Raw genomic sequence first — 56,251 nt, 5'->3', positions numbered from 1 at the left:
CCTACATACATTATGCACGAAAACTTTCGGTTAGGCACTTATCACTTTTAAATGATAAATAGTTTCCTTAGCGTTTAAGTCACTTATTAAGATCGTTTTGCCGATGTGCTAAAAGTACATCGGCTTTTTGCGTTATGCTATCTATGATAATAATTAAGTGGTTTTAGAAAGCGTGCATGAATACGCCTTGGTAAGGCGTGGTTAGTCTAAGAGTTTCTTTGTCGCTGGCGTTTGGCGCTTTTTCTCGCGGCGACGCTGCTTGGCTAATGCGTTGCCGTTAGCCAGTTCCTCTAAGTAGGCGATTTCTTCGTCGCTGAGCGGTTTGCGCGGTTGGTTTGTCATTGATGTCACCACATTGTCAGGCCTTTCTGGCACGCTAACGATGAACAATGACATCAATATGAAAGGAGCCATTAAGATGCGTTTTAGCCGCTATGGGATTGCGCTAGGGGGAGTCACTTACCAAGAGGAAGGGCTTGCGGGCCGTTTCTATTGAGTGAAACGGCCCGGTGTACTCACATCGTCATGATGCTTTCAAAGCCGCCATAAATAAGACGCTTGCCATCAAAGGGCATGGGATTAACGTCCATTTGTAAGCGTGGATCTTCCATGACTTTTGGCATAGCGACATCGCGTACCGCTTTGGAAGGCCACTCTATCCATGAAAAAACAACGCTTTCGTCATCTTTTCGCTTAACCGCCATGGAGAACGAGGTGACCTCGCCTTCGGGAACATCATCTTCCCAACACTCTACCACTCGCAGTGCGCCGAACTCTTTGAACACTTCTGCGGCGGCGCGGGCGTGCTCAATAAACTCAGATTTATTAGCGGTCGGCACGGCAGCGATGAAGCCATCGACATAGGGTGTGGCGGTAGTGTTCATGCTGTTTCTCCTGCGTTTGCTTTGGGTGGGAGTTCTCGAGCGGGGCGTACTTCAATGCTGCCCAGCCGAGCTGGCGGGATGCGGCTAGCCAACTGCAGTGCCTCATTCAAGTCGCGAGCTTCCAGTAGGTAGAAACCAGCCAGTTGCTCTTTGGTTTCGGCAAAGGGGCCATCGGAGATCAGTGTCTCGCCATCACGCACGCGCACGGTGGTTGCGGTCTCCGTTGGTTGTAACGGCTGCCCGGAAAGGTAGTTGCCGCTGGCGCTCAGGCGCTCGACCCCCGCGATACACTCCTGGTTGAGGTCGTACCACTCCTGTTCGCTCATGGCATTGATGATTTGCTCTTGGTAATACACTAGCGCAACGTACTTCATGGAGCGTCTCCTTCGGTGGCTGAGGGGCAGTTTTCTGACGGAACGTTGACCATCCAGCCGACGCCAAAGCGGTCGGTTACCATGCCGAACCCTGGCGACCAGAAGGTGGCTTCGAATGGCATGACAATCTTTCCACCCTCCGCTAGTTGAGCAAAGGTTCGTGCGGCTTGCTCAATATCCTGATACTCCAGTTGAATCTCTACCCCTTGAGGTGGTGTATAGCAGTCAGCCGCCATATCGGCACCCATCAAGCGGCGTCCACGCAGGTTCAGCGAGGCATGGATAACGTGGTCATGAAGGGTGGTCGGTACGTGTTCAGCGGCAGGCGTTTCAGCGTAAGTCAGTAGGCATTCCAACTGGCCACCAGTGACGTCGGCATAAAACTGCATGGCCTCACGGCAAGTGCCGGGAAAGGCAACATGCACGTTCATGGCATCCGGCACACGGGCAAGGTTACGGTGCTGCTCAATGCCGGCACCGGGCTCAAAATCCTCCAGCGAGAAGAAGCGCCGCAGCTCAAGTGTCACGTTGCCATCGGCATCTTGGGTGGGCCACTGCTGAGCCCAATGAATGGCCTCTTCCAGCGTTGGCGCTTCTAGTACGCTGTAGCCAGCAATGCGCTCACTGGGGGGCGAAAATGGTCCTGGGATAACGGTGGGAGTACCCTTATCGAAGCGGATCAGGCAGCCATCGCTGGTTGGACGTAAGCCATCACCGCCTAAAAATACACCAGCCTCAGTTAAACGCTGGTTATAAGCGGCCATGTCGGCAAGCAGTTCTTGGGAGGGCATAACGCCGTTTTCGGTATTGGTATCGGCACGGCGAATTAGCATGAATTTCATTGAGAGTCTCCTGGATGATCCGAGGGGGTACTCTTACTAATCGTTTGGGGCGAGCTGAAATCGACATGGTCGGACTATTTTTTTATCACGTTTTTTATCAATGCTGTTTTAGCTCAGACAGCCGCCTGCGCAAAAAGCGCTTCTCTGGATCAAGCGTCGCCAGCACGAGCGCCTGCTGATAGGCACTGCGCGCTGCATCATATTGGCCTTGGCGGCGCAGTAAATCCGCTTGTGCCGCGTATAATAAGTGGTAGCGGCTCATTTGTGGGTGATGGACTAACTCATCGAGAAGCTGCAAACCGGTTGCCAGCGCGCCATTCATGGCGATGGCCACTGCGCGATTGAGTGCCAGAATGGGTGAGGCATTGTGGCGGCATAGCGCATTGTAGAGTCGTACGATTCTTCCCCAGTCGGTCTGTTCGGCGCTGCTAGCCTGTGAGTGTTCCGCGGCAATTGATGCCTGTAGGGTGTAGTAGCCGGTTGGAGTGAGCGCTAGTGCCTGCTCAAGCCATTCGATACCGCTATTAATATCCTCTTGGTGCCACAAATCTCTGTTTTGTTCGTCCAGGGTGACTAAGTCACCCGCGCTGTCTTGGCGTGCATCGCGACGAGCATCATTAAGCCGCATCAGTGCCATCAACCCGAACACCTCGCCACTGGGTAGCAGCCTTGCTAACGCCTCACCGAGGCGCATGGCTACCTTCGTCAAGCTAACATCAACGACCTGGCTGCCCATGCTGCGTGAGTAGCCTTCGTTGAACACTAAATAGATAACCTGGAGTACATCCGGCAGGCGCTCGGGAAGTGCTTCGCTGTCAGGCACCGCGTAGGGGATGCGGGCATCGCGAATTTTGCGCTTAGCGCGCACGATGCGTTGAGCCAGCGTAGTGGGCTTCATAAGTAACGCACTCGCCACCTGTTCGGTAGTGAGGCCGCACATTTCCCGCAGGGTTAATGCCACGCGGGCTTCCATGCTCAGGCTTGGGTGACAGCAGGTGAACAACAGGCGCAGTGCATCGTCTTGAATCGTCGCTGGTTCTAGATCCAGTGTCTCTTCGGCGGGTAACAGCAAATGAGCTCGGCGGCGTGCCGTGCTGCGTTGGCGAATTTGATTAACCCCACAGTGGTAGCCGGTACGAATTAACCAGGCTTGAGGGTTGTCGGGTGAACCGTTAATTGGCCATTGCTGAACCGCTGCCACAAACGCATCCTGCATTGCTTCTTCGGCAAGCTCAAAATCCCCTAGCAAGCGAATCAGAGTCGCCTGTACGCGCCGGGAATGATCGCGGTATAAGCTGTCGAGGTCATTACATTCTGTCTTCATAGACCAGTATTCATCATAGAGATCCATACGCTACTACCGGCAAAAATAGCTGAGCAGCGAGTTATTGTTATTAGCTCAAACGTAGCGCATGAAGTCTCCGATGATGTGCTTTTCTTATGCAAGTTTTTCTTAAGTCGCGCTGTCAACCATCGGTGCGCTTTTGAGTGGTGCTGTTAAAAGGATGAAGAGCATCGCGGGGCACGTAGAAACGTAGTGCTTCACCTTCACGAACGGCTGGCTGGCCCGCGGTGCGAATCACCGTGGGTTGCTCGCTGTCGGCGAGATTAACGTATAGATGGCTTTCCGCACCTGCCGCCTCAAAGAGCATGAGTGTTGCGTCGATGGCTAGGTGTGGCGCATCGGGTGCGGTGAGGTGCATATCATCTGGGCGAATGCCGAGGATATCGGTGCCTGCAGGGAGGTGTTCCAGCATGCTGCTGTTTTGAGTACGCAGATAATCCAGCGGCAACATGTTCATTGCCGGAGAGCCAATAAATTCCGCAACGAACATGGTGGCCGGACGGGCGTAGATCTCCATCGGGGTGCCAACCTGCTCAATTTGCCCGGCATTTAGCACGACCAAACGGTCGCCCAGGGTCATGGCTTCCAGCTGATCGTGGGTGACATACAGGCTGGTGGTTTTTAGGCGACGCTGTAGCTGTTTAATCTCCACCCGCATTTGCACGCGCAGCTTGGCATCCAGGTTGGAAAGCGGTTCATCAAACAAGAAGGCTGAAGGCTCGCGCACCAGCGCTCGGCCCATGGCTACCCGCTGGCGCTGGCCGCCGGAAAGCTTGCGCGGTTTGCGCTCCAGGAAGTCTTCAATCTCCAGCATCTTGGCCGCTAAGCGCACGCGTTTATCGATGTCATCTTTTTTAAAACCGCGGTTCTTTAAGCCATAAGCAAGGTTGTTGTAGACGGTCATGTGCGGATAAAGCGCGTAGTTTTGGAACACCATGGCGATATCGCGCTCAGCGGGCTCTAACTTATTGACTACCCGGTCGCCGATTTTGAGCGTGCCTTCGGTAATGGTTTCAAGCCCCGCGACCATGCGTAGCAGGGTCGATTTGCCACAACCGGATGGCCCGACGAGTACCACAAATTCGCCATCTTCAATCTGTAAGTCGATGCCTTTGACGGCGTGAACATCGCCGGTATAGGTTTTCTTCAGCCCTTCCAAGGTAATACTGGCCATCTTATTTCTCCGTCTCGGTCAGGCCTTTCACAAATAGGCGTTGCATAAACAGAATCACTAATACCGGCGGTAGCGCTGCCATCACCACTGCCGCCATAATCAAGTGCCACTGGGGGTTCTCTTCTGAGGTCATGCGCTGAATACCCATCACGATGGTGTAGTAGTCAGGGTCGGTGGTGATCAGCAGTGGCCACAGGTATTGGTTCCAGCCATAGATAAACATGATCACAAACAGCGCGGCGATATTGGTCACTGACAGCGGCATTAAGATGTCTTTAAAAAACTTCAGTGGCCCGGCGCCGTCGACGCGAGCAGCTTCGAGCATTTCTTCGGGAATGGTCATAAAGAACTGGCGGAACAGAAACGTCGCGGTGGCCGAGGCAATTAGCGGAATCGACAGCCCGGCAAAGCTATTGAGCATGTTGAGATCCGCAACGACCTGAAACGTGGGAATAATGCGCACTTCGACGGGCAGCATTAGCGTGACGAAAATTAGCCAGAAAAAGAACATCCGAAAACGAAAGCGGAAGTAAACAATCGCAAACGCCGACAGTAGCGAGATCGACAGTTTTCCTACGGTAATCGCCATGGCCATAACAAAACTGTTCCATAGCATCATGCCTGCTGGTGGGGCTCCTGCGTTGGAAACGCCGGACTGCCACATACGGGTAAAGTTTTCGATACCGTGAGCGCCGGGCAGCATCGGCAGCGTGCCGCGTAGCAAGTCGCCTGGCGCCTGGGTAGACGCTACGAGCGCAACGTACACGGGGAACACCACCACCGCGACGCCAATCATCAACGTCAGATGAGCAAAAAAATTCGCCCAGGGTCGGTTCTCAACCATTGAAAGTCTCCCAAACAATTAGCCAGTGGTGTTAGTAGTTCACGCGGCGCTCGATAAAGCGGAACTGCACCACCGTGAGCGCGACCACAATGGCCATTAGAATCACTGACTGAGCGGCCGACGAGCCTAAATTCAAACCCACGAAGCCATCGGCGTAGACCTTATAGACCAGCGTGTTGGTGGCCTGGGCGGGGCCGCCTTGAGTAGTAGCGTGAATAATGCCGAACGTGTCGAACATGGCGTAAACCACGTTAACCACCATCAAGAAGAAGGTGGTTGGCGTGAGCAGCGGGAAAATAATCGTCCAGAAGCGCTTCATGGGGCTTGCGCCGTCAATGGCCGAGGCTTCGATCAGTGATTGAGGGATTGACTGTAAGCCAGCGAGGAAGAACAGAAAGTTATAAGAAATCTGCTTCCAGGCGGCGGCAAAAACCACCAGCATCATGGCGTCTGCGCCCGAATTACGGTGGTTCCACTGGTAGCCGACCATGTCCAGTATGTAGGGCACAATGCCAATCGACGGGTTGAAAATAAACCACCACAGCACACCGGCAATGGCAGGGGCAATCGCATAGGGCCATACCAGCAACGTGGTGTAGGTGCTGCGTGAGCGGATCATGCGGTTAACCGTGCTCGCTAACAGCAGCGCAACGGACATGGAGAGTAGCGTGGTGCCTACCGCAAACACCACTGTCACGGAGAGCGAGTTAAGGTAAGCGCCATCGCGAAACAGGCGAGCAAAGTTTTCCAAACCCACAAAGGTGGTGCGTAGCCCAAAGGCATCTTCTCGTAGCAGTGATTGGTAAAGCGCTTGGCCGGCTGGCCAGATAAAGAAAATCAGCGTGACAATGACCTGAGGAGCCAGTAAGGCGTAGGGCAGAAAACGCCCAGGGAAGGTCATGCGTTTGGTTTGCATAGGCGACGTATCCTGCGTCTATAAACGGCACCAATAAGTAGGGCACTTAACAACAGGCACGCCGCCTGCCAGGGGCAGGCGGCGGATAAGGTGCTTGCTTACTGGTTGGCTGATTGGAAGTCGCGTAGCAACTGATTACCACGCTCAACGGCTGAGTCAGTAGCTTCCTGGCCAGATTTAGCGCCCGTCATCACCGCTTCCATCTCTTCGGAGATAATGTCGCGGATTTGTACAAAGTTACCAAACCGTAGCCCCTTCGAGTTTTCAGTCGGCTCGTTTAGCGTCATCTGCTTCAGCGAAATATCGGCACCAGGGTTCTCATCGTAGTAGCCCTGCTCTTTGCTCAAGTCCCACGCTGCTTGAGTGATGGGCAGGTAACCGGTTTGCTGGTGCCACTCGGCTTGTACCTCAGGCTGTGAGAGGTACTCAAAGAAGGCGGCAACGGCTTCATACTCGTCATCGGTGTGGCCTTGTAGTGCCCACAGGGTGGCACCGCCAATGATGGAGTTCTGTGGCGCGCCATCTACGTCGTCATAGTAGGGCTGCATACCGAAACCGACTTCAAAGTCAGAGTTAGCAGCGACATCCGCACGGGAAGCAGAAGAGCCGAAGAAAATCGCGCAGTCCTGGGAGTAGAACAGCGGTTCAGAGTCTGGCCCGGAGCCAGGGCCGCCCCACTTAAAGGCATCCGTATCCTGCCAAGCCTTCAAATTATCCCAGTGGAGGGCAACCAATTCATTGTTGAAATTGAACTCTGTTTCTATCCCGCCAAAGCCATTTTCTAACGTCCCTAGCGGCGAGTTGTGCATGGCAGAGAAGTTTTCCAACATAACCCAGCTTGGCCATGAGGTGGTGAAGCCACAGCTGGCTGCCCCAGAATCGACGATTTGGCGTGAAAAATCGGCTACTTCTGCCCATGTTTCGGGGGGCTGCTCAGGGTCTAGGCCCGCTTCCTCAAACATGTCGCGGTTGTAGTACATAATCGGCGTTGAGGAGTTGAACGGGAAAGACAGCATATTGCCGTTGGTATCGGTGTAGTAACCGACTACCGCTGGCAGGAAGGCTTCGCGATCAAATGCGCGGCCATACTCTTCCATCAACTCGTACACTGGGTAGATGGCGCCTTTGGCGTTCATCATGGTGCCGGTGCCGACTTCGAATACCTGCAGAATATGTGGCTGTTCGCCTGCACGGAACGCCGCAATAGCACCGGTCATCGTTTCTGTGTAGTTGCCGCGGTAGCTGGGTGTGACCTGGTAGTCGTCCTGAGAAGCGTTAAACTCCTCCGTCATTTCTTCAAGGATTTCACCAAGCTGGCCTCCCATGGCGTGCCACCAGGTCACTTCGGTCGCAGAATGGGCAGAAAGGCTAAACGTGGCAGTAGCCACCCCTAGGGCAAGCGCGTGCAATGTGAAACGAGACATAACGGCTCCTTGTGGGTCGTTCGCAGTACGTTTATTAAGTTTTTGGGTGCACTGAACAGTAGAAAGTGTAGATGACGTTTTCATGAATGCACGATGAACTCGACGTGACAGTCAACGTTTCGCTGTCCGTCGGCCTGCTTAGTAGGCAAAGGAGAGAGGCGGTGATAGGGTGATATTGAGAGACTAACAAACGAGAGCAGTATGACTGACGCGACCACCTTACTGGCAAAGCTAGTATCGTTCGATACCACTTCCAGTGAATCTAATTTGGCCCTAATTGAATTCGTTGAGGACTATCTAGCTGATTATGGTGTGGCTTCAGAGCGGGTGATGAGCCCGTGTGGCACCAAAGCCAACCTGATTGCCCGCGTAGGCCCTGACGCCCCTGGCGGAGTGATGCTTTCTGGGCATACCGACGTAGTGCCGGTGGCCGGTCAGCCATGGTCGAGTGATCCGTTTACCCTGCGTGATGGCGGTGATGGGCGCCTGTACGGGCGTGGTACCTGTGATATGAAAGGCTTTATTGCCTGTGCGTTAGCTATGGTGCCTACCTGGGCCAATACGCCGCTGAAGCAGCCTATCTATTTCGGGTTTTCTTATGACGAAGAAATTGGCTGTGTGGGCGCGCCGAGTCTTATTAAACGCTTTTACGAGCACTACTCCACCACCGCCCACGTCATTGTTGGTGAGCCTACCAGCATGCAGCCTGTGGTTGCGCAAAAAGGTGCAACGAATCTGCGCACTAGCGTGATTGGTCAGGAGGCTCACAGTAGCCAAGTGAATCAAGGCACGTCAGCTATCCATGTTGCGGCAAGGCTCGTCACGTTCATTGAAGACACCATGGCGGCATTGGTGGAAGAGGGCCGCGTCGATGAGGCTTTTAATGTGCCGCATACCAGCCTGCACGTTGGCAAAATAAAAGGCGGCACGGCGATCAATATTATGGCGCGGGAGTGTCAGTTTGAGTGGGAAATTCGCCATCTGCCCACGGACACCTTCGACGAAATATACGCACGCTTTGAAGCCTATTGCGCCCAACTAAGCGCCGAGTTGCAGGCTAAAGGCAAGCACGTTGAAATCACCACCGAGCCGCTAAACGTGACAGTGCCTGGCTTGGCCGACCGCGAAAACGACCAGGTGCTTCGCTTAGCCAAAGACCATCTGCCACACGCCTGCTGTAACCATGCGGTGGCTTACGCCACGGAAGCGGGGCAGTTCCAAGGCCAAGGCTTGCAGACAATAATTCTTGGCCCTGGCAGCATCGCCCAGGCGCATCAACCCGATGAGTATATTGAGACGGCTCAGTTGCATGAATGCACGGCGTTTATGCAGCGATTAGGGCAGGCGCTAGAAACACCCCATTTGGGATGATGGCTGCTAAATTAGTCCGCAATATCAATAGCGCACAATAAAAAACACCCGCCAATGATTAAAACAGGCGGGTGTTCTTCTGAAGTGCTTCTTCGATATTTATGGCGGCTAATGCTGATGTTGCTCTTCGTAAAGCTCCGCTTTTGCGTGGCGCATCACATCTTCGCAGGCCTGTTGGCGGGCAAGCTGGGTCAGCAGCCGCTGGGTAACTTCAAATCCTTTGCCCAAACAGGTATCAACTTCGTCTCGGCTAACGTGCGGAGAGACGTTGTAGTCGATTTTTACTGTACGGCCACCGCCTTCGAGTCGATCGGCAATTTGTCTAAGCCGCCAGGCGATTCGCTCTTTCCAGGTTGCTGATTCTACCGCGCCTTCGTTTACGCTAAACGTGCACTGCCACTCGGGTTTGTAAACCTTCATAGGAGAACCTCCACTGGGTTTGGAAAGAATGCTTGATCGTGTGTCGTACTCCGTCTGTCTGATGATGTCGCTCTGGTACTATATCTAACTCTGTGCCAATACCGAAACAAAACGTATACCAAATCTATAAACCAAAGAATACAGAGCTTTCAATATGACGCTTTCAACGCCAGTCTCAACGTCAGCCAACTGCCCGTGTGGCAGTGGTGCTGCATTCACGGCGTGTTGCCAGCCTTATCACCAAGGTGCAACAGCACCTACGCCGGAAGCGCTAATGCGTTCACGTTACACGGCGTTTGCGTTGAATAGCCGCGATTACCTACTTGCCACTTGGCACGCATCAACGCGGCCAACGCAGCTACCGCCTGACCCAGACTCCCAATGGAAAGCGCTCACGATTGTGGCGGCACCGCCCGCAAAAAAGGGGCAGGGTACGGTACATTTTTTAGCCTATTTCCGTGAACAAAACCGCTGGTATGTGCTAGAAGAAAACTCACGGTTTGTGTTTGAAGACGGGCGCTGGTGGTATGTGGATGGCGTGCCGACCATTGAGCGCCTCAAACCGCGGCGCAACGAGCGCTGCCTATGTGGTAGCGGCCGAAAAATAAAGAGTTGTTGTGGTGAGTAGTATAAATACCGATACCCAATGGTTCCTCTACTTACTTGAGTGCAAACGCGGCACCTATGTGGGGATTACCAATAACCTAGCGAAACGTTACCAAGCGCACTGTGACGGCAAAGGCGCCCGCTATACCCGAGCGAATCCACCGATAGCACTGCTCGGCGCGCAACCTTTCGCAGATCGCGCCGCAGCCAGCCGCGCTGAATATGCGCTGAAGCGCCAAACGCCAAGCCGAAAACGCCAATGGGCCACTCAGTGGCCGATTAGCGATTTTTTCGCCTCGGCGTTGGATAGGTAACTTTCGCTGATGACTGAATGGCCGATTTACCGGACAACGCGTCAATGGCGGCTCTGTTTAGGCCTAAGCGAGAGGTGATCAAGCGCTTTACACGGCCTGCCTCAATTAGCTTGCCGATACCGATACTAGGTTCATTGGCATCGTTTTTAATCAGCGTCAGGTTGCGTTGACCGCTGGCGCGATTCACCATCGGCGACCAGTTCGATGCCCCATAATAGGCCAGCGCCGCGCACATGGCCGACCCAGTCGTAGTGCTCGGGATTACCAGGTGTAGTACAGACATAGGGCGTTATGTCTTGGCTTAGGCTATGTCTGGGGGTGGCCAGGAATAGACCGGAGGTGACAGTTGCGCCACAATCGGGCAATCTAACGCCCTTTTTCGCCAGTGCTAATGGGCGGAGCTCATTAAATTTCAATCATCATTCAGCATGGAGTGCAGTGTGGCAGTTTACGGCGGTATTCAGGCGCATGAATTGGAACGTTGGTTAAATGCATTAACCAACGCGGCCTATGATCGACGCTGCCCACTTTCCAAAGTGCACGGCGGCAATGCCCGTGCTCGCACTGCTCGCCAGGACTTGCTGCATCTCGCCCAGGCTTTCCGTAGCGGCGAACGAATTCGCGATGATGTGGCCGCTGGCTTAAGCCGTTGGTGCCAGCACTACCTAACAGAAGCGGAATGGTATGTGCTGGTGGGCGGCCGCAAACCCGTTGCCCAATCAAAGGCGTTATCCTCTGCTGCTGATGACGATGCGCTGGACGTACTTTATCAGCACCGGGTGGGTTAACCTGCTTCATCAAGCACTGTTACAATGGATAGATGAGGCTATGTTGGTATCTGTTGTTGGTGTGCTTTAAAAACACTGTATAAACTGCTGTTTATCCAGTGTTCTTCTGGAGCACGCCATGAAACAAGCAAACCTCGAAGCCCTCGAGCAGACACTGGCCTCCCTACCCCGTTGATTTCAAGAAATACCTAGCAGACCGCTTATTGGGCAAATCAGCTCCCGAACTTTTCGTTATGAAAGCAGTCCTTCACGTCCCTGGCGATTTTGGCTTTTGATGGCTGCCTACGAGAAAGGTGCCCAGCCAAACATTCGTTCAGCGAGATCGTCAGCAGCACCGCGAAGACGACGACAGCCTTCACCAGCACCGGAACCTTGGCGCAAACTCTTTATTCTACAAATAATGACACCAACCCCTCTGAACGAACGGGGCACTGTTGGTTCGGTTATGTGATTCTTCCGTTCAAGGCTCGGGATAGGCGGGCGGCATCTTGTAATCGGAGCTAACCATGTCACGGTTTCCCAAATCCGCTTTCGGTCTTTGCATTTTCGGGTTCGTCCTCCTGACGGGATGTGGAACGCTAGAATACCAGGCCGAAAGAAAACATTGTGAAGCAGAGTGGATGCTGAAAATCCCGCCGGTTTATCGACAGGAAGCCGTTACCAAATATCGCAGCGAAACACGGCTGACGGGCAAGATGACCTGCACAACTGAGGATTCAATTACCAACTGCACGCAGGACACCGAGACAATCTCGGTTCCCTACATGGCGATTGAGACCGTCGATATCAAGAAGCAATTGCGCAATCCGCAGATTGCATCCTGCGCCGCGCGTGTCTGCTCAGCAAAATACGGCAACAGCAAATGCGAAATGTGATTTGCCGCTGCTGGAACCCTTCGCCTGCATGATGCAGGTCTATTTACAGATGATAGAGGGCCAACAACCACACCCTGAATGGGATGCCAGGCTGGCCCCCGTCAGTGTGAAGAAAGCGCATTACGCCGAGGGGAAACCCTGTGGGCGCCAGGGGCGTTCAGACGCCGCTGACGAAGCTTATCAGGCTATCGGATCGCCAGTAACGGAGCTGCACCACTCGCCCTGATCTCATCCGGGATGCGGGGGCAAAAGATACAAAGACAACGGAGAGTGCATCATGGATTTCGAGAAACCAGGACTAGGCGCGCAGTTTTCACAACTGGGCTACCTGCTCAAGCACACATTCACGATCATTGGCCGCGACACAGACATCTTGTCGCCCATCATACGGATGAGCGTCTATGCTGCTTTCGTGGTCGTGCTTTTCTTCGCTGGGATTGCTGCCATCATCGTTGGTATGGGCGGGACGGGCACCCTGTTGCTTTTGGCCATGGTGATTGTCTTCGTCTACAAGTTTTTCTACTACAATCATCAAGAATTGCGGCTGAGCCGGCTGGTCTATGATACGGCCTGCGGTCGAGACGCGACGGTACAGGGCGCGCGAAAGGAACTCGCCGACGTCAAAGGCAGGGCTCGGATCCTAGGATTGATCGACATGGCGAATGTATGGGTTGTCCTTAAGCGCGGGAACGGCGGATTGATCACCCGCCTCATCCTCGGTGCGCTCGTCGAGATTTGGGATTTGGTCAACCATTTCCTCCTGCCCGTGTTTGCCATCGACAAGCTGAGTTTCCGCGAAGGGGGCGAGCGTCTCCACACGCTGCGTGACCATGTCCCCGAAACGCTGGTCGGCGTCTTCGGCATCGACATCATGGGCAATGTCGTGCGCACGATTCTCGGCCCCCTCTACCTGATCGCGATCATCCTCGGCATCATCCTCGGCCTTGCGTCCGGGGGCTTCATGCCGACAGCGTTCTCTGCTGGCTCGCTGGGGGAGCTGTTCGGCAGCATTCCGGACGGGCTGCCGCTCGACGAACAGACGCTATTCAACTGGCTACCGCTCTTCGTGCTTATCTTCCTAGCCTTCATCGGCAACGCGATCCTCGCGCGGCTGGTGACGGCGATCAAGGTGATCTACTTCACCCTGTTCTACACCCGCATCGCCCACGCGGATGCCCTTGACTCCGATATCCGGGACGAACTCGACGGCTACCTGAACCTCGGGAATGGCGACGCCTTCGCTTAAGGTAATTCGCCGTCCGATTTCGCTATGGGACAGAGTTGAATTTTCCAATGATTTCCACTCGTCGGTTTACGCTCCTTCCCTTGTCGGTCGCATTATCCGCGATCGGTTCCGCCTCGCCACGTCCCTCCGCTGTGACGGTGACGGCGCCCAAGACCGACTGACTGCTTAAATAGTCTTGCACGGCTAAGGCGCGATCTCGTGAAAGGGCAAGGTGTAGGTGTCATCACCAGTGGAATCGGTATGCCCTACGACGCGAAATTCACTCAGGCCCGCATCCGCGATGTCTTGCGCAAGCGCGTCGAGGGCATCCTGCGCCTCGGGTCATAATTCGGTGCTGTCCACTGCAAACAGAATGGCACCGTCCAGCACGAATCGCAGGGTGGAACCGATTGCCGCAACCGCATCGACATCCGCGCCCGCGAACCGCGTGCCGCAGCCATCCCCATCGTCGGTCAGGCTCACGAACCGGTAATTTGCATCCGCCGGCACCAGCCCCACCAAATCGACTTCGGCACGCCCGCCGCTGATGTCACTCAGATCGATCCAAGCCTCGCCGTCTTCCGAAATCGAGAGCGTCATACCCTCGACCTTCACATTTCCGGAAAAGTCGGGTGGCCCCAGGATCGCCTGTTGGTCACTTGCGGAGTCTTCGATCGTGCCTGTACCGGCCGAACGATCGACCACGGCATCCGCAAAGGACTTGTCACCCTGCGGTAGGAGCACGATTCCCCGCTTGCCGTCCTGGTATTCACGGGTTTCGTTTGGTTGTGCCAGCGTTGGGGCGGCCATGGCCATGCAGGCCAAGACCATAAAGCGTGATAATAGGGAGCGAAGCATAAATAGCCTCCTGGAACCAGTCACAACCTTGCAGAATTATTCATTAGTGCACGGTTGTTTGTAAGTTTGCTCCGACGTGATCGTAAGCCCGTGAACCCTTGGATGGGAGGCGCTGGTGAAAAAACATTACTTTGAAATTGACTCCAGCATCCCGTTCAAACGAACGGGGCGTACAGGTCGCGGAGCATGCTAACAATATCCCCATAGGTCGCGATACGAGAGGACAAGACTACAAATCAGAGCGGTCATCGGCCGGAAAACAGCAAGGAGAAGAACAAGATGAGCATGGCGATTGCGGAATATAACCCCAAATCGCACCGTCCGTGTCCTGATCGAATGTCGAGGCGCGATTTCCTATCGAACTGAGAATAATCGTCACGCGATAGTCAAGAGGAGGACCGGAAAATGAAATTGGGCGCACTGAGATTGGCCGAGATGGCACTGGTCGGCAGCATGACCTGCGCGGCAGCCGCGCATGCTGCGGACGACGTCGTGATCGTCTATGATGCGTCGGGGTCCATGTGGGGACAGATCGACGGCACCAGTAAGATCGAAATCGCGCGGGACGTGCTGACCGGATTGGTCAATGACTGGGACAAAGATACCAACCTGGGCCTCGTCGCCTATGGCCACCGCAGCAAGGGCGATTGCACCGATATCGAAACTCTGATCGCGCCGGGCCCGCTGCACAAGAGCGATTTTATCGAGACGGTCAATGTGATCAAGCCGGTTGGCAAGACGCCGATCTCGGCTGCCGTGCAACAGGCTGCCGAGCTGATGTCCTACCGCGACAGTTCATCAACCGTCGTGTTGATCTCGGATGGGGTGGAAACCTGCAATGCCGATCCCTGTGCGCTGTCCGCAGAATTGGCAAAACAAGGCATGAACTTTACCGCACATGTTGTCGGATTCGATCTGAAAGAGGAAGAGAATGCCAATCTCTCCTGCATCGCAGAGAACACCGGTGGCGTTTTCGTTCCGGCCAGCAATGCCGCCGAGTTGCACGGCGCATTGGATCAGGTTCAAAGCGCCATGGACCTGAAGCCCGTCACGCCGGAACCTGAACCGGAAGAACCACCACCGCCCGAAGTGACGGTTTCAGGTCCTGCGCAGGCAACAACCGGCGCGGCCTTCGATGTAAGCTGGTCCAAAACCATCAACCCCAGAGACATGGTCGCCATCGTGCCGACCGGCGCGGATGAGGGTACGCGCGCCACCTACCTGCGCACCGAGGATCGCACCGAAGGCAGTCTGAAAGCCCCCGCCGAGCCGGGGCTCTACGAGATCCGCTATATTCTCGACGTGAGCAGTAAGACGCTCGCGACAGCGCCCATCGAGGTGGTCGAGGCCGAAGTGACGGTTTCGGGGCCCCCGCAGGCAACAACCGGCGCGGGTTTCGATGTAAGCTGGTCCAAAACTATCAACCCCAGAGACATGGTCGCCATCGTGCCGACCGGCGCGGATGAGGGTACGCGCGCCACCTACCTGCGCACCGAGGATCGCACCGAAGGCAGTCTGAAAGCCCCCGCCGAGCCGGGGCTCTACGAGATCCGCTATATTCTCGACGTGGGCAGTAAGACGCTCGCGACCGCGTCCATCGAGGTGATTGAGCCAGAGATCGGCATTTCCGGGCCTGAAATCGTCCGCGCTGAGACTAAAATCGATATCACTTGGTCTTCAACGATCAATTCCAGGGACATGGTCGCGATCGTGTCGGCGGGTGCCGATGAGGGAACGCGAAACATCTATTTGCGCGCGGGAGACAAGACCAAGGGGCGATTGATCGCTCCCGCCGAACCAGGCCTCTACGAGATCCGCTATATTCTCGACGTGGGCAGAAAGACTCTTGCAAGCATTCCGCTGGAGGTCGTCGGAGCCGATGCGCCGCTGGACGATGGCGCGGGACTGTCGGTGCCAGAAACCGCAGGTAGTGGCGAGACGATCACAGTGACATGGACCGGCGAGAGCGACAGCACCGATCAGCGGATCGCGCTTGCGCACAAGGATCAGCCCGATTTTAGCTGGATCACGGTTCAGTCGGTCGCCGAGGAAAAATCTATTGACCTGACAATGGCGGATGAGGCGGGCCTCTATGAGGTTCGGTTCCTGGACGTTTCCGGGCGTGAGGTGCTTGGCCGATCCGTCGTGGAGGTGAAATGATGATACGCCGAGCTCTTTCCGTCACCATCCTTGTCGTCCTCGCATCGACTCCAGTCGCACGGGCAGAGGTAGACGGTAACGGCCCGGATTTGTGGCGCGTCACCGGCGGCGTTGCAGTCGATGACGTGCTGAACGCTCGTATGGGGCCGGGCACCAACTATCCGGTGATCGAGCAATTCGCCTCCGACATGGAACGTGCTGGATGGGTAGCGCAGCGCTTTATGACCCGCGACAACGGTGCCGCGTCAACATTGCCCGAGGGGGCGGGTTCTTCGGATGTGAGCAACCCGCTTGAAAGGTTGTCCGCACGTTTTCTGGAGGGATATGAAGAGCAGGATACCCTACAAGTACTCGACCAGGTCCTTGCCAATCTAGAACCAGTGAATTCGCAATCGTCGGTTTTTTTGCCAAGCGCGCAGATCAGGCCGCTGACCATGGCGGTTCTGGCTCTTGAGGCGGCTGAGGGAGTGCGCGGCCGAGTCCGCTACCGCATCACCTATGGTATTGAACCGTTTCCGGATCTGGCGAGCCGCGTTCCGTATCCCGTCAGCTTTATTCAGGTAGACCGCTTCAGCCTGGGATCGGCCATCCGCCAAGACGCAATCGATTCAATCGGGGCGGAGTACGTGGAACCTCCCGAAGCGTTCGACGTTGGCCCGCATGTGTCCTGGCGCTTCGTCACCAGGCCCGTGCAGGGGGCAGCGTCAGACATCGTGGCTGCCGGGCGGATCGAGCTGTCCGAAGCGCAGGCGCAGGGCTGACCTGCTTGAATAACCCTTGACTCTCACCTGTCATGGAGCTTGGAAACGCCGCCCTGTGGAGCGTAGAGAAAGAGACGCCGCTGAATACGGCATCGGTTCCTTTTGAGGTCGCACGTGCCGACCTTTTGACCCTCGCGGCCGCCATCGACGAGCTGACGGGCGAGAACAATTTTGGCGAGATTGGACAAGTTCGCGCCCTCCCCGATTTGCCCGATCCTTTCCTTGAGGCAGTGATCGAGATTGGCCTTGCGCAGGACTCTGTCCTGGATGCGGGTCTTCGCCGCAGTGGGCTGAAGGACGACTCGATCTCTGCGATCTGGCAGCGGCTGATCATCATTCCGATGGGGGAGAACGCTCAGACGCCCACCGCATATCGTGCAAAGACTTACGAATGCCATCGCGGTTCGCAGTTCCCGCCCGAGGGCGGATTGCGCCCATGATTCCCATGGCAGCCAAGGAGGTTCTGGATGCCTTGTTCAGTAAAGACAGTGGACAAAACCGGTAGGCGATCAATCGTTGTACACGGGGTTGTTGTGGTGCTCGCAGTTTGCGCGTCGTTGGTTTTTGGCGGTCTTCTGGCCTCTGCGCAGGAAGTCGGCACATACGCGTTTGTTGATGCTCAGGAACTGAACCTGCACGCGGCGCCGAGTACAGGATCATCCGTCATTCGCACCCTTCCCCGCAGAACGGTCGTCAGTATTCTTGAGCGTAAAGGGGGCTGGGCCCGGGTCTTTGTTCAGGGTGCCAATGGGGAACCGGCAGAAGGTTGGCTATCAACGCATTTTTTGGGCAGCAACGCGACAACAATCGCCGAGCTCCGCCCTGGCCAATCCGACGGACGCATTCGCAGACCCGCGCTGTCCAACCAACCTCATCGCTGGGCTGGGCCACTTAGGGTCAGCCAGCTCGACTTTGATTGTCGAAGGCCACTTTTTGGCAACAGCGGCATACGGAAATGTGCCGCAAGCGTTCGTGTCCAGTTATCCCCCGAGGAATACGATCCCAATCGCACCGACCGCGTTTTAGTCGCATGTCGAGGCGAGATCTCCTATCAAACGGAGAATGAAGGTTATGCAAAGCGCATCGTGGCATTCGAGAGGAGGAGCATCTCCCTTGATGACCGATTGGGGCACACGGTGAGAGTCGACTTCGATGTCCGCTCCGACAGAAGTAAAATCATTTCCGCTCAGCTCCAAGCCTTTTCCTGTGCACGGGATTAGGCAGCGGTGCTGGTCGTGCGCTGGCCACCCGCCTTCGCCACTCGTGAGAACCCCCATTGTAGCACCCATGGAGAAATTCCTTCCTGTCCTGCTCTGAGCGAGCCAATCCCAGGTCAGGCTGCAGACCTGAAGGTGATTTCAGCTAATTCGCTGGCAGGGGGGAAGCCGAGCGCGACGCCTTTCTGGTGCGCTTTACCCCGGGTGGTAAGGGAATCGGCTTTGCCGTGCTAGGCGGTGCTTTTGCCGAAGGGGTCGATCTTCCTGGCGAGCGCCTAATCGGCGCGTTTATTGCCACCTTAGGCTTGCCGCCGTTTAACGACTTTAACGAAGCGCTGAAAACGCGCATGAACACCCGTTTCGGCCGAGGCGACGACTACACCTACCGCATACCCGGTATGATCAAAGTGGTGCAGGCCGCCGGAAGGGTGATTCGCAGCCCCGAGGATGAAGGGGTTGTGATATTAATGGACGACCGTTTTGCCCAAGCCAAAGTGCGTGCTTTGCTGCCACGCTGGTGGGGGCTAGACAACCACTCATCTTCTTAGAGGAGATGCACGAGCAATGACAGATTTACTCTGGTACCAGTACCTTCTCATCGGGCTTATTTTTGCCTGGAGCGGCTTTGTTCGCACCAGCCTTGGCTTTGGCGGTGCCGTGCTGGCGCTGCCTTTTCTGCTGCTGGTGGTCAACGAACCGCTGGTCTTCCTGCCAATTGTGGCCATTCATCTGCTGATTTTTTCCAGTTGGATTGCCTGGAGCGGCCATCGACAAGTGCAGAAAGTGGGCGTGGGAGGTACGTCGCCGGAAAGTAATATCGATTGGGGCTATTTAACCAAAGCCCTGAAAATCATGATCGTGCCTAAGTTGATCGGGGTGGTGGGGCTGTTAACGCTGCCCTCTCAGATCATGACCAACATCATTTTCGGCATTGTGATCATTTATGCCATTGGCTACGTGCTGAATAAACCGTTTAGAAGTAACAACAAATACGTCGATATCGTACTGCTGGCGCTTGGGGGCTATGTCAGTGGCACCTCGTTGATTGGCGCGCCGCTGATTGTCGCGGTGTTCGCCACTCACGTCGTCAAAGAGCAGCTGCGCGACACCATGTTCGTGCTGTGGTTTATCCTGGTGATGATCAAAATGGCGTCGTTTATCATCGCCGGCGTCGACCTCCAACTGATTCATCAACTATGGCTACTGCCCTGCGCATTTATCGGCCATTTGCTAGGCGAAAAAGCCCACCGCTACATGCTAAAAGCAGACACCGGGCTGTTCTTCCGCGTACTGGGAGCCGTGCTGATCTTGGTCAGTGTGGTGGGTCTGATTCACCCGCCAGGGTAGGGGGAGTTCAGGGCATACATTATGCCCCGCTGATCAATATCGCTGAGCTGTGTATGATGTGCCGCATTACTTACGAATTGCACCTACCTAGATGTGGAGATCCACCGTGAACACGGAGAGTCATTCTCAGCTTGCCGCTTTTATATGGTCGGTCGCTGATCTTTTGCGCGGTGATTTCAAGCAGTCCCAGTATGGCCGTATCATTCTGCCGTTCACGCTGCTGCGTCGCTTGGAGAGTGTTCTTGAGCCTACCAAGGCCAGGGTGCTAGAAGCTGCCGAGGATCATCAAAATAAGCCTGAAGCCGTACGTGAAAAGCTGTTGCTGCGCGCCGCCAATCAGCCGTTTTTCAACGCCTCACCGCTGAGCCTGAGTAGCCTTTCCGATACCCAAACCAGCGACGACCTAATGAGCTATGTGCAATCGTTTAGCCAGAGCGCCCGGGAGATCTTCGAGCACTTCGAGTTCGAGAGCTTTGTTCAGCAGCTCAGCGCCAATGACCTACTCTATAAAGTTGTGCGGCAATTTGCGGCGATTGACCTAAGCCCTGCACGGGTGACCAACCACGGTATGGGCGGTATCTTTGAAGAGCTTATTCGCAAGTTTGCCGAAAGCTCCAATGAAACCGCAGGGGAGCACTTCACACCCCGAGATATCGTCCATCTGACCACCTCACTGGTGTTGACCGGGCAAGAAGCCAAGCTTAGGCCCAATAGCATCGTTACCGTCTATGACCCAACCGCGGGTACCGGTGGCTTTCTTTCTGAAAGCGACGACTACATTCAGCAGGTCAGCCAGAACGTGACTGTTTCGCTGCACGGCCAGGAGCTCAACCCTGAGTCTTACGCCATCTGCAAAGGCGATATGCTGGTTAAGGGGCAGGAAGTCGAGCAAATCAAGCTGGGCAACACGCTCTCTGACGACCAACTGGCGGGCGAGCGCTTTGACTACATGCTCTCTAACCCACCGTTTGGCGTGGAATGGAAGAAGGTACAGACGCAAGTCACCGATGAGCACAAGCAGCGTGGCTACGATGGCCGCTTTGGCCCTGGTCTACCGCGTGTGTCGGATGGCTCGCTGCTGTTTTTGATGCACCTTGTGGCCAAGATGCGCAACCGCCAAGACGGTGGCTCGCGCATCGGCATCATCCTTAACGGCTCGCCGCTGTTTACCGGTGGCGCGGGCAGTGGGGAATCTGAAATTCGCCGCTACCTGCTGCAGCATGATCTGGTCGATGCCATCTCGGCCTGCCCACCGATATGTTCTATAACACTGGCATTGCCACCTATATATGGGTGCTTTCCAACAACAAGTCCGTCGAACGCAAAGGCAAAGTACAGCTGATTAACGCTACTGGCCGGGCCAGCAAGATGCGCAAGTCGCTGGGCAGCAAGCGCCAATACATTACCGACCGTGATATTGACGATATCGTGCGGCTTTACGGTGCCTTTGAAGAGAACAGCGAGAGCAAGATTTTCCCCATAGAAACGTTTGGCTATCGGCGGATTACCGTCGAACGGCCACTGCGCCTCAACTTTGTAGCCAGCGACGAACGTCTAGCCAAGCTGGACGACGAAAAAGCCATTCAGAGGCTAGATGAGGGAGAACAAACTGCCCTTAAAGCTGCCTGCGAGCAATTAGGTGAGCAGCGCTACACCAACCGGAAAGCGTTTACCAAGGCGCTGAATGCGGCGCTCAAGGCTGAAAGCTTAAAAGTTGGCGCACCCGTACAGAAGGCCATTTTCAACGCGCTTTCCGAGCGCGACCCGGAAGCAGATATCTGCCTGGATAAGCACGGCAATCCCGAGCCAGACACCAGCCTGCGCGATAACGAGAACGTGCCGCTGGGTGAATCGGTGTTTGATTACTTCGAACGTGAGGTAAAACCCCACGTACCGGATGCCTGGATCGACGACAACAAGCATGATGAGCTGGATGGCCGCATCGGTATTGTCGGTTTCGAGATTCCTTTCAACCGCCATTTCTACCAGTTCACGCCCCCGCGCCCGCTGGAAGAGATCGACGCCGACCTCAAAGCCTGCACCGATAAGATCAAGCAGATGATCGAGGGGCTGTCGGCATGATAATGAAAAAGCCCCTGAATGCGCGGTTGATCTTGTGGGCATCATTGCCTACTCTTACCGGCAACAACACCCGCCAAGGCTCTGCTATTTGCAGCATCCTCAAACCGGCGGGTTACTTTTTCAGCAAATGTTTTACATCCCCCCTGATGACACACCCGTCATGCTTCTCACGGCAGCATGCTTTGGCGGGTTTTTTTGATTTCAAAAATAATCACCTTAGAGTGGCGCTGGTGAGCACTTGCCTTGCTGAACAAAATTGTCTAACATTTACGTCAAGAAAACCCGCCAAGGCTATGCTCGCAAGAGTACCCTCAAACCGGCGGGTTACTTATCAGTTAGCGCGGAAAACCTCGTACTTTTAGTGCGAGGATGGATAGCGCGGCGTCCGCCAGGACGCCTTGTGTTTTGCATCCTTACAATATTTCGTCTAAAGTGTAAAGCATGAAAGCCGAACGCGCCTACCAATACCGCTTCTATCCCACGCCTGAGCAAGCAGCCTTGCTGGCGCGGACGTTTGGGTGCGTGCGGTTTGTCTGGAACGCGGTGCTGCGCTATCGCACCGACGCGTTTTATCAGCGTCAGGAAAAGATCGGCTATAACGATGCCAGCGCGTTCCTAACACAGTTAAAGAAGCAGCCGGACACCGCCTTTCTAGCCGAGGTTAGTTCGGTGCCACTGCAACAATGCTTGCGCCATCAACAAAGTGCGTTCAAGCATTTCTTTGCCAAGCGGGCGCGGTACCCCAGCTTTAAATCGAAGAAGCACCGGCAGTCAGCCACCTTTGCCAGTTCGGCATTTTCGTACCGTGACGGGCAGATCACGCTCGCCAAGTGCCGTGAACCGCTAAACATCCGCTGGAGCCGCGACCTGCCTGCGGCACCGAGCACAGTGACGGTATCCAAGGATGCAGCAGGCCGTTACTTCATTAGCTGTCTGTGCAAGGTAGACACTGAGGCGCTGCCAATTACGTTCAAGATGGTCGGTATCGACCTGGGGATCAAAGACCTGTTCGTGACCAGTGACGGCCATCGGGTGAATAATCCCCGCCACACTGCCCGCTATGCCCGAAAGCTAGCGAAGGCGCAGCGGCGCCTCAGCCGTAAGCAAAAAGGCTCGAACAACCGAGCCAAGGCACGGTTAAAGGTCGCTCGCTGTCACGCCAAGATCGCTGACACGCGCCGTGACCACCTGCATAAACTCACCCGCCAGATCGTTAACGAGAACCAAGTGATTGCAGCGGAGAGTTTGCAGGTGAAGAACATGGTCAAAAACCGCCATCTCTCTAACGCCATCAGTGATGTTGGCTGGGGGGAGTTGGTTCGCCAGCTTGACTACAAGGCGGCCTGGGCGGGAAGGCAGTTTGTCCAGATTGATCGCTGGTACCCAAGCTCAAAACGCTGCCATAGCTGCGGCTTTGTGCTGGAATCACTACCGCTGAATGTTCGCACCTGGGACTGCCCAGATTGCGGTACTCAGGGCATCGACCGCGACGTGAATGCGGCCCGCAACATTCTGCAAGCAGGCACCGCGCTATTAGCCGGTGCAGATGGTTGAAAGATCATACCGAGGGGCACTCGGGAATGTACGCCTGTGGAGTTTGTGTAAGACCAGCAGTGCCAAGGCATTGAAGGCAACGAACATCGAAGCAGGAACCAGGAAGGTAACGACCTGGGAATCCCCTTCCTTTCCGCCGCAAGGCGGCAGCGCAAGCTGAGGGAGGGGAGGATGTCAATTGTGGGGTTTGAAATGAAGTTCAGCAAACCCGCCAGTACCTATGAAGAGCAGCTTTCCATTCTGCGCAAGCGCGGTCTTGGTGTGAATAACCCGGCTAGCGCGCTGCATTACCTAAGCCATCTCAACTATTATCGGCTAACTGCTTATTGGCTACCGTTTCAGGAGCAGTCATCACCCCGCCAGTTTCATAAGGGAACTGATTTTGAGGACGTGGTGAACCTCTATGTCTTTGATCGCGAATTCCGGCTGTTACTGCTTGATGCGATTGAGCGGATAGAAGTTTCCTTTCGAACGGCCTGGGCCTACTACATGGCTCACCGATACGGTTCTCATGCCTATCTTGATCCAGGGCTTGCAAAGCGTTCTAGCTGGCACGTTAAAAATCTCGCCAGTTTAAAAAAAGAAATATCACGCTCTGATGAAGTATTTATCGAACATTATCAGCAGACCTGCTGCGAGCCTGAAACGCCCCCCGTATGGGCAGTGTGTGAGGTCATGTCGCTTGGGCTGCTGTCACGTTGGGTCAACCAGCTGCCGCCAGGTGATGTGAGCCAGATAGCATCAATCTATGGCTTGGATCAGAGCGTTATGCGTTCAACCCTTCAGCATATTACCTACGTACGCAATCTATGTGCTCATCATAGCCGCGTGTGGAATCGCCGTCTTACTGTGACCATGAAAGTGCCAAACCGTAAACCTGCTGAAGTTGCTGCGGTGGTGAACCCTGCAAGTCCGCGTAATATCTATAACACGCTCACTATGTTGGCTTATTTACTGGATAAGATCAGCCCAGGACATACCTGGAGGCAGCGTTTAGGTAAATTACTTGCTAGCCATGATGTTGATACCCAGCAGATGGGTTTTTTACCCAATTGGCAGGCCCAACCATTCTGGGTAGGTGCCTTGCAAGAAATGCAGCCAGGGAGCCATTTATGACTTACCCCGCCTATCCCGAATACAAGGATTCCGGCGTTGAGTGGTTGGGGGAAGTGCCGGTGCATTGGAGCGTGCCAAAACTTAAACACTTAGCGCGTATTCGTAATGGGCGTGATTACAAAATAGTGGAAGTTGAAAGTGGTGGGTACCCAGTAATTGGTTCGGGTGGTGAGTTTGCGCGGGCTAATAATTTTTTATTTGATGGTGAATCTGTTCTATTAGGCAGGAAAGGGACAATTGATAAGCCCCTGTATATTAATGGTCCTTTTTGGACTGTTGATACAATGTTTTATACAGAGCTTAGCCAGAGGGTAGATGGTCGATTCCTTTATTATTATACGACTTGTTTTCAGTTTGATCAGTATTCAACCAATACTGCTCTTCCAAGTATGGCTCAAGAGGATTTGGTCAATATTTACCTAGCTACCCCTGAACTTCCTGAGCAAGCTCACATAGCCACCTTCCTCGACCACGAAACCGCCCGTATCGATGCTTTGGTGGAAGAGCAGCAGCGCCTGATAGAGTTGCTCAAGGAGAAGCGCCAGGCGGTGATTTCCCATGCCGTCACCAAAGGGCTCGACCCCGATGTTCCGATGAAAGACTCCGGGGTGGAGTGGCTGGGGGAGGTGCCGGCGCATTGGGGTGTGGTTAGGGTTAAGCATATCAAAGCCTCCATCCAGCACGCTTTTGTTGATGGACCATTTGGTTCTAATTTGAAGAGTGATCATTTCATAGATGACGGTGATGCCTACGTCATAGAAAGTGGTTTCGCCACTAAAGGTGTTCTTAACAATGAATCACTAAAGCAAATTACACATGAGCATTTTTCTACAATTTCAAGAAGTCAGGTGAAAGGTGGGGATATAGTTATATCCAAAATTGGGGCCCGATATGGGATGTGCTCAATACTCCCTGAGCTTGACAAACCAGCCGTTGTGTCAGGAAATTCGCTTAAGTTGACTGTAGATTTAAAGCTGTGCGATCCAATTTTTGCTGTACTTGTACTTCGATATCTTCGAGAGAGGGGGGCGATAGAAGATATTGTTAATATGACAGCTCAGCCAGCGCTATCTCTTGGAGAAATGAATAACCTTCCTTTCCCTCTTCCTAGTTTAGAAGAGCAAAAAGAAATTCTAAAAGATGCATCGCAAAGAATTACAAAATTCGATGATATGGCTGGTGAGTGCGAGCATCTTATCGCTTTGTCTCAAGAACGTCGCTCTGCCCTGATCTCTGCCGCCGTCACCGGCAAGATCGATGTACGCGGCTGGCAGCCGCCAGAAAAACTTCAAGCGGCTAATGACGACGCACAGAAAGGGCATGAGGTAGTCGCCGTATGAGCCTTGAGCGTAACTCCGCCTATTTAAGCGGTTTGCTTGCAGAGCTTCGCAAGCTACCAAGTGAAACCTCCTGGTTGGAGTTTAAGCGCAACAATGCTGATCCACATGAGATTGGCGAATATATAGCGGCGCTTTCAAATGCGGCGGCATTGGAGGGCAAAAGTGCGGCCTATATGGTGTGGGGCGTAGATGATGCGTCTCATGAGGTTGTTGGCACCACGTTTACCCCCTGGCAGGCCAAAAAAGGCAATGAAGAGCTGGAAAGTTGGCTCGTCAGAATGCTCAGCCCTAGACCACTTCAAGTTCTATCAGGTTAACGTGCCTGTAGAGGGCGAAGAGCTACCCGTTGTCATTCTCGAAATTCCGCGAGCGCACTCAAAGCCAACGAGCTTTTCGGGCAAAGAGCTTGTGCGTATCGGTTCCAATAAAAAGCCGCTGAAGGATTATCCTGAGGTCGAGCGTGGGCTGTGGCGCATCTTTGATAAAACACCGTTTGAAGAGCTTCCCGCTGCCAGCGACTTATCGATGACAGAAGCATTAGCGCTGCTGGATTACACAGCTTATTTTGAGCTATTGGGGTTACCGTTGCCAACAGACCAAGCGGGCATTCTGAGTAGGCTTGAAGAGGACGGTATGTTGCGCTGCGACGATGCCAAACGCTGGGAAGTCACTAACCTTGGTGCGATTTTGTTTGCCAGAGAGCTACAAAGCTTCAAGGGGTTAGCGCGTAAAGCGGTTCGGCTAGTCGTGTACAAAGGCAAAGGTCGGTTGCACACGATCCGCGAGCAGGAAGGCCGTAAAGGGTATGCTTCAGGGTTCGAAGGGCTGATTGATTACTTGTCGGCGCTATTGCCAAGAAATGAAGTAATTGGCAAAGCTTTGCGTCAAGAAGTGCCTATGTATCCAGACTTAGCCGTTCGTGAATTAATTGCCAATGCCCTTATTCATCAGGATTTTTCAGTAACGGGTGCTGGCCCGATGGTCGAGATTTTTGATGACCGCATCGAAATTACTAACCCTGGCGAGCCATTGGTTGAAATTGACCGTTTTTTAGATAGTCCGCCACGTTCACGTAATGAAGCGTTAGCATCGTTCATGCGCAGGGTGGGTATCTGTGAGGAACGCGGAAGTGGCGTCGATAAAGTGGTCTTTGATACAGAGTTTTATCAACTTCCCCCGCCTCGTTGGGAGCGCCCTGAGGGCTCTCTTCGGGTGGTGCTGTTCTCCCATCGTGACCTGAATAGCATGGATAAGCAGGAAAGGGTTCATGCGTGTTACTTGCATGCTTGCCTCAAATACGTCATGCGCGAACAGGTGACTAATACATCCTTGCGTGAGCGTTTTGGAATAGAAGCCAAAAATAGTGCGACGGCCTCACGCATCATACGTGATGCGTTGGAAGAGAGAGTCATCAAGCCCTACGACCCTGAGCAAAGTAAGAAAAATGCCCGCTATCTACCCCATTGGGCATGATCTGGTGCTTTATTTGATGAGTATTTGATAGGGCAGTTATTTGCATAGTTTGTGTTTTTTATTTTATTTTTAAAATCATATACTTAAATTGTTTTTTTGGCATATTTTTCTATTTGATGGGTATTTGATTGATGACACAGGGACGCAGCATCCGGTTGTTTCTGGTAGACGGCACGCCCAACGGCTTGCTTACCGCCGAAATCATGAACTGGACAGGCCATGTGCTGACTGGCCCGCGCACAAAGCTGACAGAGCTGGTGCAGCGACCCGAGTGCGGCCGCACTGGCATCTATTTTCTGGTGGGCCCTGACTTGGAAGGCAGCCCGCGTCCGCAGGTGTATATCGGCGAAAGTGATGATGTGGGTACCCGCCTAAAACAGCACAACCGACCAGAAGATAAAGGCGGCAAGGACTTCTGGGAAAAGGTCTGTCTGGTGACCAGCAAGGATCAGAACCTCACTAAAGCTCATGTGAAATATTTGGAAAGTCTACTAATCCAGTCAGCAGGCGAGCTTGGGCGCTGCAAGCTGGTCAACGGCACCGCGCACGAATACATCAACCTGCCAGAATCCGACCGTGCCGATATGGCGTTTTTTGTCGAGCAGATCCGCACCGTAATGCCAGTGCTTGGGCTGGATTTTTTGCGTCAGCGTCAGCATCCGCTCACACAAAATAGAGTAGAGCCTGTTCAAACTGTCCCCTTAACCACGTTTGAATTGAAAATACCTAAATACAAAATCACTGCCTGGGCGCAGGAGATAGACGGCGAGTTCATTGTGCTGTCCGGTAGTAAAGCACGCGAACGCTGGGCGAGTAATACAGACTATGCCAGCTATCGGCCACTGTACGAACAGTTGACGGAAGAGGGCGTATTGGCGTGTGATGAGTCGGGAATAGTCAGCTTTTCACGTGATCATGCTTTCTCAAGCCCCAGCGCTGCGGCTGCCGTAGTATCTGGGCGTCCTGCTAATGGCCGCACGGTATGGATAGAAAAAAACAGCCGCAAGACATACGGTGAATGGCAGGATCAACAAGTAAGCGCTGTGGTAGAGAATGTTTCAGAATAGAAAAATTCAGGTGTTTTCGTGTCGAAAAAAAATAAGAAGCAAAAAAGAAAAGAAGAGTCTGGACGCCTGGGTGCAATCAGGCGAAGAATTGAGGGTCATCAGAATAAAATAGGTGCCAAGGCGCAAGATGAACGATTGGCCAGACAGATAGCTGGAAACCTATATAGTGCCTTAAATGATAATGGTGATAGTGCAACTGTAGATGCTGGTACTAAAGATTGCTCAGAGCCATCTATGTATGATGAGACCCATTATCTTTGGGTTTTTGAGCCAGCTGATTTAGACGATATGTCGGTTGAGCAAGTTTTTGAAGTTTGGAAACACCGGGAGCAGTTATGTGGCTCTAAAGAAGTTGCAGCGGAGGCGCTTGCCATTATTGAGGTTGCAGATGAGGTGGTAGAAAGCTATCAAGGATGGCAAGGCTATATAAATAGGGTTGAAATTAGTGCATTGGAAGTTCCGTTTTTGTCTGACGACTCTGAAGAAAGCTATGTTAATGGAATTGAAAAAAACGCTTTAAATATAGCTCATGTTTTAGAATTGAGTGATGACGATGTTAAATTATCTTGGGAGAATAGGCCCGACAGCTTCGCTAGCATTGAGGCAGCGTGTCAAGCTCTGGCTTTATTAAGGAAAAAAGCAGGGTTGGTGAACTCCAGCGCATGGCAAGCGTTGATTGAGCATGATGAAATAGAAAAACTAAAAGATTACCTTCCTTATGAGGGAGCCTCTCTCAGCTTCATTAAAAGCGAGACTGATAAAAAGCTGATAGATTCTATTACGTTTGATGAAAAAAAGCGTCGAACAAGCGTTACTGTTGTTAGGGAAGGACAGCAAGATTTTCGAAAGCGAGTGCTTAAAAATTATTATGGTAGTTGTTGTATTTCAGGTAGTCGCATAACCGACGTTTTAGAGGCGGCCCATATAAGCCCTTATACGGGTCAAAATTCGAACAGGTTAGATAATGGTTTGTGTTTACGTGTAGATATACACAGGCTTTTTGATAATTTTTTAATCTCTATTAACCCTGAAAAACAACGAGTAGAAACGAGTTCAAAAATTAAAAATGATCCTGAGTATGGCCAGTTAGAAGGAAAGCAGATAATAAGAGGTAAGGTGTTGGCATCAGACTACTTTCTGAGTCAGCATTATCGAACTTTTTGTAAACGCGAAATATAACAGCCTGGGGGTAACATGGCCGACAGCAGGGAAGCGCAGTTCCAGCAGGATATCATCGACGCCATGGCCACGGGTGGTTGGAAAGTGGGCACGGCCAGTGGCTATGACCGCACCACAGCACTTTATACCGAAGACCTGCTGGGGTATGTGCAGGAGGCCTGGCCCGAGCGTTGGGAGAAGTTCTGCAAGGCTAACCCGCAATCGTCTGAAACGCTGTTTGTACAGAAAGTGGTACGCGAGCTGGAGCGAGCGGGCACGCTAGAGGTGCTGCGCCATGGTTTTAAAGTGCCGGGGGTGACGTTTGATCTGTGCAGCTTCAAGCCTGACCACGCCATGAACCCTGACGCGCTTTCCCGCTACCGTGCCAACCGCCTGCGTGTGGTGCCGGAAGTGGCCTATTCGCCCCATGCCCGAGAGAAGGGCAAGGGCGGCGAAAGTTATAACCCGCGCCTGGATCTGGTGCTATTTGTTAACGGCATACCTACTGGTACGCTGGAGCTAAAAAGCGAGTTCAAACAGTCGGTAGAAAACGCCAAGCGCCAATACCGCAACGACCGTCCATTAAAAGATCCTATTACGCGCAAGGTTGAGCCGCTGCTGGCGTTTAAGCGCGGCGCGCTAGTGCACTTTGCTGTCAGCCAAGCGGAAGTGGCGATGACTACGAAAATTGCGGGCAAAGACACCTTCTTTCTGCCGTTTCACCAAGGCACGGAAGGCGGCGGTGCAGGTAACCCTGCGCCGGAAGATGAAAATAGCTACGCGACTAGCTACCTTTGGGAGCGCGTCTTTGCCCCGGATGCTTGGTTAAAAATACTCGGGCGCTTTTTGCATTTGGAGCAGAAAACAACCGAAGACTTTCACGGTCGACGCAACACGAAAGAAACGCTGATTTTTCCGCGCTACCACCAATGGGAAGTGGTTAATCAGCTGATTGAGACCACTCAAGCCGATGATGGCGGCCAACGTTACTTGGTTCAACATAGCGCGGGCTCAGGTAAATCTAACTCCATTGCCTGGCTCGCCCATCAGTTGGCTAACCTCTATGACGAAAGCGGCCAGCAGAAGCGCTTCAACTCAGTGATTGTGGTGACTGACCGCACCGTGCTGGATAGCCAACTGCAAAACACCATTTACCAGTTTGAACACGCCCATGGGGTGGTCTGCCCGATCACCCGCGATGTCGGCAATCAGAGCAAATCTGAACAGCTGGCCGAAGCGCTGGCGAGCAATACCCGCATCATCATCGTCACTATCCAGACCTTTCCGGCGCTGTTCGATGCGCTGGATAAGCGGCCCACGCTTGCCGAAGGCCGCTATGCAGTGATTGCCGACGAAGCACACTCTTCACAGGCGGGCGATTCTGCGCGCAAGCTTAAGGCGCTATTAGCCGCCGCTGGCGAGAGCGCTGATGAAGACGAAGAAATCAGTGCAGAAGCAATGCTGGATGCAGCCGTGTCTACTCGTCGACCTAATGAGCGCATCAGCTACTATGCCTTTACCGCCACACCCAAGGCCAAAACACTAGAACTGTTTGGCCGTGTACCAGACCCAAGCTTGCCACCAAGTGCAGACAACAAGCCCGAGCCATTTCATCTCTACTCGATGCGTCAGGCTATCGAGGAAGGTTTCATTCTGGATGTGCTGCGTAATTACGTCACCTACAGTACCGCCTGGAAACTGGCCCATTTAGAAGATGAAGAGCAGGAAGTAGACGCCAAAAAGGCCTCCCGCGCATTAGCCAAGTGGGTTCGCTTACATCCTTACAATATTGCGCAGCGCGTAGAGGTCATTGTTGAGCACTTTCGCGCTAATGTACGCCACCTGCTGGACGGCCAAGCCAAAGCGATGGTAGTCACCGCCAGCCGCCAAGAGGCGGTGCGCTATCAGCTGGCGATGCGCCAGTATGTGGAAGCTCAAGGCTATAGCGACGTGCATCCCTTGGTGGCGTTTTCCGGCAGCATACCGGCCGATGAAGTCATTCCTGAGGAAGTAACTGAAGCCAGCCAACTGCTGAACCCTGGCGTTCGTGGACGTGATCTGGCCAAGGCGCTGGACAGCGACGACTTCAACGTGATGATCGCCGCTAACAAGTATCAGACTGGCTTTGACCAGCCCAAGCTATGCGCCATGTATGTGGACAAGAAGCTGCAGGGCGTAGACTGCGTGCAGACGCTCTCGCGATTGAACCGTCTGTTTCCTGGCAAACAGACGTTTATCCTCGATTTCTTTAATGAACCACAAGAAATTTTAGAAGCGTTTGCGCCGTATTATCGCAAAGCAACCTTGGCTGACGTTTCCGACCCGCAGGTGGTGTATGACCTTAAACGCACGCTGGATGCTAACGGCATTTATCACTGGCCCGAGGTGGAAGCGTTTGCTACTGCTTTCTTTGACCCTAAAGCACCCCCCTCACGATTAAGTTATCACTGCCAGCCTGCTCAAGATCGTTTCAAAAAGCGTTATGAAGTCACCGTAGAGCAGCAACAAACGTGGAAAGACGCTCGCCAGCAGGCGGAACAGCAGGGTGACGAAAAAGGGCGCATGCGTGCGGAGCAGGAGTTAGAAGACGCAGGCAAGACCCGCGATGAGCTTGATCTGTTCCGTAAAAACTTACAGAGCTTTGTACGCACCTATGAATTTCTCAGTCAGATCATCCACTTCGATGATGCTGAATTAGAACAGCTGTGCGTGTATGCCAAGCACCTGCATCCCTTGCTACGTATCGATCGATTATTAATTGGCGACCCTATTGATGTCAGCGAACTTGAGCTGGACAGCTATCGGCTGACCAAACGCGCTGAACAGCGCCTCTCGCTTGAAGAGGAGAGCGGCGACTACGGCTTGAAACCGATTTCAGATGTTGGCTCCGGCAAACCCCATGACCCCGAAACTCAACGCCTTAATGAGATTATCGAGCGCCTGAATGACCTCTACGGCGCAGATATTAGCGATGGGGATAAGCTGCACTTTGCCAACGGCATTGCTGACCGCATTGAGCGTGATGATGAGGTGATGGCCCAGATCAACCACCATGATGAAACCCAGGTGATGCACGGGCTATTTCCCAAGCGCGTCACCGACGCTGTATTAGATGCAATGAATGATCATGAAAAACTGAGTATGCCGCTGCTGGAGAACGAAGAAACGGGGCGGCAATTTGCGTTGCTTATTTTGACGCTGTTGGCGGGAAGAGCTGGGCAAAATGTTAAGTACACTGGGCCCGAAACGTAGACGTGTTCCAGCATATTCACCAGTAGTATGTGCAGCCTTTTTTTTACGGAGAGTTTATGTTTAACCGCCAAGAGTGGGCGTCATTGCTGGGTATCTATGGGCTGGGTGCGTTCCTGTATGCGCTGTTGTTAACGCCAGGATTTACGCCAACAGGGGTGACAGCAGGGTTAGGCTTTATGTTCATGGGGCTGGTGTTAGGGCTCTGTGGGGCGGTCATTGGGCGCCGCAGTGGCCGTGCCATGGTGGGTATCGTAGCGGGTTACATTCTTTTCATTGCGCTGGTAACGACAAACTACTGGCTTTCAACATCAGGTTAGCGAGCGCTCAACGATTACCCAACAATGCCCAACAAAAAACGGCCACTTGCTGTATTAGCTAAGTGGCCGTTTTTTCTGGAATTCTTGGTCGGAATAGCAGGATTCGAACCTACGACCTCTGCCTCCCGAAGGCAGCGCTCTACCAAGCTGAGCTATATTCCGAATGTTGTCGCAGCAGTGCTCAACAACGGAGCGAATCATACGCAGGCGAAGGGTTTTTTTCAAGTCCCTTTTTTCGCGCTGGGTTGCTTTGTTGCGCTGACTTTATGCTTTGCGATCAACCGCTAACCGAGCGATGCTAGCCATGCTGTCTCGATAGGGGCTCGGTGGCAGAGCATCGAGTTCGGCTAGGGCTTTATCGGCCATCTCAACGGCCCGTGCGCGGGTATATTCCAGCGCGCCAGTGACATTGATGATCTCCAGCACCTCGTCGAGCTGTTCCAGCCCGCCCTTGCGAATCACTTGGCGGATTAGCTTGGCTTGTTCAGGCGTGCCGCGCTCCATAGCATGAATGAGCGGTAGGGTAGGTTTGCCTTCTGCTAGGTCGTCGCCGACATTTTTGCCCATGGCCTCGGCATCGCCTTGGTAATCCAGCAGGTCGTCGATGAGCTGGAAGGCGAGACCTAAATAACGGCCGTAATACTGTAGTGCGCGCTCTTGCTCAGCGGTGGCGTCGGCAAGTACGGCACCGCTGTGGGAGGCGGCTTCAAACAGCATCGCTGTTTTGCCTTGAATGGTTTCAAAGTAATCCGCTTCAGAAATGCTGGGGTTACCGATATTGGTGAGCTGCAGCACTTCGCCTTCGGCAATGACGCAGGTCGCGCCGGACAGAATCGCCATAATGCGCATCGATCCTACGTCCACCATCATTTGAAACGAGCGCGAATAGAGGAAGTCACCCACCAGTACGGATGGTGCGTTGCCCCAGGCATCGTTGGCGGTTTTTTTGCCACGCCGCATGTGCGATTCATCGACCACATCATCGTGCAGCAGCGTGGAGGTGTGCATGAATTCGATTAGCGTGGCCAGAGTGATGTGTTTGTCGCCCTCATAGCCCAGTGACCGGGCAGCTAGCAGCACGAGTAAAGGACGCAGACGCTTGCCGCCGCTTTCAATAATATATTGGCCGATGGTTTCTACCAGCGGCACTTTGGAATTCAATTGCGCGACAATGGTCCGGTTTACGGCGTCAAAGTCATCGGCCACCACGGCGTGCAGCGGTGAAGGCGTTGGGCTGGCAGGCGGGGTTTGAGAGACGTTGGCTGTCATGGGTTCCGTTCATCGCGGGGGTAGGATAGTTGGGGCCATGCTATGGGGCTGTCTGTGAGGCGTCAAGGTAGCGATAGACGTTTGTAGTGCGATGTGTGATTGACAATGCCCCGTAGTCTTGTGGTAAACCGCGATAGTCGCTATAATTCGCGACCCACTCATCATGCTCCCTGTCAGATGGCTGCCAAAAGGGGCGCCACTCGCAGCAGGTCGATAAGAGCGGAAGGCGATGAGCGTTGGTTACGCGGGGCGTAATCGGCATTAACGACAAGTCCGGAGAGCGACATGTACGCAGTTATTAAAAGCGGTGGCAAACAGTACCGCGTTCAAGAAGGTCAAACCCTCAAGCTCGAAAAAATCGAAGTCGCTACCGGCGAAACGATTGAGTTTGATGAAGTGCTGTTGGTTGCAGACGGCGATGACGTCAACGTTGGCGCGCCTTTAGTAAGCGGTGCCAAAGTGTCCGCTGAAATCGTTTCCCACGGCCGTGGCGATAAAGTAACGATCATCAAGTTCCGTCGCCGGAAGCACAGCATGAAGCGTCAGGGCCACCGTCAGTGGTTCACTGAAGTCAAAATTACCGGAATTTCTGCGTAAGCAGTCGATTCCCTTAAGGAGGATTTTGCAATGGCACATAAAAAGGCAGCCGGCTCCACGCGTAACGGTCGCGATTCCGAGTCCAAACGCTTAGGTGTGAAACTCTTCGGTGGCCAAGCAGCCAGCGCGGGTAGCATCATCGTTCGTCAGCGTGGCACTCGTTTCCACGCAGGCACTGGCGTTGGCCTGGGCCGTGATCACACGCTGTTCGCTTTGAACGACGGCTTCGTGAAGTTCGAGACCAAAGGTCCGAACAACCGTAAATTCGTTAGCATCGTTTCTGCCTAAGCAACAGCTGTTGCGCAGAGCGAAGATGACGAAATAAAAGCCCCGCCATGGCGGGGCTTTTTTGTCTTTTCGATCCCTTTTGCCTGTTATTAATGGGCGGGATATTGCAGTTAGGGCGGCGGAAGCGGCCGGGAGAATCCAATGCAGTTCGTCGATGAAGCCTCGATTATTGTTGAGGCAGGTAAAGGCGGCAATGGCTGTCTGAGCTTTCGCCGCGAAAAATATGTGCCCAAAGGTGGCCCTGATGGTGGCGATGGTGGCCATGGTGGCAGCGTCTACCTGATTGGTGACGATTCACTGAATACCTTGATTGATTTCAAGTTTCAGCGTTTTTACAAAGCTGAAAACGGCCAGGGCGGCATGGGTCGCCAGATGAGCGGTAAAGCCGGTGAAGACCTGCATGTGAAAGTGCCGGTGGGCACCACGGTGATCGATGAGGATACCCTTGAAGTTATCGCCGATGTCACCGATATCGGTCAGGTGGTACTGGTGGCCGAAGGTGGTCGCCGTGGGTTGGGCAATATTCACTTTAAATCTTCGACCAACCGTGCGCCTCGCCGCACCACGCCGGGCACTGAAGGCGATCGCCGCAACCTGCGCCTGGAAATGAAGGTAATGGCTGACGTCGGCCTGCTGGGCATGCCGAATGCGGGAAAGTCCACGCTGATCCGTTCGGTATCCGCGGCCAAACCCAAAGTGGCGAACTACCCGTTCACTACCCTGGTGCCTAACCTGGGTGTTGTGAAGCTGGGGATGCACGAGCACTTTGTGATGGCCGATGTGCCGGGGCTGATCGAGGGTGCCTCTGATGGCGCGGGCTTGGGGTTACGTTTCTTGAAGCACCTGACCCGTACACGTCTGCTGTTCCACGTGGTGGATGTGGCGCCGTTTGACGAGTCTGATCCCGTGGAAGCGGCGCAGGCGATTATTCATGAGCTAGGCCAGTTCTCGCCGGCGCTTTCTGAGCGGCCGCGTTGGTTAGTGCTGAATAAGTTTGATCTGCTGCCGGAAGATGAGCGCGAAGCCCGCGCCGAGGCGATTATCCAAGCGCTGAACTGGGATGGCCCGGTATTCCGCATCTCGGCCATCAGCAGCGACGGCACTGACAAGCTGGTGCAGGCAGCGTATCGCTGGCTGACAGAGCAGCAGCGCCTGGAAAATGAAGATGAAGAAGCCCATGCCCGCGAGCAGGAAATGCGCCGCCGCATGGAAGAAGAATCAGTGGCCCGTACGGAAGCGCGTCTTGGCCGTCGCCGTAAACGCGACGACGAAGATGACGACGACTTTGACGATGATGATTACGATGTCGAGGTAGAGTACGCCCCGTAACCGATCCGTCGGTCGAATGGGTGACGTCAGCAGGGTCAACGGAATCAAACGCGTGAGCGGAATGGCTTGGGAGAGTCGCGACGTGGAAAGCAATGAGCAGTTGCCCGGCCGCGAGGCGTTAAGCAGCGCCCGCCGGGTGGTGGTTAAAATTGGTAGCGCGCTGCTCACCAACGATGGCCGAGGCTTGGATGAGCCGGCCATTGGTGGCTGGGTCGACCAGATTGCCACGCTACATCAGCAGGGCAAAGAAGTTGTGCTGGTGTCCTCGGGTGCCGTAGCGGCGGGCATGGTTCGTCTGGGGTGGCAGGCTCGTCCCAGTGCCGTTCATGAGCTTCAGGCAGCTGCGGCGGTAGGCCAAAACGGTCTCACCCAGTGCTACGAGCAGCATTTTGCTCGCCACGGTATGTTAACGGCCCAGATTCTGCTCACCCACGATGACCTTTCCAACCGCAAGCGCTATCTCAACGCATTGTCAGCGCTGCGTACCTTGGTTGAGATGCGTGTGGTGCCGGTGATCAACGAAAACGATACCGTCGTCACCGACGAGATTCGCTTTGGCGATAACGATACGCTTGGCGCGCTGGTAGCCAACCTGTTAGAAGCCGATGCGCTGCTGCTGCTCACCGATCAGGAGGGGCTGTTTGACGCCGACCCTCGCCACGACCCCAATGCCAAAATGATTGCTGAAGGCCGTGCCGACGACCCGCGCTTAGCCGCTGTTGCTGGTAGTGGAGGCGCCTTGGGACGCGGCGGCATGAGCACCAAAATTCGTGCTGCACAATTGGCTGCCCGTTCCGGCGCGGTCACGGTGATTGCCAGCGGCCGCCAGCCGGACGTTATTTCCCGCATCATGTCAGGCGAGGCGCTGGGCACTCTGTTGCGCCCAGCTCAAGCGCCCATCGCTGCTCGCAAGCGCTGGCTGGCAGGTCAGTTGCAGGTGCGTGGCACCTTGGTACTGGATGCTGGGGCTGTCAATGTACTGCGTGGCAAAGGCTCTAGCCTGTTGGCGGTGGGCGTACGTGAAGTGCAGGGCAGCTTTAAGCGCGGTGATATGGTGCTGTGCGTGGATGAGCAGGGCGCACGCGTGGCCAAAGGATTGGTTAACTACGGTGCGGATGAAGCCCGTCAGTTAGCGGGCCAACCGAGCCACCAGATTGAAGCAATTCTGGGTTACGTGGAGGCTCACGAGCTGATCCATCGCGATAACTTGGTGGTTGTTTAACGAGCTGGTTGTTTAATCGCGAGTACGGGGCGGTAGTGGTACTTGGCGTGGCCAGTCATCAGGCACGATGACTAGCCGCTCAAGCGGCTTTTCCCCAGTTAATGCTTTTGCCTGCGGGTCGTATAGCACTACTTGCTGCGGCCCGTAGCGATGGATGAGTGGCGTCACGTCTGCCATATGTTTCTTGGCAGAGTAGAACCTAGCCAATGGCGGCGGTGCTAGCCAGTGAGGCTTCTCTAGCCATGCCATTTTCAGTGCCTCGCTTCGCTGGGCTGCGAATTGCGGCCAATCCCTTAGATAACACCACTTACCACGGCGATGATCGGCCGTTGCACCGCTGGGTGGCGGTAACGTTGCGTGCCAGGGATAAAACAGTACGCCAGGCATCGCGAGGCGCTGCGTCAGTGGATGATGGAGTGGTGGGACGGGGCCTATATCTCTGGGCGCTAGCCAGTAGGCGATGATCGCTTGCGCGGTGGCAGTGCGCGAAATTGGCAACTGATGATGGCGCAGATGGCTACATTTCAGCGCCAGGCTATCCAGCCCGCCAGGGCCAATCCAGCGGCTTTGGCAGGTAGCATCGCCAGGCCCTTCGGGTAGGCCAAGATAGAACTTTATCGCCACTTCCAAATGGATGGGGTTGGGGTTGTCCCGTGTTCGATAGAGCATATCTAGTTCGCCCAGGGTATTGCGCCGCTGGGTAATACGCAGATTCTTGGCGAGCAGTCGTGTGTTGGGCGCGTTATCTAACATCAGGTGCCACAGCCGCTCATGGTAGTGCCCCATGCGCGTCGCCAGTTGGCCATCTAGCGCACTCACTAGTGACGAAAGATTCGCCAACCAGTCATCAATTGAATCTACTAAGCCAAGCTCCTGGCGTGTTGGCCTGCCTGGATAGGTAGTCGGCCCCGTTAGCTCAATCAAATCAGGCGTGGCGAGTAACCACGCAAGATCACGCAATACCGAATGTTCTAGGCGGTCGCATACGCCTTCTGCGGTGGCGGGTAGCGTCAAAGGCATCTCCCAGAAGTACACAGTCAATAACTATTGATGATGCGTACCACATTACAGCGCGTTGCTGGCAATGTCCCACTGGCTAATTAAAAAAGTAACTTACGGCGCTTATTTGGCGTATCAAACATTATGAGCTGCCAGCAAAAGCGGGCCTAAGTGGCCCGCATAATAGTTTGCGTGAGTTAATGTAGGGTTGTGCTATCCCGTTAGTCGCGGTCAACGTTGCTCACTTGGAAGGAGTCTTGGCGTAGACTGACTTCTATTTCACGACCATTTTCATCGCGGCCTTCCACATCAATCATGCCGCCTTTATCAATGTCGATATCTTCAAATTCGATCATGCCCTCTTGGCTTGCTACCTCGAGTGCTTGGCGAATATCATCTTCACTCATGCCCCAGGCACTGGTGATTAGGCGCTCTCGCTCTTCTTGCAGTGTTTCGCCGCTATCGATTGAAAACTCAATGTCAGCGTACCATTCGTCATCAAGCCAGCCTTCAACCTCGGCACGGCCACGGCTCTTAATGCTGATCTCTTCATAATGGGTGAACCCATAATCAGTGGCATGGGTTAGCACACTGTCAATCTGATCAACCGGCAATGTATCAGCTTGCACGCTACCTGCAGCCGCAGTTAACAGCAGTGCAGAGGTCGGGATCAGCAACATTTTTTTCATAGCGTTCATATCAAATTCCTTCTTGGTTTGTTAAATGACGTCATCTGTTGAATGAGACAGCATTCGTCATAAGGCAAAACAGTTATAACAGCGCGGTTCTTTCCGTAAGCTGACAAAGCCATTCATCTAACGTTCATGTTGCTTTTGGCATGCTAGTACGATGAACAAGATGCCCCTCACGCTAACCATTTCACGCTATTGGCAGCGCCTGACACGCATGCGCTTGCGCAAAGCGATGTCTGTTAACGTCGTTGTCGCGGTGTTTGCTAGTGCACTGGCTGGTAGTGCCATTGGTGATCAGCCCTGGGAAGCGTTGCACAGTGAAGTGCAGCGAGGCGATGTCGTGCCCTTAGAGTCCATTTTGGACTGGCTGGAGGCTAATTATATCGGCGAGGTAATAGAAGTAGAGATCGAGCGTGAGGATGGTCATGTAGAGTATGAGATCAAACTACTGGGCGCTCAGAATCAAGTGGTTGAGTTTGAGTTTGATGGCCATAGTGGACAGTTAATGAAAATAGAAGGTGTGCGTATTAACGAGATGCGCCGCCAATAAGGTAGCTATTCATGAAGTGTTTACTGGTAGAGGACGACCAGGCGCTCGCCCGTGAGCTTATTCAAGCGCTGCGGGAGGGAGATTGGCTGGTAGAGCATGCGGAAAATGGCCAGGAAGCCGATTTTCTAGTGCGCACGGAAGCCTATGACACGGTCATCCTTGATGTGGGACTACCCGATGGTGAAGGTACACGCTGGCTCTCTGCATGGCGTGAAGACGGTATTGATCTGCCAGTGCTGATCCTAACGGCTCGCGAGCGCTGGGCTGATAAAGCGGCGGGCTTTACCGCAGGGGCCGATGACTATGTAACAAAACCCTTTGAACCTGCCGAGGTTATGTTTCGGCTGCGTGCTCTGGTGCGTCGTAGTCATGGTCATGCTCATCCCGTTTTAAAAGTGGGTGAATTACGCTTGGATACCCATACCCAGCATGTCACGCTGGCGGGCAGGCCGGTTAGCATAACCGCTCAGGAAACACGCCTGCTCAGTTACTTAATGCATGCTGCCCCTCGGGTGGTTAGCCGCAGCGAGCTGTCAGAGCATGTCTATGACCGTGATCATGAACCCGATTCCAACGTAATTGATGTTCAAGTGAGCCGGTTGCGGCGTAAATTAGGCGCATGGCGGATTGCCACGCTACGTGGTCAGGGATATCGCTTACTCGCTGAAGAGCCTTCCGACGCATGAAGCCAGCTATTACCCGTTGGGCTCAGCGTTGGTCGACCCGTTCGATTACGTTGCGTCTTCTACTAGCGGCACTGTTAATGGTGTTGCTAGCGTTGCCAGTGGCGGGTTGGCTGCTTAATCACCATTATCGTACCTCAGCAATTCATGCTTTTGATGAACGCTTGGAGACAACGCTGAACGTGATCATTGCGGGGGTGACCTTTGATCCGGTCGCCCAGCAGATCAGTTACGATCGATCGCTGGGTGACCCGCGTTTTGAACAGGTTTATTCCGGCTGGTATTGGCAAATTACCGATCGTGACCACCTTTCGGCAACGTCGCGCTCACTGTGGGATCAGCGTCTTCCGGTTATCGATAATAAAAACCTAGCGGCTCGCACACTGGGCGGCCCGCGAGGTCAGCAGTTGCGAGTTGTCGAACGAGATATTTACCTTGCCCCGTTGGAAACCCCGCTGCATGTTAGTGTTGCCGCCCGCGATGATGCGTTGCGAGAAGATATTCAACAGTTTCAACAGGCTTTATGGCTGGGGCTGGTGGGCCTGGGAGCGCTGCTATTAGGTGTCCTGGCGCTGCAGGTGCGCTGGGGGTTGGCACCCTTGCGACGCATGAATGCCAATCTCCGGGACGTTGAGCAAGGGCAGGCTGAACAGCTCGACACCCACCTGCCCGGTGAGCTGGCTATACTAGCGGAGTCAATGAATGCCGTACTTATTCGCGACCAGCGTTTAATTGAGCGAAGCCGCCACACCGCAGGTAACCTTGCCCATGCGCTAAAAACCCCACTAAGCGTTATGCGATTACTGGTTAAACAATTGCCCAGCGAAAGCCGCGCTCTTTGGGAGGTTGAGCTTTCGCGCATCGACAATGCGGTGCGTCACCACTTAGCGCGGGCATCGGCTGCTGGCGAGGGGGCGCGTTTCGCCCCAATTGCCGTACAGGATACGTTGGCGGCGCTGATTACTGGGCTTACACGTCTGGCGCAGCGCCGTCATATTCGCCTGCAGCAACACATAGGCAGCAGCGCGCGCGTCCATATGGATGGGCAGGATCTTCAGGAAATCGTCGGTAACCTGTTGGACAACGCACTTCGCTGGGCGGCAAGCGAGGTGAGCATTCGTTTGCAAACCGATGGCCAACGGCTGTCGCTGCGAGTGAGCGATGATGGCCCAGGTATGTCCGCACAGGAGTGCCAAGCCGCCGTGCAGCGCGGCAAACGTCTCGATGAGCAACGTTCTGGTAGTGGACTTGGGCTGGCCATCGTGACGGATCTTGTCGCGCTGTATCAAGGGCAAATGCATCTGCAACGTGCCCAGGCGGGTGGATTAGAGGTGGTTATTGAGTTACCTGTGGTTGCTCGGTAGTTACTATGCATGACCTAACCAAGAGACAATGACATGACGCAAATCGCCAAGACATTGCCGGACGTACTGGTGGGGCCACTGCTGCGTCGCCTTTCGCCTTCGCGGCTGGTGCTTTGGCTAGTCGCGACCCGGCCGCTAACTATGCAGCTGGTGCTTTACCCTGAACAAGTGGGTGTCCAGACGCACCCATTGGATAAGTCGCATCAATGCGTGGCGATTGGCCAGCACGCCTATATTCATTTTATTGACCTGAGCTTGCCGACCGCACTGCCCACCGATGAGCGAATTGACTACGATCTGCAGGTACAGGGTACCCAAGGCGAATGGCAACGCCTGCCGGATTGGGCGCCCTGGTTATGTCATGAGGGCGAAGCGTATCCAGGCTTTGTGCTGGCCTCTCGGCATCACCGGTTGATGCACGGTTCGTGCCGTAAACCCCATCACAACAGCGCCGATGGCTTGGTACGGGCAGATACCTGGTTAGCCGAACGCCAATCAACCCCTGAAGAGTGGCCAGCCTGGCTGCTGATGACCGGTGACCAGGTCTATGTTGATGATGTTGCTGGCCCGATGCTGCGCGCCGTACATGCACTGATTGAGCGTTTGGGATTGGTAGATGAGCAGTTGGAAGGCGCCACGGTAGGTGACAGTCAAGCGCTTTACGCCGCCCCCGAAAGCTATTATCACCGTGAAGCGCTGTTGCCGGATGTGACCAGTAACGCTGCGCTGCGTGAGCGTTTCTTTGGCGGCGTTAAAAAGCCTGTGTTTACCTCCGCAAATGCGCAAAACCACTTAGTGACACTGGCAGAAATGCTCGCCATGTACTGCTTGGTATGGTCCCCAACGCCCTGGCAGCTCATTGCTGTTGAACCGCCAGCGTTGGGTGACAAAGAAACGGATGCCTATCAGCAAGAGCAGGCGGTGATTGACGACTTTGTGGCGGGGCTGCCCCAGTGCGCACGGCTAATGGCCCACGTTCCCAGCCTGATGATCTTTGATGATCACGATGTCACCGATGACTGGAACCTGACCGCTGACTGGGAGCGTTGTGCCTACGGCCATCCGTTTTCCAAGCGTATTATCGGCAATGCGTTAGTAGCTTATTTAGTGTGCCAGGGGTGGGGCAATGCACCGGATAAGCTTAATCCGCTGTTGCTTCAAGCCGCGACACTATTTGAAGAGGCAGGCTCGCTTAACGCGAACGCCCAGGACAAATTTATCGAGCGGTTACTGCGCTTTCAGGGCTGGGAGTACCAGGTGCCTGGCACGCCTGCTCTCATCGTGCTGGATACGCGCACCCGCCGTTGGCGCAGCGAAAGAAAGCCCAACCGTCCTTCGGGTTTAATGGACTGGGAAGCGCTGATGGAAATGCAGCAAGCGTTACTGGGGACTAAAAGCGCCGTTATCGTCTCCCCAGCTCCGATGTTTGGGGTCAAGCTGATAGAGATCATTCAAAAGCTGTTTACCTTGGCGGGCAAGCCGTTGGTGGTGGACGCTGAAAACTGGATGGCGCATCGCGGGGCGGCCAATGTGCTACTGCATATTTGGCGGCACTCAAAAACGCCGGGTAACTACGTGATTTTATCTGGCGACGTCCACTACTCATTTGCCTACGACATTGTTGTACGTCGGCAAAAGCAGGCACCGCATCTTTGGCAAATTACCTCCAGCGGGATCAAAAATACGTTTCCACAACAGCTGTTGAACACGTTTGACCGCTTGAACCGTTGGCTCTATGCGCCGTTTTCACCGCTCAACTGGTTCACCAAGCGCCGCAAGCTGAGTATTCACCCCCGCGACCCAGACCGGGCCAGCGCTGGAGAGCGGCTATGGAATGCCAGTGGGATTGGGCTGGTAAGCCTGGATGAACAGGGCCACCCAACGGATATTCGCCAGTTAGACGTCGATGGCGGTGATGTGGTGTTTCCACCGTCTGAACTCCCACGTTCTTAGCCCGCGGCTGTTGGCCTTAGTGTCATACAAACGACATGGAAATGTCGCACGATTGCTGTCCGAATGCTTTCCTGATGGCGCTTTAAAATCAGCTGGAGCTATAACACTCAAAGGAACAGGCGACGTTTGATAGGGCAGCAGGTATATGACCGCACAAGAAGCACAGTGGTTGAACCAGATTATCGCAGCAGAAGAGCTGCATGTGTTGTTTCAGCCCATTGTGAATGCCAATCAACAGGCTATTTATGGCTATGAAGCGCTTATTCGTGGCCCGAAAACATCGCCGCTACACTCGCCATTACGCCTGTTTGAGGTGGCGACTCAAGCAGGATTGTTAGTCGAACTGGATTTACTGTGTCGACGGTTAGCGATTCAGCGTTTTGCAGAACTTGAACTGCCCGGATTGCTGTTTCTGAACGTGATGCCGCTGACGATTGTTGAGCGTGACTTCCGTGAAGGCTTAACGCTGAGTTTCATCCAAGAGAGCGGCCTGCCCCCAGAGCGGGTAGTCATCGAGCTGACTGAGCATGTGCCTATTCATGATTACGAGCTGATGCGTCAAGCCGTGGCCCATTATCGCGACATGGGCTTTCAAGTAGCGTTGGATGACTTAGGGGCTGGCCATTCCAGTTTGCGCCATTGGTCTGAACTACGTCCTGATTTCGTCAAACTAGACCGCCACTTTATTTCTGGCATTGATCAAGAGCCTGCCAAGCGTGAGTTCTTACGTTCGATTCTCGATGTAGCGCGCAGCTTAGACTGCCAACTGATTGCTGAGGGAGTTGAGACTGCCGCCGAGCACCTTTGTCTATGGGAATTAGACCGAGGATTGGCGTTACTTCAGGGGTTTTACTTTGCACGACCAAGCCTTCATCCGCCCTTGCAACTGCACATGCTGCTGCCTGCCACGACACAGCTAAAAGGCCCGGCGGGGCGCACCGCCCACTCTATTTTACGCGCGATAAGTGCTGTGTCGCCGGCGTGCTCCGTGCCAGAGCTTGCTGAGCGCTTTCGTGATGTTACAAGCCTACGCTGCGTGGCGGTGGTAGAAGATGGCGTGCCGATAGCCGTGGTGCGTCGCAATGCATTTTTAACGCTATTTACCAACCCCTATAGCCACGCGTTGTACGCAAAGCGCCGGGTGCTAGAGATTGCAGATCCTAAAATGCTAGTGGCCGACGCAGATTTGTCTCTTGAGGCGCTTAGCCAGCAGCTAACCGATAGCCGCGATATCGAGCAGGAAGATTTCGTGATTGTAGATAGTCGCGGTTGCTATTTGGGTATGGGGACTATTGTGGACCTGTTGCGTGAAATTACCGCTATTCAGGTGCGTCAGGCTCGCCATGCCAACCCGCTTACCGGGTTGCCGGGTAATATCCTGATAAACGAAACGCTGGTTACTTATCTCGATCAGCGCGAAGGGTTTGCGGCCGCCTACGTTGATTTAGATAATTTCAAAGCCTTTAACGATGCTTATGGCTATGCCCGTGGCGATCACGTGATTATTTCCTTGTCACGTCTGCTTCAGGCACAGGTAGAAAGCGCCGGCGGATTTATCGGCCATATTGGTGGTGATGACTTTATGATGCTGCTTCCCTTAGCGCAGTGGGAGGGCGTTTGCCAGCAAATATTGCACTCTTTTGAAGTGATGGCGCCCGGGTTTTATGAAGATGTAGACCGTCAGCAAGGGGGAGTCCATATAGAAAACCGCCAGGGTGCGGTGACGTTTATTCCTTTTGTCAGTGTTTCTATTGCTGTTAAGCCGGTCACTGATACCTCTCGCTGCAAGGCACTAGACACTGCCGCCCAACTTTCCGAGTTAAAGCACCAAGCAAAAAAAATAGTGGGTAACAGTTTATTCGTAGAGCGCCGAGGGTGCTGTGTGGTGCCGACGTGGAGTAGGTAGCACTGCGTTTTTACTCACTTAACTGTCACTGAGCGGTCATGACCTTGTCATTTTAATGTCCCTTCACTGTCATGGTTGGGCACCACCATAGCGGCATTATTAAATAACCCGCTCAGGTGATGTATGCAACTTCTCTGTCTGTCTCAATCGTTTTCTCGTACGTTGATTAGTGCTGCTGTGGTTAGTGTGTTTGCGCTGGCAGCCGTTAGCGCCTCCGCTGACCTCTCTTCGCGTTATGTTGATAATGACGGTGACATGGTTGCTGACGTACCCAGCGATGAGTCTCAGTGGGTCGACCCGGATACCTTAGTCTTTGCCTACACGCCGGTCGAAGACCCTGCTGTATACGCTGATGTTTGGGCGGATTTTCTCGAACACTTAAGCGATGCCACCGGCAAGCGGGTGCAGTTCTTCCCGGTTCAGTCCAACGCGGCTCAGCAGGAAGCGCTGCGCGCAGGTCGCCTGCATGTGGCTGGTTTTAATACGGGCGGCGTACCAGTTGCCGTTAACTGCGGTGGTTTCCGCCCCTTTGCCATGATGGCCGCTGAAGATGGCAGCTTTGGCTATGAGATGGAGATCATCACTTATCCCGGTAGCGGCATTGAGTCGGTTGAAGATTTGGCAGGCAGCCAGCTGGCATTTACCTCTGAAACGTCTAACTCTGGCTTCCGTGCCCCCTCTGCGCTGCTGCGTTCCGAGTACGGTCTAGAGGCTGGTGAGGATTTCGAAACTGCGTTCTCCGGCTCCCATGACAACTCCATTTTAGGGGTGGTAAACAAAGACTACGAAGCTGCTGCCGTTGCTAACTCTGTTGGCGCGCGGATGATCTCTCGTGGCGTTGTCAACGAAGGTGATTACGAGATTATCTACACCTCTGAAACGTTCCCCACCACCGCCTATGGACTGGCCAATAACTTGAACCCTGAGCTGGCCGAGAAAATTCAGGATGCTTTCTTCAGCTACGACTGGGAAGGCACGGCTCTTGAGACCGAGTTTGCCAATTCCGGTGAAGCGCAGTTTATCCCGATTACTTATCAGGAAAACTGGTCGGTCATTCGCACCATCGCTGATGCTAACGGCGTGACCTACGACTGCGATTAATACGCCAGTCGTTCTGAAACCCTATCGGCCAGGAAGGCAACTTTCTGGCCGAATTGCTATGTACCTGACTACTCGTAAATGAGGCACTCTCATGTTGACTCTTACCGGCGTTGGCAAACGTTACTCTACTGGGGATCGTGCGTTAACCGATATACAACTGACGCTACCTAAGGGTCAAGTGATGGCGCTGATCGGGCCTTCCGGTGCAGGGAAAAGCACGCTGATTCGTTGCGTGAACCGCTTGGTAGAACCCACCCAAGGCAGTATTCGCCTGGAAGATGTAGAGCTGACCAAACTTTCGGGCAACCAGCTACGCCACGCGCGCCGCTCCATGGGAATGATTTTTCAGGAGTATGCACTGGTTGACCGTTTAACCGTGATGGAGAACGTGCTGTCTGGCCAGCTAGGTTATGTAGGGTTCTGGCGTAGCTTCTTGCGCCGTTACCCACAAGAAGCCGTGGCCGAAGCCTTTCGCTTGCTGGAACGGGTTGGTTTGCCCCACGCTATTGATAAGCGTGCCGATGCGCTCTCCGGTGGCCAACGCCAGCGGGTCGGCATTGCCCGTGCGCTGTTACAAAGCCCAAAGCTACTTTTGGTTGATGAGCCCACCGCCAGTCTCGATCCGAAGACATCGCGCCAGATCATGCGTCTGATCCGTGAACTATGCGCCGAGCGAGAGTTGGCCGCGATTATCAACATTCACGACGTCGCGCTGGCTAAGCAGTTTGCTGACCGTATTGTGGGGTTGCGGGCTGGGGAAATCGTCTTTGACGGGCAGCCTAACGAGCTTACCAGCGAGATCCTCACAACTATCTATGGTGAAGAGGATTGGGATACCACCCCAGAACCCGCTGACGATGATGAAACTGAACAGAATACGAAAGAGAGCGAAGCACATCGGCTTCATGCTGGCTGCGAGCTGTCCCGATTAGAAAGACTAGCGAGTGGGGCCGCGCGATGAACAGCACCAATTCACTGGCGCGCCAACAGGCTGCGCGTGAAGGGCACTGGCGGCGCTTACCACTGATTGATAACCCGCGTGTGCGTTGGGGGCTGGTGCTAGGCGCGATTGCATATCTGGTACTCGCACTTGCCTCTGTGGAAGTTAATTGGGCACGTGTGGCGGAAGGGGCCGGACGCGCACTCAATTTTCTTGGTGCGTTTTTGCAGCCGGACTTCGTGAGCCGCCAGAGTGACATTATCGCTGGCCTGCTGGAAAGTTTGACCATGACGTTAACCTCTACGGTGATTGGCGTGTTATTGGCCATTCCCGTGGGGCTGGGGGCGGCGCGTAATATCTCGCCATTACCTATTTATGCCTTATGCCGCGCGATTATTGCCGTTTCGCGCACCTTCCAGGAAATTATCATCGCCATTCTGTTTGTGGTGATGTTCGGCTTCGGGCCGTTTGCGGGCATGTTGACCCTGGCGTTTGCCACGATTGGTTTTATGGCCAAGCTGCTGGCAGAGGATATTGAAGACCTCGACTGGCGGCAGGTAGAGGCCGTACGTGCCACCGGGGCGAGCTGGTGGCAAACCATGAATCATGCCATTCAACCTCAGGTGATGCCGCGCTTAATTGGCCTCTCGATGTACCGATTGGATATCAACTTCCGTGAGTCGTCAGTGATTGGCATTGTCGGCGCTGGCGGTATCGGTGCCACCCTGAATACCTCGTTGAGTCGCTACGAGTACGGCACCTCTGCTGCCATCCTGCTGATTATCATCGCTATTGTACTGATGAGTGAGTATGCCTCCAGCTACGTTCGCCGCTGGACACAGTAACGGCGCGCCACTTGTCATAAGAGGAAACGTTATGCCTGTTTCAACATCCCCTCAAGGGGTGCCGCTTTGGCAGCGGCGCACTACCCGTGCCCAGTGGCTGCAGTTCGCTGCCTGGCTTCTAGGCATCAGCCTGTTTCTACTATGTTGGAAAGTGATTTCTGATAACACCATGTGGGTGTTTGTTGAAGATGCTGGCCGCCAGGGCAGCGACTTAATCAGCCGTATGATGCCGCCGAGTTGGGAGTATGCCAATGTGCTGTGGAAGCCCATGTGGGATACCTTGAACATTGCCACGTTAGGGACGGCGCTAGGCATTGTCATGGCCTTTCCCGTGGCGTTTTTAGCGGCACGCAATACCACGCCGCACCCACTGATACGCAGCTTGGCGCTCACTGTTATTGTTTCGTCACGCTCTATCAACTCGCTGATTTGGGCCATGCTGTTGGTCACCATTCTTGGCCCTGGCGTCTTGGCGGGTATTATCGCCATTGCGCTGCGCTCCATTGGCTTTGTAGGCAAGCTGCTTTATGAGGCCATTGAAGAAATTCATCCAACCCCCGTTGAAGCGATTAGTGCCACCGGTGCCAGCCGCCTACAGGTGATGAACTACGCTGTGTTGCCTCAGGTAATGCCTGCCTTTGCGGGTATTAGCGTGTATCGCTGGGACATTAATATTCGTGAGTCTACCGTGCTGGGTCTGGTGGGGGCTGGTGGTATTGGTCTGCAGCTCAATGCCTCAATTAACAGCCTCGCCTGGAACCAAGTTAGCGTCATCTTTGTGATGATTTTTGCCACGGTGCTGGTGTCCGAGTGGGTCTCTGCCCGTGTGCGCCACGCGATCATCTAGTCAGCCTGTCGAGGAACAGAAAATATGCGTTTTCCTAATGCAGACATCACCACCATCGATATTATGCGCCATGGGGAGCCTGTCGGCGGGCGCATGTTACGTGGTAGTACCGACCACCCGCTGAGTGAAAAGGGCTGGAAGCAAGTGAGTGATGCCGTTATGCGCCACACGGTGGACGGCAGGCCACCTTACGATGCGATTGTCAGTTCGCCATTGCTACGTTGCCGCGAATTTGCGCTGTGGCTAGGCGAGGAGTTTGATGTGCCTGTACAAGTTGATGACGACTTGGCTGAACTTCACTTGGGGCGCTGGGAAGGCAAAACGCATGCCCAAGTATTTGCCAATGAGGGGAGTGAGCCAATGAGCGCGTTTTGGTTTAACCCCTGCCAAGTCGCGCCCCCAGAAGGAGAAACATTGGCAGCGCTGGATGCTCGGGTTAGTGAGTCCTGGCAGCGGCTGTTGGCTAATCCGCCCGGTAAACACGTGTTGGTGGTTGCACATCTGTTTGTCTGCAATGCGCTGCTGCGCCAAGTGCTGGGGCAGCCGCTTGGTAACGGCTTAGTGATGGACTTGCCCTATGCTGCGATGAGCCGCCTGCGCCACGAGCGCCATGCGCTGGGCGAAACCACCTTTGTTGAGTGGATAGGGCGTTAGTCACCGTGTGTTAGTAATAACAGCTTACGAATCAGTAGCGGGTAAGCTGCGCATAGGCCATGATATAAGCATTGCTAACGTACTGAGCCGGAGCGATGTATGCCATTTATCCGTCTGTCCCCACTGTTAACGCTATTCACGCTGCTGCTATTAGCAGGATGTGCCAGCAAAGAGATCACGACTGCTCCCGCCTCAAATGATCAAGCGGGTATTTCGATGGAGCGCGCGCTGATTCTCTCTCATGCCCAGCAAGCGATTGGCACACCGTATCGCTTTGGCGGCAATACACCGGAGGGGCTGGATTGTTCGGGGCTTGTGGAAATGACTTATCGCGCTGCGGGCATCCGCGTGCCCCGCACTGCTAACGATCAGTTCCGCTCGCTGCCGTCGGTTGATGCGCCACGTCCAGGTGATTTACTGTTCTTTGGAGATGGCGCCAAAGCCACACACGTAGGCATTTATGGCGGGAACCGGCAGATGATCCACGCACCTGGCAGCGGTCGAGCCGTGGTCAGCGTGCCACTGGATATCGATTACTGGAATCAGCGCTTTTTAGGGGCTGCTTCACCAGCACCCTAAGCAACATTAATAGGCTGAGTAATTGCAATGTAATTGCAACCCAATGTAGGAAAGCCAACGGCTCAGGCTGCCTGCTCATCAGATGTTGTGGTCACTTCTTCTGTATCTGTAGTAGCCTCCCCAGCACTTCGCGCAGCATTCATTTCGCTCTGCTCGCGAGCGGCTTCCAGTTTGGCTTCCAATAAATACTGTCTTGCCTGAGCGGCCACCTGTATATCTTTAGAAGAAGGTTCTGCCGGCGCCAACGCTGCCGCGATGACCGTTTGCATCTTTTCAATAGTCGCCGTGGGGTTACCTGGCACGGGGCCATAGTCAATAGGAACTTCGCCTGCAACTGCATAGCGTTTGCCGTCGGGCCCAACTTCGTACTCATAGCTAGCGCCGCCGGTATAGGGGCCGCCTACCGTCTGGTGGGCCATTTCATGCTGGCGAACTTCCCGGTCAGTTTGCTTAAGCTGTTCTAAAAGCTGGATCTCTTCCGGTGCTAGCGGCGTACCGTCGGGGCGCGTAGGGCCGGTCGTTTCGCGATTGGCGGATGAGTCCGTCTCTTCACTGGCTTGTGCAGTCTCTGAGGCGTGAGACTTCTGTTCTTCCGACGCCATCCGATTAGCCTGTGTACTGTTTACCTTAGGCTGCGGTAACGCATATGAAGAAACAGAGGGGGTTAGGGTAGAAAGATCCATAAGCAATTACCGAAGGATAAGCTGTTTGCGTTAGCATAGAGCATCTATGTAGAAATCGCAGCACGTCATTGTCGTGCCTAAAACGACCGCTTAGCTATTGTTTGGTTAATCATTCGCATGCCCATCATCGATGTTGTTATTCATCTGTCAAAAAGTGAGTGCCTGGCGCATTACGAAGGACGCTACTCGAACGTGCGAGCGCGCAGCGTTGATGGCCGCTGAGTCATTTTTCCTGCGGAAGCGCTGCGCCGCGTAGTAGGACAAGAGGGCGTTCATGGCGTTTATCGATTGGAATTTTCTGACCAGAGTCGTTTTATCAACATTCAGCCTCTCTCAAAGAGTTGACTTGGCATATGCACCATAGCGATGCAAATCTAACGCTTCATGAACTCATTTATGCCGTTATACCCAATCTAAATAGAGCCGAAAAATTAGTGCTCAATACCCTGGAGAGCCTAATCGAAGTGGCAGAAAATCCATTGGATGTCGTTAAGCGTAACGAACAAAGACATGCTTTCTCGCTAGAAGTGCATCGTGTGCGTATCAACATAGAACACCTTTTGGAACGCTATCGTGCTGATGTGGATAGGGTTTTGCGCTCAGGAGGGGAGGTGAAAGGGCCTATCGTGGTACCTGATGCCCTAGAGGCCGATGCAATTCGCAGCGCCATTGATATTTACTTACACGTTAGGTCTTTTCAGCGTGGCGAACGTCGTCAGCCACTACCAGGCCACTAAGTTATCACCTTATCACCACTGCTTGTCATCACATGGCATCATCATTGCCTGTATAATGCGAGTACTGCTTTTGGGGTTACCCACCTGAAGGCCAACAGCTTGCCTACCCGGCAATTCGCTGTGACCACATTAGGAGATATATCATGTCTGCCTCACCTGTTACGTTAATGGTAGCCCGTCGAGTGGCGAGCGGCCGTTATCACGATTTTAACCGTTGGTTAAACGAAGGCCGCGACTTAGCGGCTGACTTTCCTGGTTATTTGGGGTCCGGTGTTTTGGCACCACCCAATAGCGATGACGAATATCAGATCATTTTCCGCTTTAGTAGTAGTGATACGTTAACAGCCTGGGAGCACTCGGCTTCACGCAATGCATGGCTACAGCGAGGTAAGGGGTTGTATGACGCTCCGCATGAGCACCGTGCCACCGGTCTAGATGCTTGGTTTCAGTCTAGCTCGGGCACGACGCCCCCGCGCTGGAAACAAGCCATCGCCGTATGGTTGGCTTTTTTCCCCATTTCACTGCTGTTTAACTGGGTATTTGGCAGTATCTTAGCGGACTGGCCCATGGTGCCTCGTGTTCTGGTCAGTACGATGATGTTGACGCCTGTCATGGTGTTTTTATTTATTCCACTTTCAACGCGCCTACTTGCCCCTTGGTTGGAAGGGAAATGGTCGCCATTAGATATATTGTCACGTTGGCGTCATGAGCATAGAACGTAGTGCAGAATGGATGAGAGTGCGCCTGTATTATTAAAATGAGTTAAAACATGGGCTTAATTATTATCTAATAACACCTTAAGCCATGCTCTTTGGGTTTCTTTAACAACGTGAATAATTGCTAAACTTCATGGGGTTCAACGCCGCAATAGTGCTAAGCTAAATACGCTTGCAGCAAAAAGGATAACTGACATTGGTGCAATGCTAGTGTACCAAGTCGCCCCATGGAGTCGTTATGATCCGCGTTCACCATCTCGAAAAATCCCGCTCCCACCGTATTTTATGGCTTCTGGAAACACTTGGCCTTGATTATGATATTGAGGTTTATCAGCGCGATCCTAAAACTCAGCTAGCCCCGGAATCACTTAAAAAAATCCATCCGCTGGGTAAGTCGCCAGTGATTACCGACGGTGAGCTGACCGTAGCAGAATCAGGGGCAATTATTGATTATCTCGTCAATAGCTATGGTAATACCAAAGATCAGTTCTTTGAAGAAGACCGTAATGAGTGGGCGGATGCAGACTCTGAGTGCAACACACTCATTGGATGGTTGATGGGCTTTCATGGTACTTGGCCATCAGCTCGCTCATCACTTCTATCGGACATTTAAAATCAAAGCGTTTTCGAGGCCGCATATTCAGCTCAAAGGCAATGGCATCCAGCTCTTCCTGGCTATGTACTGAAAGGTCTGTTCCTTTCGGTAAATATTGACGGATAAGGCCATTGATATTCTCATTGGCTCCCCGTTGCCAGGGGCTATGGGGATCGCAAAAGTAAATCGCAACACCGGTTTCTTGAGTAATTTTTGCATGGTGTGTCATTTCACGTCCCTGATCATAGGTCATGCTTTTTCGAGCGGTGGTCGGCATTCGGTTCAGAGCAGCACTAAAGCCTGCTACGGCGGATGTGGCGGTGGCATCGTCCATTTTTGCGAGGATCAGATAGCCACTGCTAAGCTCTACCAAGGTGCCTACCGCGGACGCGTTATTCTTACCTTTGATCAGATCGCCTTCCCAGTGGCCGGGCATTTCACGCTTACTGACCTCGGGCGGACGTAAGTGAATGCTGACCATGTCAGGGATCTGACCACGTCGATCCACTTCGCCACGGCGAGGCTTGCGTGTGGTTTTACCTTGTCGCAAGCAGTGAATCAGTTCCTTGCGAAGGTGGCCAACGGGCAAGGCATAAATGGCCGTGTAGATGGTCTCTCGGCAGACGTAGGCATCGCGCAAATCAGGTAGTTTCATCGTCTTGAGCTTGCCGCTAATTTGTTCAGGAGACAAGCGTCGCCGCAACATATGCACGATGAGATCAAACCGCTCGGTGCCTGGCAAAAGCTTACGCGCAGGACGACAGACTACTCGACGCTTTTCTCGCTGACGTTGGGCGTGCCGGGCACAGTAACCGTTCTGGGCCATTTGGTTACGGCGTATTTCACGAGATATGGTTGAAGGAGCTCGCCCTAAGAGCTGGGCAATGTGCCGAAGGCTCATCCCTTGGGCTTGACCCACTTGGATGCTGGCACGTTCTTCAATGCTGAGTTCGAGGTAAGACATGGGACAACACCTTAGCGAAATGCTCAGGTGTTGCACTCAGTTTCTGCGGCCAAGGTGGGTAAATTATCGCTACTGGCTTCATTATGCAGAAGGCTCGTTAATGCCGCTGTTAGTGATGGGGCTGGTCTTTAGCCAGCTACCTAAGCAGTCTCCGTGGCTGATTAAGCCGTTAGCAAAAGGAATTAGCTCAACGGTGCAGCAGCGATTTATCCAGCCCCAACTTAAACAACATCTAACCATTATTGAATCGCACCTACACAAACGAAGTAATTTTGCGGGTGACTGGCCGAGTGGGGCCGATATACAAATGAGTTTTCCGCTACAGGCCGTTGCCGCGACACAATCGTTGGCAAGGTATCCGGCTATCGCAGCATTTGTGGCACGCATTGAAAATGACCCTGCCTGGCAACGGGTTGTTGAGCGCGCGGGCCCTCTTATTATGCCTGGTGGGTAGGTTTATCTATGTTCCAGACGTTGGGCTGCTTCGGACCTCGCTTACCTTCTACTCAAAAGGGTGCGTTGTGCGTTCTAGCCCACGTTATGTCAGGGGCATTACTGCTAGGTGGATGTTTAGTAACAACTCCCGTATCGGCTGAGACACTGACTGTTGGTGTGTACCACAATCCGCCAAAACTCTTCGCTGACGATGAAGGTCGCCCTCGAGGCGTACTAGGCGACCTTTTACAGGCGATTGCCAGAGAAGAGCAGTGGCAGCTGGAAAGTCTTCAATGTGACTTTCAACACTGTCTTACCCTGTTAGAGCAAGGAGACATTGACTTACTACCTGATGTTGCCTGGAGTGAAGAGCGTGCTCAGCGTATCGCGTTTCATGAAGAGCCGGTGATGCATAGTTGGTCACAGCTTTACCAGCGCGAAGGGGCTAAGGTCGGCGCTATTTTTGATCTTGAGCAGCAGCGTGTAGCCGTAGTATCAGGCTCCGCTCAGCAACGCTATTTGGCGGCGGTAACCGAGCGTTTTGATATCAGCGTCACTTGGCTGCCCGTGAGTAATTTCTCTGAAGGGTTTCAGGCAGTGGCGGATGGAGAGGCAAACCTTGTGGCCGCCGACCATCTATTTGGCGGCTGGCGGGCTCACGATTATGGGTTGAGTGACACACCTGTTATTTTTCAGCCAGCAAGGCTGTTCTATGCTGCATCCCCACAACTTCCTGATGAGGTACTGAGTCGTATTGATGATGTTCTACGTCGATGGAAGCAGGATAAAGGCTCTGCTTATTATGAAACGCTAAGTGCATGGCGGGCTACTCCAGGACCATCCCAGCTAATTCCCGCCTGGGCATGGTGTGGTATTAGCTTACTAGTGTTACTGCTTATTGTAGCGCTTTTAGGCAATATAATGCTTAAACGCCGTATGAAGATTAATCGAGAACAGTTAAATACCCATGAAGCACTATTGACGACGATTTTAGACAGTGTAGATGCATATATCTATATTAAGTCTTCCTCGCTAAGGTATCGTTACGTCAATCGTCGAATAAGTGAACTTTTTAAGCGGCCCACAGAAGATATTATTGGAAAGTATGATGATGATTTTTTTAATGCCGAAAGTGCCAAGGCCATAAAAGAAATTGGGCTCTTCGACGCCAAGTGTGGAATTCGCCCCCTGAGCTGGGC

General features: G+C 53.7%; 58 protein-coding genes, 1 tRNA gene and 4 pseudogenes. 44 read left to right on the top strand and 19 right to left on the bottom strand.

What is annotated here, in order from left to right:
• Window positions 1-201: 201 nt before the first annotated feature.
• From INT21_RS11415 to ugpB, 9 genes are all read right to left on the bottom strand, one after another.
• Entirely contained in the window at window positions 202-342 is a 141-nt protein-coding gene (locus INT21_RS11415; RefSeq protein WP_157698051.1) for a hypothetical protein, read from the bottom strand.
• A gap of 173 nt (window positions 343-515) precedes the next feature.
• Window positions 516-884 carry a DUF1428 domain-containing protein gene (locus INT21_RS11410; RefSeq protein WP_193061174.1) on the bottom strand — a complete coding sequence of 123 codons (369 nt, stop codon included), beginning with the start codon at window positions 882-884 and terminating at the stop codon, window positions 516-518.
• Window positions 881-1,258: a YciI family protein gene (locus tag INT21_RS11405; RefSeq protein ID WP_089039979.1), complete on the bottom strand. Its 378-nt coding sequence runs from the start codon at window positions 1,256-1,258 to the stop codon at window positions 881-883. The genes INT21_RS11410 and INT21_RS11405 overlap by 4 nt, the downstream gene beginning before the upstream one ends.
• On the bottom strand, window positions 1,255-2,100 hold the full coding sequence (locus tag INT21_RS11400) for a YciI family protein (RefSeq protein WP_193061173.1): 846 nt from the start codon (window positions 2,098-2,100) through the stop codon (window positions 1,255-1,257). The genes INT21_RS11405 and INT21_RS11400 overlap by 4 nt, the downstream gene beginning before the upstream one ends.
• 97 nt (window positions 2,101-2,197) lie before the next feature.
• The gene (locus INT21_RS11395) at window positions 2,198-3,424 is read right to left on the bottom strand and encodes an RNA polymerase sigma factor (RefSeq protein ID WP_193085211.1); all 1,227 of its coding nucleotides are present in this window, start codon (window positions 3,422-3,424) and stop codon (window positions 2,198-2,200) included.
• Window positions 3,425-3,566: 142 nt separating this feature from the next.
• The gene (locus INT21_RS11390) at window positions 3,567-4,619 is read right to left on the bottom strand and encodes a sn-glycerol-3-phosphate import ATP-binding protein UgpC (RefSeq protein ID WP_193061171.1); all 1,053 of its coding nucleotides are present in this window, start codon (window positions 4,617-4,619) and stop codon (window positions 3,567-3,569) included.
• 1 nt (window position 4,620) lies between these two features.
• Window positions 4,621-5,463, bottom strand: coding sequence for a sn-glycerol-3-phosphate ABC transporter permease UgpE (ugpE, locus tag INT21_RS11385; protein WP_193061170.1), 843 nt, complete (start codon window positions 5,461-5,463; stop codon window positions 4,621-4,623).
• Between the two features lie 31 nt (window positions 5,464-5,494).
• Window positions 5,495-6,379 carry a sn-glycerol-3-phosphate ABC transporter permease UgpA gene (ugpA, locus tag INT21_RS11380; RefSeq protein WP_193061169.1) on the bottom strand — a complete coding sequence of 295 codons (885 nt, stop codon included), beginning with the start codon at window positions 6,377-6,379 and terminating at the stop codon, window positions 5,495-5,497.
• 98 nt (window positions 6,380-6,477) lie between these two features.
• Window positions 6,478-7,803, bottom strand: a complete 1,326-nt coding sequence (gene ugpB, locus INT21_RS11375) for a sn-glycerol-3-phosphate ABC transporter substrate-binding protein UgpB (protein WP_193061168.1) — start codon at window positions 7,801-7,803, stop codon at window positions 6,478-6,480.
• A gap of 201 nt (window positions 7,804-8,004) precedes the next feature.
• Between ugpB and argE the strand changes: the two genes are divergently transcribed.
• Complete coding sequence (gene argE / locus INT21_RS11370) at window positions 8,005-9,174, top strand: acetylornithine deacetylase (protein WP_193061167.1); 1,170 nt, start codon at window positions 8,005-8,007, stop codon at window positions 9,172-9,174.
• A gap of 108 nt (window positions 9,175-9,282) precedes the next feature.
• On the opposite strand, the gene INT21_RS11365 is transcribed toward argE, so the two are convergent.
• Window positions 9,283-9,594 (bottom strand): hypothetical protein, encoded by a 312-nt coding sequence (locus tag INT21_RS11365; protein WP_030074158.1) that lies wholly within the window; start codon window positions 9,592-9,594, stop codon window positions 9,283-9,285.
• Between the two features lie 154 nt (window positions 9,595-9,748).
• Here INT21_RS11365 and INT21_RS11360 point away from each other — a divergent pair, with 154 nt between their 5' ends.
• Together INT21_RS11360 and INT21_RS11355 are read left to right on the top strand one after the other, a co-directional pair.
• Window positions 9,749-10,222: a YchJ family protein gene (locus INT21_RS11360; protein WP_193061166.1), complete on the top strand. Its 474-nt coding sequence runs from the start codon at window positions 9,749-9,751 to the stop codon at window positions 10,220-10,222.
• Window positions 10,215-10,514 (top strand): GIY-YIG nuclease family protein, encoded by a 300-nt coding sequence (locus INT21_RS11355; RefSeq protein WP_193085210.1) that lies wholly within the window; start codon window positions 10,215-10,217, stop codon window positions 10,512-10,514. Before INT21_RS11360 ends, INT21_RS11355 begins: the two co-directional genes overlap by 8 nt.
• Here the strand turns inward: INT21_RS11355 and INT21_RS20385 are convergent.
• A complete protein-coding gene (locus INT21_RS20385) occupies window positions 10,480-10,797 on the bottom strand; it encodes a hypothetical protein (RefSeq protein ID WP_226916881.1) in 318 nt (105 codons plus the stop codon). The genes INT21_RS11355 and INT21_RS20385 overlap by 35 nt on opposite strands.
• A 157-nt stretch (window positions 10,798-10,954) precedes the next feature.
• Here INT21_RS20385 and INT21_RS11345 point away from each other — a divergent pair, with 157 nt between their 5' ends.
• The 4 genes from INT21_RS11345 (at window position 10,955) to INT21_RS11330 (ending at window position 13,423) form a co-directional block, all read left to right on the top strand.
• Window positions 10,955-11,302, top strand: a complete 348-nt coding sequence (locus tag INT21_RS11345; RefSeq protein ID WP_095604405.1) for a hypothetical protein — start codon at window positions 10,955-10,957, stop codon at window positions 11,300-11,302.
• Between the two features lie 506 nt (window positions 11,303-11,808).
• Complete coding sequence (locus tag INT21_RS11340) at window positions 11,809-12,177, top strand: hypothetical protein (RefSeq protein WP_193061165.1); 369 nt, start codon at window positions 11,809-11,811, stop codon at window positions 12,175-12,177.
• 1 nt (window position 12,178) lies between these two features.
• Entirely contained in the window at window positions 12,179-12,403 is a 225-nt protein-coding gene (locus INT21_RS11335; protein ID WP_193061164.1) for a hypothetical protein, read from the top strand.
• Window positions 12,404-12,454: 51 nt separating this feature from the next.
• Window positions 12,455-13,423 (top strand): hypothetical protein, encoded by a 969-nt coding sequence (locus tag INT21_RS11330; protein ID WP_193061163.1) that lies wholly within the window; start codon window positions 12,455-12,457, stop codon window positions 13,421-13,423.
• A gap of 22 nt (window positions 13,424-13,445) precedes the next feature.
• On the opposite strand, the pseudogene INT21_RS20775 reads toward INT21_RS11330, so the two are convergent.
• Window positions 13,446-13,619: pseudogene (locus INT21_RS20775) on the bottom strand (hypothetical protein); the annotation flags it as partial.
• 125 nt (window positions 13,620-13,744) lie between these two features.
• Window positions 13,745-14,260 (bottom strand): hypothetical protein, encoded by a 516-nt coding sequence (locus tag INT21_RS11320; RefSeq protein ID WP_193061161.1) that lies wholly within the window; start codon window positions 14,258-14,260, stop codon window positions 13,745-13,747.
• A 405-nt stretch (window positions 14,261-14,665) separates the two neighbouring features.
• Between INT21_RS11320 and INT21_RS11315 the strand changes: the two genes are divergently transcribed.
• The 16 genes and pseudogenes from INT21_RS11315 to INT21_RS11245 all read left to right on the top strand — a co-directional run bounded on the left by INT21_RS11315 (window position 14,666) and on the right by INT21_RS11245 (window position 33,104).
• Window positions 14,666-16,420, top strand: coding sequence for a VWA domain-containing protein (locus tag INT21_RS11315; protein WP_193085209.1), 1,755 nt, complete (start codon window positions 14,666-14,668; stop codon window positions 16,418-16,420).
• Window positions 16,417-17,181 carry a hypothetical protein gene (locus INT21_RS11310; RefSeq protein ID WP_193060162.1) on the top strand — a complete coding sequence of 255 codons (765 nt, stop codon included), beginning with the start codon at window positions 16,417-16,419 and terminating at the stop codon, window positions 17,179-17,181. The genes INT21_RS11315 and INT21_RS11310 overlap by 4 nt, the downstream gene beginning before the upstream one ends.
• 32 nt (window positions 17,182-17,213) lie before the next feature.
• Window positions 17,214-17,621, top strand: coding sequence for a hypothetical protein (locus INT21_RS11305; protein ID WP_193060161.1), 408 nt, complete (start codon window positions 17,214-17,216; stop codon window positions 17,619-17,621).
• 27 nt (window positions 17,622-17,648) lie between these two features.
• A complete protein-coding gene (locus tag INT21_RS11300) occupies window positions 17,649-18,401 on the top strand; it encodes an SH3 domain-containing protein (protein WP_193060160.1) in 753 nt (250 codons plus the stop codon).
• Between the two features lie 152 nt (window positions 18,402-18,553).
• Window positions 18,554-18,946: pseudogene (locus tag INT21_RS11295) on the top strand (helicase C-terminal domain-containing protein); the annotation flags it as partial.
• Between the two features lie 16 nt (window positions 18,947-18,962).
• The gene (locus tag INT21_RS11290) at window positions 18,963-19,745 is read left to right on the top strand and encodes a TSUP family transporter (RefSeq protein ID WP_193060159.1); all 783 of its coding nucleotides are present in this window, start codon (window positions 18,963-18,965) and stop codon (window positions 19,743-19,745) included.
• A gap of 91 nt (window positions 19,746-19,836) precedes the next feature.
• Window positions 19,837-21,827, top strand: a pseudogene (locus INT21_RS20770) (type I restriction-modification system subunit M).
• A 441-nt stretch (window positions 21,828-22,268) separates the two neighbouring features.
• Window positions 22,269-23,381 carry an RNA-guided endonuclease InsQ/TnpB family protein gene (locus tag INT21_RS11280; protein WP_074211468.1) on the top strand — a complete coding sequence of 371 codons (1,113 nt, stop codon included), beginning with the start codon at window positions 22,269-22,271 and terminating at the stop codon, window positions 23,379-23,381.
• Window positions 23,382-23,552: 171 nt separating this feature from the next.
• A complete protein-coding gene (locus INT21_RS11275) occupies window positions 23,553-24,497 on the top strand; it encodes an Abi family protein (protein ID WP_226930631.1) in 945 nt (314 codons plus the stop codon).
• Entirely contained in the window at window positions 24,494-25,837 is a 1,344-nt protein-coding gene (locus INT21_RS11270) for a restriction endonuclease subunit S (protein ID WP_193085208.1), read from the top strand. Before INT21_RS11275 ends, INT21_RS11270 begins: the two co-directional genes overlap by 4 nt.
• Window positions 25,834-26,154 (top strand): AlbA family DNA-binding domain-containing protein, encoded by a 321-nt coding sequence (locus INT21_RS20380; protein WP_226912640.1) that lies wholly within the window; start codon window positions 25,834-25,836, stop codon window positions 26,152-26,154. Before INT21_RS11270 ends, INT21_RS20380 begins: the two co-directional genes overlap by 4 nt.
• The gene (locus INT21_RS11265) at window positions 26,087-27,310 is read left to right on the top strand and encodes an ATP-binding protein (protein WP_226930630.1); all 1,224 of its coding nucleotides are present in this window, start codon (window positions 26,087-26,089) and stop codon (window positions 27,308-27,310) included. Before INT21_RS20380 ends, INT21_RS11265 begins: the two co-directional genes overlap by 68 nt.
• A gap of 131 nt (window positions 27,311-27,441) precedes the next feature.
• Window positions 27,442-28,377 (top strand): GIY-YIG nuclease family protein, encoded by a 936-nt coding sequence (locus INT21_RS11260; protein WP_193061144.1) that lies wholly within the window; start codon window positions 27,442-27,444, stop codon window positions 28,375-28,377.
• 18 nt (window positions 28,378-28,395) lie between these two features.
• On the top strand, window positions 28,396-29,556 hold the full coding sequence (locus tag INT21_RS11255) for an HNH endonuclease (RefSeq protein WP_193061143.1): 1,161 nt from the start codon (window positions 28,396-28,398) through the stop codon (window positions 29,554-29,556).
• 15 nt (window positions 29,557-29,571) lie between these two features.
• Window positions 29,572-32,787, top strand: coding sequence for a type I restriction endonuclease subunit R (locus INT21_RS11250; protein WP_193061142.1), 3,216 nt, complete (start codon window positions 29,572-29,574; stop codon window positions 32,785-32,787).
• Window positions 32,788-32,843: 56 nt separating this feature from the next.
• The gene (locus INT21_RS11245) at window positions 32,844-33,104 is read left to right on the top strand and encodes a hypothetical protein (protein WP_193085207.1); all 261 of its coding nucleotides are present in this window, start codon (window positions 32,844-32,846) and stop codon (window positions 33,102-33,104) included.
• Between the two features lie 85 nt (window positions 33,105-33,189).
• Here INT21_RS11245 and INT21_RS11240 read toward each other — a convergent pair.
• Both INT21_RS11240 and ispB read right to left on the bottom strand, forming a co-directional pair.
• Window positions 33,190-33,266, bottom strand: a tRNA-Pro gene (locus INT21_RS11240).
• Window positions 33,267-33,368: 102 nt separating this feature from the next.
• Window positions 33,369-34,373, bottom strand: a complete 1,005-nt coding sequence (ispB, locus tag INT21_RS11235; protein WP_193061140.1) for an octaprenyl diphosphate synthase — start codon at window positions 34,371-34,373, stop codon at window positions 33,369-33,371.
• Window positions 34,374-34,658: 285 nt separating this feature from the next.
• On the opposite strand from ispB, the gene rplU reads away from it, so the two are divergent.
• From rplU to proB, 4 genes are all read left to right on the top strand, one after another.
• Window positions 34,659-34,970, top strand: a complete 312-nt coding sequence (rplU, locus tag INT21_RS11230) for a 50S ribosomal protein L21 (protein WP_009723801.1) — start codon at window positions 34,659-34,661, stop codon at window positions 34,968-34,970.
• A gap of 30 nt (window positions 34,971-35,000) precedes the next feature.
• Window positions 35,001-35,258 carry a 50S ribosomal protein L27 gene (gene rpmA / locus INT21_RS11225; protein ID WP_009097313.1) on the top strand — a complete coding sequence of 86 codons (258 nt, stop codon included), beginning with the start codon at window positions 35,001-35,003 and terminating at the stop codon, window positions 35,256-35,258.
• Between the two features lie 141 nt (window positions 35,259-35,399).
• Complete coding sequence (cgtA, locus tag INT21_RS11220) at window positions 35,400-36,587, top strand: Obg family GTPase CgtA (RefSeq protein WP_193061139.1); 1,188 nt, start codon at window positions 35,400-35,402, stop codon at window positions 36,585-36,587.
• Between the two features lie 61 nt (window positions 36,588-36,648).
• Window positions 36,649-37,809 carry a glutamate 5-kinase gene (proB, locus tag INT21_RS11215; protein WP_226912931.1) on the top strand — a complete coding sequence of 387 codons (1,161 nt, stop codon included), beginning with the start codon at window positions 36,649-36,651 and terminating at the stop codon, window positions 37,807-37,809.
• A 12-nt stretch (window positions 37,810-37,821) separates the two neighbouring features.
• On the opposite strand, the gene INT21_RS11210 is transcribed toward proB, so the two are convergent.
• The gene (locus INT21_RS11210; protein WP_193061138.1) at window positions 37,822-38,829 is read right to left on the bottom strand and encodes a DUF1853 family protein; all 1,008 of its coding nucleotides are present in this window, start codon (window positions 38,827-38,829) and stop codon (window positions 37,822-37,824) included.
• A gap of 200 nt (window positions 38,830-39,029) precedes the next feature.
• Window positions 39,030-39,506 (bottom strand): PepSY domain-containing protein, encoded by a 477-nt coding sequence (locus tag INT21_RS11205; protein WP_193061137.1) that lies wholly within the window; start codon window positions 39,504-39,506, stop codon window positions 39,030-39,032.
• Between the two features lie 151 nt (window positions 39,507-39,657).
• Between INT21_RS11205 and INT21_RS11200 the strand changes: the two genes are divergently transcribed.
• The 11 genes from INT21_RS11200 (at window position 39,658) to INT21_RS11150 (ending at window position 50,922) form a co-directional block, all read left to right on the top strand.
• A complete protein-coding gene (locus tag INT21_RS11200) occupies window positions 39,658-40,050 on the top strand; it encodes a PepSY domain-containing protein (RefSeq protein ID WP_408610166.1) in 393 nt (130 codons plus the stop codon).
• 11 nt (window positions 40,051-40,061) lie between these two features.
• Window positions 40,062-40,736 (top strand): winged helix-turn-helix domain-containing protein, encoded by a 675-nt coding sequence (locus INT21_RS11195; protein WP_125745068.1) that lies wholly within the window; start codon window positions 40,062-40,064, stop codon window positions 40,734-40,736.
• Window positions 40,733-42,097 (top strand): sensor histidine kinase, encoded by a 1,365-nt coding sequence (locus INT21_RS11190; RefSeq protein WP_193061135.1) that lies wholly within the window; start codon window positions 40,733-40,735, stop codon window positions 42,095-42,097. The genes INT21_RS11195 and INT21_RS11190 overlap by 4 nt, the downstream gene beginning before the upstream one ends.
• Before the next feature lie 33 nt (window positions 42,098-42,130).
• The gene (locus INT21_RS11185) at window positions 42,131-44,050 is read left to right on the top strand and encodes an alkaline phosphatase D family protein (protein ID WP_193068762.1); all 1,920 of its coding nucleotides are present in this window, start codon (window positions 42,131-42,133) and stop codon (window positions 44,048-44,050) included.
• 145 nt (window positions 44,051-44,195) lie between these two features.
• Window positions 44,196-45,956 carry a bifunctional diguanylate cyclase/phosphodiesterase gene (locus INT21_RS11180; protein ID WP_193061127.1) on the top strand — a complete coding sequence of 587 codons (1,761 nt, stop codon included), beginning with the start codon at window positions 44,196-44,198 and terminating at the stop codon, window positions 45,954-45,956.
• Window positions 45,957-46,079: 123 nt separating this feature from the next.
• Window positions 46,080-47,057: a phosphate/phosphite/phosphonate ABC transporter substrate-binding protein gene (gene phnD, locus INT21_RS11175; RefSeq protein ID WP_193061126.1), complete on the top strand. Its 978-nt coding sequence runs from the start codon at window positions 46,080-46,082 to the stop codon at window positions 47,055-47,057.
• Between the two features lie 91 nt (window positions 47,058-47,148).
• Complete coding sequence (phnC, locus tag INT21_RS11170) at window positions 47,149-48,018, top strand: phosphonate ABC transporter ATP-binding protein (RefSeq protein ID WP_193061125.1); 870 nt, start codon at window positions 47,149-47,151, stop codon at window positions 48,016-48,018.
• Window positions 48,015-48,842, top strand: a complete 828-nt coding sequence (gene phnE / locus INT21_RS11165; protein ID WP_193061124.1) for a phosphonate ABC transporter, permease protein PhnE — start codon at window positions 48,015-48,017, stop codon at window positions 48,840-48,842. The genes phnC and phnE (INT21_RS11165) overlap by 4 nt, the downstream gene beginning before the upstream one ends.
• A gap of 31 nt (window positions 48,843-48,873) precedes the next feature.
• A complete protein-coding gene (gene phnE, locus INT21_RS11160) occupies window positions 48,874-49,689 on the top strand; it encodes a phosphonate ABC transporter, permease protein PhnE (protein ID WP_193061123.1) in 816 nt (271 codons plus the stop codon).
• Between the two features lie 24 nt (window positions 49,690-49,713).
• Window positions 49,714-50,343 carry a histidine phosphatase family protein gene (locus tag INT21_RS11155; RefSeq protein ID WP_193061122.1) on the top strand — a complete coding sequence of 210 codons (630 nt, stop codon included), beginning with the start codon at window positions 49,714-49,716 and terminating at the stop codon, window positions 50,341-50,343.
• 99 nt (window positions 50,344-50,442) lie between these two features.
• On the top strand, window positions 50,443-50,922 hold the full coding sequence (locus INT21_RS11150) for a C40 family peptidase (protein ID WP_193061121.1): 480 nt from the start codon (window positions 50,443-50,445) through the stop codon (window positions 50,920-50,922).
• 62 nt (window positions 50,923-50,984) lie between these two features.
• Here INT21_RS11150 and INT21_RS11145 read toward each other — a convergent pair whose 3' ends face one another.
• Window positions 50,985-51,605 (bottom strand): putative metalloprotease CJM1_0395 family protein, encoded by a 621-nt coding sequence (locus INT21_RS11145; RefSeq protein ID WP_193061120.1) that lies wholly within the window; start codon window positions 51,603-51,605, stop codon window positions 50,985-50,987.
• A 225-nt stretch (window positions 51,606-51,830) separates the two neighbouring features.
• Here INT21_RS11145 and INT21_RS20660 point away from each other — a divergent pair, with 225 nt between their 5' ends.
• The 4 genes and pseudogenes from INT21_RS20660 to INT21_RS11125 all read left to right on the top strand — a co-directional run.
• A complete protein-coding gene (locus INT21_RS20660) occupies window positions 51,831-51,950 on the top strand; it encodes a DUF2835 family protein (RefSeq protein ID WP_319022694.1) in 120 nt (39 codons plus the stop codon).
• Window positions 51,951-51,958: 8 nt separating this feature from the next.
• On the top strand, window positions 51,959-52,342 hold the full coding sequence (locus tag INT21_RS11135) for a hypothetical protein (RefSeq protein ID WP_089039945.1): 384 nt from the start codon (window positions 51,959-51,961) through the stop codon (window positions 52,340-52,342).
• A gap of 143 nt (window positions 52,343-52,485) precedes the next feature.
• On the top strand, window positions 52,486-53,064 hold the full coding sequence (locus tag INT21_RS11130) for an antibiotic biosynthesis monooxygenase (RefSeq protein ID WP_125745084.1): 579 nt from the start codon (window positions 52,486-52,488) through the stop codon (window positions 53,062-53,064).
• Between the two features lie 232 nt (window positions 53,065-53,296).
• Window positions 53,297-53,578 (top strand): annotated as a pseudogene (locus INT21_RS11125) (glutathione S-transferase N-terminal domain-containing protein); the annotation flags it as partial.
• A gap of 22 nt (window positions 53,579-53,600) precedes the next feature.
• Here INT21_RS11125 and INT21_RS11120 read toward each other — a convergent pair.
• On the bottom strand, window positions 53,601-54,617 hold the full coding sequence (locus INT21_RS11120; RefSeq protein WP_193085206.1) for an IS30 family transposase: 1,017 nt from the start codon (window positions 54,615-54,617) through the stop codon (window positions 53,601-53,603).
• Between the two features lie 100 nt (window positions 54,618-54,717).
• Here INT21_RS11120 and INT21_RS11115 point away from each other — a divergent pair, with 100 nt between their 5' ends.
• Window positions 54,718-55,071, top strand: a complete 354-nt coding sequence (locus INT21_RS11115) for a glutathione S-transferase family protein (protein WP_226930629.1) — start codon at window positions 54,718-54,720, stop codon at window positions 55,069-55,071.
• Between the two features lie 8 nt (window positions 55,072-55,079).
• The coding region (locus INT21_RS11110; protein ID WP_226930628.1) for a transporter substrate-binding domain-containing protein at window positions 55,080-56,251 on the top strand (1,172 nt) is incomplete at its 3' end.

It is taken from the genome of Halomonas sp. 3F2F (assembly GCF_014897805.1).
In the GTDB taxonomy this organism is placed as follows: Bacteria; Pseudomonadota; Gammaproteobacteria; order Pseudomonadales; family Halomonadaceae; genus Vreelandella.
The sequence above is the reverse complement of the archived record's forward strand: the minus strand, read 5'-3'. Positions and strand labels throughout refer to the sequence as shown.

Bases quoted from the DNA above. Each gene is read 5' to 3' on its own strand.
- INT21_RS11275 (WP_226930631.1), top strand. From the start codon at position 23,553: ATGTCAATTGTGGGGTTTGAAATGAAGTTCAGCAAACCCGCCAGTACC.
- INT21_RS11280 (WP_074211468.1), top strand. From the start codon at position 22,269: ATGAAAGCCGAACGCGCCTACCAATACCGCTTCTATCCCACGCCTGAG.
- ugpB (WP_193061168.1), bottom strand. From the start codon at position 7,803: ATGTCTCGTTTCACATTGCACGCGCTTGCCCTAGGGGTGGCTACTGCC.
- INT21_RS11150 (WP_193061121.1), top strand. From the start codon at position 50,443: ATGCCATTTATCCGTCTGTCCCCACTGTTAACGCTATTCACGCTGCTG.
- INT21_RS11330 (WP_193061163.1), top strand. From the start codon at position 12,455: ATGGATTTCGAGAAACCAGGACTAGGCGCGCAGTTTTCACAACTGGGC.
- INT21_RS11180 (WP_193061127.1), top strand. From the start codon at position 44,196: ATGACCGCACAAGAAGCACAGTGGTTGAACCAGATTATCGCAGCAGAA.
- INT21_RS11245 (WP_193085207.1), top strand. From the start codon at position 32,844: ATGTTTAACCGCCAAGAGTGGGCGTCATTGCTGGGTATCTATGGGCTG.
- ugpA (WP_193061169.1), bottom strand. From the start codon at position 6,379: ATGCAAACCAAACGCATGACCTTCCCTGGGCGTTTTCTGCCCTACGCC.
- INT21_RS11265 (WP_226930630.1), top strand. From the start codon at position 26,087: ATGAAGAGCTGGAAAGTTGGCTCGTCAGAATGCTCAGCCCTAGACCAC.
- INT21_RS11310 (WP_193060162.1), top strand. From the start codon at position 16,417: ATGATGATACGCCGAGCTCTTTCCGTCACCATCCTTGTCGTCCTCGCA.
- INT21_RS11300 (WP_193060160.1), top strand. From the start codon at position 17,649: ATGCCTTGTTCAGTAAAGACAGTGGACAAAACCGGTAGGCGATCAATC.
- INT21_RS11305 (WP_193060161.1), top strand. From the start codon at position 17,214: ATGGAGCTTGGAAACGCCGCCCTGTGGAGCGTAGAGAAAGAGACGCCG.
- INT21_RS11390 (WP_193061171.1), bottom strand. From the start codon at position 4,619: ATGGCCAGTATTACCTTGGAAGGGCTGAAGAAAACCTATACCGGCGAT.
- INT21_RS11115 (WP_226930629.1), top strand. From the start codon at position 54,718: ATGCCGCTGTTAGTGATGGGGCTGGTCTTTAGCCAGCTACCTAAGCAG.
- proB (WP_226912931.1), top strand. From the start codon at position 36,649: ATGGCTTGGGAGAGTCGCGACGTGGAAAGCAATGAGCAGTTGCCCGGC.
- ugpE (WP_193061170.1), bottom strand. From the start codon at position 5,463: ATGGTTGAGAACCGACCCTGGGCGAATTTTTTTGCTCATCTGACGTTG.
- INT21_RS11190 (WP_193061135.1), top strand. From the start codon at position 40,733: ATGAAGCCAGCTATTACCCGTTGGGCTCAGCGTTGGTCGACCCGTTCG.
- INT21_RS11210 (WP_193061138.1), bottom strand. From the start codon at position 38,829: ATGCCTTTGACGCTACCCGCCACCGCAGAAGGCGTATGCGACCGCCTA.
- INT21_RS11395 (WP_193085211.1), bottom strand. From the start codon at position 3,424: ATGAAGACAGAATGTAATGACCTCGACAGCTTATACCGCGATCATTCC.
- INT21_RS11400 (WP_193061173.1), bottom strand. From the start codon at position 2,100: ATGAAATTCATGCTAATTCGCCGTGCCGATACCAATACCGAAAACGGC.
- INT21_RS11135 (WP_089039945.1), top strand. From the start codon at position 51,959: ATGCACCATAGCGATGCAAATCTAACGCTTCATGAACTCATTTATGCC.
- phnE (WP_193061123.1), top strand. From the start codon at position 48,874: ATGCCTGTTTCAACATCCCCTCAAGGGGTGCCGCTTTGGCAGCGGCGC.
- INT21_RS11365 (WP_030074158.1), bottom strand. From the start codon at position 9,594: ATGAAGGTTTACAAACCCGAGTGGCAGTGCACGTTTAGCGTAAACGAA.
- rplU (WP_009723801.1), top strand. From the start codon at position 34,659: ATGTACGCAGTTATTAAAAGCGGTGGCAAACAGTACCGCGTTCAAGAA.
- cgtA (WP_193061139.1), top strand. From the start codon at position 35,400: ATGCAGTTCGTCGATGAAGCCTCGATTATTGTTGAGGCAGGTAAAGGC.
- INT21_RS11145 (WP_193061120.1), bottom strand. From the start codon at position 51,605: ATGGATCTTTCTACCCTAACCCCCTCTGTTTCTTCATATGCGTTACCG.
- ispB (WP_193061140.1), bottom strand. From the start codon at position 34,373: ATGACAGCCAACGTCTCTCAAACCCCGCCTGCCAGCCCAACGCCTTCA.
- INT21_RS20380 (WP_226912640.1), top strand. From the start codon at position 25,834: ATGAGCCTTGAGCGTAACTCCGCCTATTTAAGCGGTTTGCTTGCAGAG.
- phnD (WP_193061126.1), top strand. From the start codon at position 46,080: ATGCAACTTCTCTGTCTGTCTCAATCGTTTTCTCGTACGTTGATTAGT.
- INT21_RS11360 (WP_193061166.1), top strand. From the start codon at position 9,749: ATGACGCTTTCAACGCCAGTCTCAACGTCAGCCAACTGCCCGTGTGGC.
- INT21_RS11155 (WP_193061122.1), top strand. From the start codon at position 49,714: ATGCGTTTTCCTAATGCAGACATCACCACCATCGATATTATGCGCCAT.
- INT21_RS11260 (WP_193061144.1), top strand. From the start codon at position 27,442: ATGACACAGGGACGCAGCATCCGGTTGTTTCTGGTAGACGGCACGCCC.
- INT21_RS11205 (WP_193061137.1), bottom strand. From the start codon at position 39,506: ATGAACGCTATGAAAAAAATGTTGCTGATCCCGACCTCTGCACTGCTG.
- argE (WP_193061167.1), top strand. From the start codon at position 8,005: ATGACTGACGCGACCACCTTACTGGCAAAGCTAGTATCGTTCGATACC.
- INT21_RS11195 (WP_125745068.1), top strand. From the start codon at position 40,062: ATGAAGTGTTTACTGGTAGAGGACGACCAGGCGCTCGCCCGTGAGCTT.
- INT21_RS11410 (WP_193061174.1), bottom strand. From the start codon at position 884: ATGAACACTACCGCCACACCCTATGTCGATGGCTTCATCGCTGCCGTG.
- INT21_RS11270 (WP_193085208.1), top strand. From the start codon at position 24,494: ATGACTTACCCCGCCTATCCCGAATACAAGGATTCCGGCGTTGAGTGG.
- rpmA (WP_009097313.1), top strand. From the start codon at position 35,001: ATGGCACATAAAAAGGCAGCCGGCTCCACGCGTAACGGTCGCGATTCC.
- INT21_RS11130 (WP_125745084.1), top strand. From the start codon at position 52,486: ATGTCTGCCTCACCTGTTACGTTAATGGTAGCCCGTCGAGTGGCGAGC.
- INT21_RS11185 (WP_193068762.1), top strand. From the start codon at position 42,131: ATGACGCAAATCGCCAAGACATTGCCGGACGTACTGGTGGGGCCACTG.
- INT21_RS11200 (WP_408610166.1), top strand. From the start codon at position 39,658: ATGAACAAGATGCCCCTCACGCTAACCATTTCACGCTATTGGCAGCGC.
- INT21_RS11250 (WP_193061142.1), top strand. From the start codon at position 29,572: ATGGCCGACAGCAGGGAAGCGCAGTTCCAGCAGGATATCATCGACGCC.
- INT21_RS11290 (WP_193060159.1), top strand. From the start codon at position 18,963: ATGACAGATTTACTCTGGTACCAGTACCTTCTCATCGGGCTTATTTTT.
- INT21_RS11415 (WP_157698051.1), bottom strand. From the start codon at position 342: ATGACAAACCAACCGCGCAAACCGCTCAGCGACGAAGAAATCGCCTAC.
- INT21_RS11340 (WP_193061165.1), top strand. From the start codon at position 11,809: ATGTCACGGTTTCCCAAATCCGCTTTCGGTCTTTGCATTTTCGGGTTC.
- phnE (WP_193061124.1), top strand. From the start codon at position 48,015: ATGAACAGCACCAATTCACTGGCGCGCCAACAGGCTGCGCGTGAAGGG.
- phnC (WP_193061125.1), top strand. From the start codon at position 47,149: ATGTTGACTCTTACCGGCGTTGGCAAACGTTACTCTACTGGGGATCGT.
- INT21_RS11320 (WP_193061161.1), bottom strand. From the start codon at position 14,260: ATGCTTCGCTCCCTATTATCACGCTTTATGGTCTTGGCCTGCATGGCC.
- INT21_RS11315 (WP_193085209.1), top strand. From the start codon at position 14,666: ATGAAATTGGGCGCACTGAGATTGGCCGAGATGGCACTGGTCGGCAGC.
- INT21_RS20385 (WP_226916881.1), bottom strand. From the start codon at position 10,797: ATGTCTGTACTACACCTGGTAATCCCGAGCACTACGACTGGGTCGGCC.
- INT21_RS11120 (WP_193085206.1), bottom strand. From the start codon at position 54,617: ATGTCTTACCTCGAACTCAGCATTGAAGAACGTGCCAGCATCCAAGTG.
- INT21_RS11405 (WP_089039979.1), bottom strand. From the start codon at position 1,258: ATGAAGTACGTTGCGCTAGTGTATTACCAAGAGCAAATCATCAATGCC.